The 56653-nt window shown below is 60.5% G+C and carries 56 protein-coding genes (1 of these 56 cut by a window edge); 41 read left to right on the top strand and 15 right to left on the bottom strand.

Going from position 1 to position 56653, the window contains the following annotated elements; all coding sequences use genetic code 11:
* Positions 1 to 423, top strand: the end of a protein-coding gene (gene metE / locus E3O56_RS03930) for a 5-methyltetrahydropteroyltriglutamate--homocysteine S-methyltransferase (RefSeq protein ID WP_248127896.1). Its footprint begins 1866 nt before the window's first position; the window shows 423 of its 2289 coding nt (coding positions 1867-2289); the start codon falls outside the window, past its left edge; its stop codon occupies positions 421 to 423.
* Positions 424 to 904: 481 nt separating this feature from the next.
* Here the strand turns inward: metE and E3O56_RS03925 are convergent, their stop codons facing one another.
* Entirely contained in the window at positions 905 to 2059 is a 1155-nt protein-coding gene (locus E3O56_RS03925; RefSeq protein ID WP_248127895.1) for a DUF1624 domain-containing protein, read from the bottom strand.
* Between the two features lie 71 nt (positions 2060 to 2130).
* Here E3O56_RS03925 and E3O56_RS03920 point away from each other — a divergent pair, with 71 nt between their 5' ends.
* Together E3O56_RS03920 and yfcF are read left to right on the top strand one after the other, a co-directional pair.
* Positions 2131 to 2673: a DUF924 family protein gene (locus tag E3O56_RS03920; protein WP_032880980.1), complete on the top strand. Its 543-nt coding sequence runs from the start codon at positions 2131 to 2133 to the stop codon at positions 2671 to 2673.
* 94 nt (positions 2674 to 2767) lie between these two features.
* A complete protein-coding gene (gene yfcF / locus E3O56_RS03915) occupies positions 2768 to 3400 on the top strand; it encodes a glutathione transferase (RefSeq protein ID WP_148853668.1) in 633 nt (210 codons plus the stop codon).
* Here the strand turns inward: yfcF and E3O56_RS03910 are convergent.
* Entirely contained in the window at positions 3359 to 3643 is a 285-nt protein-coding gene (locus E3O56_RS03910) for a hypothetical protein (RefSeq protein ID WP_032876218.1), read from the bottom strand. The two genes, yfcF and E3O56_RS03910, sit on opposite strands and share 42 nt — an antisense overlap.
* A gap of 137 nt (positions 3644 to 3780) precedes the next feature.
* On the opposite strand from E3O56_RS03910, the gene E3O56_RS03905 reads away from it, so the two are divergent.
* Positions 3781 to 4425, top strand: coding sequence for an ATPase (locus E3O56_RS03905; RefSeq protein ID WP_078821128.1), 645 nt, complete (start codon positions 3781 to 3783; stop codon positions 4423 to 4425).
* 45 nt (positions 4426 to 4470) lie between these two features.
* Positions 4471 to 4812, top strand: coding sequence for a hypothetical protein (locus E3O56_RS03900; protein ID WP_032876214.1), 342 nt, complete (start codon positions 4471 to 4473; stop codon positions 4810 to 4812).
* Positions 4813 to 4949: 137 nt separating this feature from the next.
* Here the strand turns inward: E3O56_RS03900 and E3O56_RS03895 are convergent, their stop codons facing one another.
* Positions 4950 to 5696 carry a creatininase family protein gene (locus E3O56_RS03895; RefSeq protein WP_248127894.1) on the bottom strand — a complete coding sequence of 249 codons (747 nt, stop codon included), beginning with the start codon at positions 5694 to 5696 and terminating at the stop codon, positions 4950 to 4952.
* A gap of 30 nt (positions 5697 to 5726) precedes the next feature.
* Positions 5727 to 6440 (bottom strand): murein L,D-transpeptidase catalytic domain family protein, encoded by a 714-nt coding sequence (locus E3O56_RS03890; protein ID WP_032876209.1) that lies wholly within the window; start codon positions 6438 to 6440, stop codon positions 5727 to 5729.
* A gap of 40 nt (positions 6441 to 6480) precedes the next feature.
* On the opposite strand from E3O56_RS03890, the gene E3O56_RS03885 reads away from it, so the two are divergent.
* The gene (locus E3O56_RS03885) at positions 6481 to 8076 is read left to right on the top strand and encodes a L,D-transpeptidase family protein (protein ID WP_228309766.1); all 1596 of its coding nucleotides are present in this window, start codon (positions 6481 to 6483) and stop codon (positions 8074 to 8076) included.
* Positions 8077 to 8113: 37 nt separating this feature from the next.
* Here E3O56_RS03885 and E3O56_RS03880 read toward each other — a convergent pair whose 3' ends face one another.
* Complete coding sequence (locus tag E3O56_RS03880) at positions 8114 to 9505, bottom strand: HAMP domain-containing sensor histidine kinase (protein WP_032876203.1); 1392 nt, start codon at positions 9503 to 9505, stop codon at positions 8114 to 8116.
* A complete protein-coding gene (locus tag E3O56_RS03875) occupies positions 9483 to 10166 on the bottom strand; it encodes a response regulator transcription factor (protein WP_005787712.1) in 684 nt (227 codons plus the stop codon). Before E3O56_RS03875 ends, E3O56_RS03880 begins: the two co-directional genes overlap by 23 nt.
* Positions 10167 to 10558: 392 nt before the next feature.
* Here E3O56_RS03875 and E3O56_RS03870 point away from each other — a divergent pair, with 392 nt between their 5' ends.
* Positions 10559 to 11464 carry a hypothetical protein gene (locus E3O56_RS03870; RefSeq protein ID WP_248127893.1) on the top strand — a complete coding sequence of 302 codons (906 nt, stop codon included), beginning with the start codon at positions 10559 to 10561 and terminating at the stop codon, positions 11462 to 11464.
* A gap of 101 nt (positions 11465 to 11565) precedes the next feature.
* Here E3O56_RS03870 and E3O56_RS03865 read toward each other — a convergent pair whose 3' ends face one another.
* Positions 11566 to 12801: a multidrug effflux MFS transporter gene (locus tag E3O56_RS03865; protein ID WP_248127892.1), complete on the bottom strand. Its 1236-nt coding sequence runs from the start codon at positions 12799 to 12801 to the stop codon at positions 11566 to 11568.
* Positions 12802 to 12893: 92 nt separating this feature from the next.
* Here E3O56_RS03865 and E3O56_RS03860 point away from each other — a divergent pair, with 92 nt between their 5' ends.
* A complete protein-coding gene (locus E3O56_RS03860) occupies positions 12894 to 14306 on the top strand; it encodes a PLP-dependent aminotransferase family protein (RefSeq protein ID WP_078821131.1) in 1413 nt (470 codons plus the stop codon).
* 7 nt (positions 14307 to 14313) lie between these two features.
* On the opposite strand, the gene E3O56_RS03855 is transcribed toward E3O56_RS03860, so the two are convergent.
* Positions 14314 to 15222 carry a MurR/RpiR family transcriptional regulator gene (locus tag E3O56_RS03855; protein ID WP_032876193.1) on the bottom strand — a complete coding sequence of 303 codons (909 nt, stop codon included), beginning with the start codon at positions 15220 to 15222 and terminating at the stop codon, positions 14314 to 14316.
* 284 nt (positions 15223 to 15506) lie between these two features.
* Between E3O56_RS03855 and iolC the strand changes: the two genes are divergently transcribed.
* From iolC to E3O56_RS03790, 13 genes are all read left to right on the top strand, one after another.
* The gene (gene iolC, locus E3O56_RS03850) at positions 15507 to 17444 is read left to right on the top strand and encodes a 5-dehydro-2-deoxygluconokinase (protein WP_078821132.1); all 1938 of its coding nucleotides are present in this window, start codon (positions 15507 to 15509) and stop codon (positions 17442 to 17444) included.
* 107 nt (positions 17445 to 17551) lie between these two features.
* Positions 17552 to 18439: a myo-inosose-2 dehydratase gene (iolE, locus tag E3O56_RS03845; RefSeq protein WP_148853672.1), complete on the top strand. Its 888-nt coding sequence runs from the start codon at positions 17552 to 17554 to the stop codon at positions 18437 to 18439.
* A gap of 3 nt (positions 18440 to 18442) precedes the next feature.
* Positions 18443 to 19231: a 5-deoxy-glucuronate isomerase gene (gene iolB, locus E3O56_RS03840; protein WP_078821134.1), complete on the top strand. Its 789-nt coding sequence runs from the start codon at positions 18443 to 18445 to the stop codon at positions 19229 to 19231.
* Between the two features lie 26 nt (positions 19232 to 19257).
* Positions 19258 to 20073, top strand: a complete 816-nt coding sequence (locus E3O56_RS03835) for a TIM barrel protein (RefSeq protein WP_078821135.1) — start codon at positions 19258 to 19260, stop codon at positions 20071 to 20073.
* Positions 20074 to 20083: 10 nt separating this feature from the next.
* Positions 20084 to 22015, top strand: coding sequence for a 3D-(3,5/4)-trihydroxycyclohexane-1,2-dione acylhydrolase (decyclizing) (iolD, locus tag E3O56_RS03830; protein ID WP_248127891.1), 1932 nt, complete (start codon positions 20084 to 20086; stop codon positions 22013 to 22015).
* Between the two features lie 19 nt (positions 22016 to 22034).
* Positions 22035 to 23045, top strand: coding sequence for a Gfo/Idh/MocA family oxidoreductase (locus E3O56_RS03825; RefSeq protein WP_103734384.1), 1011 nt, complete (start codon positions 22035 to 22037; stop codon positions 23043 to 23045).
* Positions 23046 to 23139: 94 nt separating this feature from the next.
* Positions 23140 to 24168, top strand: coding sequence for a Gfo/Idh/MocA family oxidoreductase (locus E3O56_RS03820; RefSeq protein WP_148853674.1), 1029 nt, complete (start codon positions 23140 to 23142; stop codon positions 24166 to 24168).
* Positions 24169 to 24294: 126 nt separating this feature from the next.
* Complete coding sequence (locus E3O56_RS03815) at positions 24295 to 24471, top strand: hypothetical protein (RefSeq protein WP_005787736.1); 177 nt, start codon at positions 24295 to 24297, stop codon at positions 24469 to 24471.
* Positions 24472 to 24520: 49 nt separating this feature from the next.
* On the top strand, positions 24521 to 25456 hold the full coding sequence (locus tag E3O56_RS03810) for a sugar ABC transporter substrate-binding protein (protein ID WP_032876172.1): 936 nt from the start codon (positions 24521 to 24523) through the stop codon (positions 25454 to 25456).
* 65 nt (positions 25457 to 25521) lie between these two features.
* Positions 25522 to 27075 carry a sugar ABC transporter ATP-binding protein gene (locus E3O56_RS03805; protein ID WP_248127890.1) on the top strand — a complete coding sequence of 518 codons (1554 nt, stop codon included), beginning with the start codon at positions 25522 to 25524 and terminating at the stop codon, positions 27073 to 27075.
* Between the two features lie 26 nt (positions 27076 to 27101).
* On the top strand, positions 27102 to 28124 hold the full coding sequence (locus E3O56_RS03800) for an ABC transporter permease (protein ID WP_003191668.1): 1023 nt from the start codon (positions 27102 to 27104) through the stop codon (positions 28122 to 28124).
* A gap of 361 nt (positions 28125 to 28485) precedes the next feature.
* Positions 28486 to 28890: a TraR/DksA C4-type zinc finger protein gene (locus E3O56_RS03795; protein ID WP_003191666.1), complete on the top strand. Its 405-nt coding sequence runs from the start codon at positions 28486 to 28488 to the stop codon at positions 28888 to 28890.
* Between the two features lie 201 nt (positions 28891 to 29091).
* A complete protein-coding gene (locus E3O56_RS03790) occupies positions 29092 to 29295 on the top strand; it encodes a hypothetical protein (protein WP_005787746.1) in 204 nt (67 codons plus the stop codon).
* A 7-nt stretch (positions 29296 to 29302) separates the two neighbouring features.
* Here E3O56_RS03790 and E3O56_RS03785 read toward each other — a convergent pair whose 3' ends face one another.
* Together E3O56_RS03785 and E3O56_RS03780 are read right to left on the bottom strand one after the other, a co-directional pair.
* A complete protein-coding gene (locus tag E3O56_RS03785) occupies positions 29303 to 29539 on the bottom strand; it encodes a DUF2789 domain-containing protein (protein WP_032876165.1) in 237 nt (78 codons plus the stop codon).
* A 71-nt stretch (positions 29540 to 29610) separates the two neighbouring features.
* Positions 29611 to 29841 (bottom strand): hypothetical protein, encoded by a 231-nt coding sequence (locus E3O56_RS03780; RefSeq protein ID WP_005787750.1) that lies wholly within the window; start codon positions 29839 to 29841, stop codon positions 29611 to 29613.
* A 780-nt stretch (positions 29842 to 30621) separates the two neighbouring features.
* On the opposite strand from E3O56_RS03780, the gene E3O56_RS03775 reads away from it, so the two are divergent.
* Positions 30622 to 31071 carry a hypothetical protein gene (locus E3O56_RS03775; protein ID WP_248127889.1) on the top strand — a complete coding sequence of 150 codons (450 nt, stop codon included), beginning with the start codon at positions 30622 to 30624 and terminating at the stop codon, positions 31069 to 31071.
* A 131-nt stretch (positions 31072 to 31202) separates the two neighbouring features.
* Positions 31203 to 32210, top strand: a complete 1008-nt coding sequence (locus E3O56_RS03770) for an ABC transporter substrate-binding protein (protein ID WP_032876159.1) — start codon at positions 31203 to 31205, stop codon at positions 32208 to 32210.
* A 126-nt stretch (positions 32211 to 32336) separates the two neighbouring features.
* Here E3O56_RS03770 and E3O56_RS03765 read toward each other — a convergent pair whose 3' ends face one another.
* Positions 32337 to 34463: a TonB-dependent receptor gene (locus E3O56_RS03765; protein ID WP_248127888.1), complete on the bottom strand. Its 2127-nt coding sequence runs from the start codon at positions 34461 to 34463 to the stop codon at positions 32337 to 32339.
* A gap of 94 nt (positions 34464 to 34557) precedes the next feature.
* Positions 34558 to 34947 carry a DUF2946 domain-containing protein gene (locus E3O56_RS03760; protein ID WP_005787761.1) on the bottom strand — a complete coding sequence of 130 codons (390 nt, stop codon included), beginning with the start codon at positions 34945 to 34947 and terminating at the stop codon, positions 34558 to 34560.
* Between the two features lie 93 nt (positions 34948 to 35040).
* On the opposite strand from E3O56_RS03760, the gene E3O56_RS03755 reads away from it, so the two are divergent.
* The 13 genes from E3O56_RS03755 (at position 35041) to E3O56_RS03695 (ending at position 50180) form a co-directional block, all read left to right on the top strand.
* A complete protein-coding gene (locus E3O56_RS03755; protein ID WP_005787763.1) occupies positions 35041 to 35478 on the top strand; it encodes a DUF3995 domain-containing protein in 438 nt (145 codons plus the stop codon).
* 648 nt (positions 35479 to 36126) lie between these two features.
* On the top strand, positions 36127 to 37293 hold the full coding sequence (locus E3O56_RS03750) for an efflux RND transporter periplasmic adaptor subunit (RefSeq protein WP_248127887.1): 1167 nt from the start codon (positions 36127 to 36129) through the stop codon (positions 37291 to 37293).
* Positions 37290 to 40466 (top strand): efflux RND transporter permease subunit, encoded by a 3177-nt coding sequence (locus tag E3O56_RS03745; protein ID WP_032876146.1) that lies wholly within the window; start codon positions 37290 to 37292, stop codon positions 40464 to 40466. Before E3O56_RS03750 ends, E3O56_RS03745 begins: the two co-directional genes overlap by 4 nt.
* Positions 40463 to 41914 carry an efflux transporter outer membrane subunit gene (locus tag E3O56_RS03740; RefSeq protein WP_103734374.1) on the top strand — a complete coding sequence of 484 codons (1452 nt, stop codon included), beginning with the start codon at positions 40463 to 40465 and terminating at the stop codon, positions 41912 to 41914. The genes E3O56_RS03745 and E3O56_RS03740 overlap by 4 nt, the downstream gene beginning before the upstream one ends.
* 261 nt (positions 41915 to 42175) lie before the next feature.
* Positions 42176 to 43171, top strand: coding sequence for an HOASN domain-containing protein (locus E3O56_RS03735; protein WP_248127886.1), 996 nt, complete (start codon positions 42176 to 42178; stop codon positions 43169 to 43171).
* A gap of 37 nt (positions 43172 to 43208) precedes the next feature.
* On the top strand, positions 43209 to 44195 hold the full coding sequence (locus tag E3O56_RS03730) for an HOASN domain-containing protein (protein ID WP_005787772.1): 987 nt from the start codon (positions 43209 to 43211) through the stop codon (positions 44193 to 44195).
* A 29-nt stretch (positions 44196 to 44224) separates the two neighbouring features.
* A complete protein-coding gene (gene purB / locus E3O56_RS03725; protein ID WP_248127885.1) occupies positions 44225 to 45658 on the top strand; it encodes an adenylosuccinate lyase in 1434 nt (477 codons plus the stop codon).
* Entirely contained in the window at positions 45658 to 47106 is a 1449-nt protein-coding gene (locus E3O56_RS03720) for an adenylosuccinate lyase family protein (RefSeq protein WP_032876135.1), read from the top strand. The genes purB and E3O56_RS03720 overlap by 1 nt, the downstream gene beginning before the upstream one ends.
* 38 nt (positions 47107 to 47144) lie before the next feature.
* On the top strand, positions 47145 to 48218 hold the full coding sequence (locus tag E3O56_RS03715) for a class I SAM-dependent methyltransferase (protein ID WP_032876133.1): 1074 nt from the start codon (positions 47145 to 47147) through the stop codon (positions 48216 to 48218).
* Positions 48219 to 48368: 150 nt separating this feature from the next.
* Positions 48369 to 48698 (top strand): hypothetical protein, encoded by a 330-nt coding sequence (locus E3O56_RS03710; protein WP_032803867.1) that lies wholly within the window; start codon positions 48369 to 48371, stop codon positions 48696 to 48698.
* An 89-nt stretch (positions 48699 to 48787) separates the two neighbouring features.
* The gene (locus E3O56_RS03705; protein ID WP_078821157.1) at positions 48788 to 49234 is read left to right on the top strand and encodes a GNAT family N-acetyltransferase; all 447 of its coding nucleotides are present in this window, start codon (positions 48788 to 48790) and stop codon (positions 49232 to 49234) included.
* A 4-nt stretch (positions 49235 to 49238) separates the two neighbouring features.
* Positions 49239 to 49475, top strand: a complete 237-nt coding sequence (locus tag E3O56_RS03700) for a hypothetical protein (protein ID WP_248127884.1) — start codon at positions 49239 to 49241, stop codon at positions 49473 to 49475.
* Positions 49476 to 49931: 456 nt separating this feature from the next.
* Positions 49932 to 50180, top strand: coding sequence for a DUF1652 domain-containing protein (locus E3O56_RS03695; protein ID WP_248127883.1), 249 nt, complete (start codon positions 49932 to 49934; stop codon positions 50178 to 50180).
* A 15-nt stretch (positions 50181 to 50195) separates the two neighbouring features.
* Here E3O56_RS03695 and E3O56_RS03690 read toward each other — a convergent pair whose 3' ends face one another.
* Positions 50196 to 50558, bottom strand: a complete 363-nt coding sequence (locus E3O56_RS03690; RefSeq protein WP_032876122.1) for an NUDIX domain-containing protein — start codon at positions 50556 to 50558, stop codon at positions 50196 to 50198.
* A gap of 126 nt (positions 50559 to 50684) precedes the next feature.
* On the opposite strand from E3O56_RS03690, the gene E3O56_RS03685 reads away from it, so the two are divergent.
* From E3O56_RS03685 to E3O56_RS03670, 4 genes are all read left to right on the top strand, one after another.
* Positions 50685 to 51662, top strand: a complete 978-nt coding sequence (locus E3O56_RS03685; protein ID WP_032876119.1) for a Gfo/Idh/MocA family oxidoreductase — start codon at positions 50685 to 50687, stop codon at positions 51660 to 51662.
* A 44-nt stretch (positions 51663 to 51706) separates the two neighbouring features.
* Positions 51707 to 52336 (top strand): ribonuclease T2, encoded by a 630-nt coding sequence (locus E3O56_RS03680; RefSeq protein ID WP_032876116.1) that lies wholly within the window; start codon positions 51707 to 51709, stop codon positions 52334 to 52336.
* Between the two features lie 348 nt (positions 52337 to 52684).
* Positions 52685 to 53548, top strand: coding sequence for an SDR family oxidoreductase (locus E3O56_RS03675; RefSeq protein WP_103734367.1), 864 nt, complete (start codon positions 52685 to 52687; stop codon positions 53546 to 53548).
* A gap of 28 nt (positions 53549 to 53576) precedes the next feature.
* The gene (locus E3O56_RS03670; RefSeq protein WP_248127882.1) at positions 53577 to 54164 is read left to right on the top strand and encodes an NUDIX domain-containing protein; all 588 of its coding nucleotides are present in this window, start codon (positions 53577 to 53579) and stop codon (positions 54162 to 54164) included.
* 68 nt (positions 54165 to 54232) lie between these two features.
* Here E3O56_RS03670 and E3O56_RS03665 read toward each other — a convergent pair whose 3' ends face one another.
* Entirely contained in the window at positions 54233 to 54547 is a 315-nt protein-coding gene (locus tag E3O56_RS03665; protein WP_005788868.1) for an SCP2 sterol-binding domain-containing protein, read from the bottom strand.
* Positions 54548 to 54603: 56 nt separating this feature from the next.
* Entirely contained in the window at positions 54604 to 55314 is a 711-nt protein-coding gene (locus E3O56_RS03660) for a histidine phosphatase family protein (protein ID WP_248127881.1), read from the bottom strand.
* A gap of 194 nt (positions 55315 to 55508) precedes the next feature.
* On the opposite strand from E3O56_RS03660, the gene sohB reads away from it, so the two are divergent.
* On the top strand, positions 55509 to 56534 hold the full coding sequence (gene sohB / locus E3O56_RS03655) for a protease SohB (protein WP_032876106.1): 1026 nt from the start codon (positions 55509 to 55511) through the stop codon (positions 56532 to 56534).
* Positions 56535 to 56653 lie beyond the last annotated feature (119 nt).

Here is a 56653-nt window from a genome sequence, read left to right as displayed (position 1 = left end):
CACTATCTGGACTGGGCCACTGAAGTGTTCCGCCTGTGCGCCTGTGGTGTGCGCGACGAAACCCAGATCCACACTCACATGTGCTACAGCGAGTTCAACGATGTGATCGAGTCGATCGCAGCGATGGATGCCGACGTGATTACCATCGAAACGTCGCGTTCGGACATGGAGTTGCTTGATGCCTTTGAAGCCTTTGACTACCCGAACGACATCGGCCCCGGTGTGTATGACATCCACTCGCCACGGGTGCCGGATGTATCGCAGATGGCTAACTTGCTGCGCAAGGCCGCCAAGCGGATTCCGGCAGAGCGTTTGTGGGTCAACCCCGATTGCGGCTTGAAGACCCGCGGTTGGCCGGAGACGGAGGCGGCGCTCATTCACATGGTCACCGCCGCCCGCCAACTGCGCGCCGAATTGGCCTGATATTGTCTGCAAGTGTGGGAGGGGGCTTGCCCCCGTGGCGGCCTGACAGCCGAAGCATCTCTACCTGACACCCCAGGATCTAAATGTGGGAGGGGGCTTGCTCCCGATGGCGGCCTGACAGCCGACCAGGATGTTGGATCAGACCGAGTACATATCCATTCCTGCGGTAACGGCTGATATTGGTTCCGCTTTTACAGCGGCTCACTTTTGAAAAGCGCAAAAGCAAAAACGCTCTTGCCCCACCACTCGGCACCTCGCTTAGGCTCGGTGTGCCCGTAATCCGACACTGATTTGGGGGGGGCGCCTAAGATCAAGATCAAAAGCAGATCAAGAGCGGCTCGCTTCGCATCGTGGTTACGGTCGGCAGCTACAAAGTTGTGTAGATACCTATGCCCCGATAGCGGTAGTTCAGCCAAGGAATTGGATACTGATCCACCGCTATCGGGAGCAAGCCTCCTCCCACATTTTGAGCCGCGTCAGGTCAGAGGTACTTGAGCCAGGCGATATCGCGCCGGCGCGCTTTGAGCCCGGCAAACCAACGTACCGGCGGGTATAGCACCAGCGGCAACACCAAAGCTGTCAGCCACACCGCACCGATGCTGTCGAAGCCGAAATAGTTGCCGTGGTTGAGCCCAAGCCACGCCACACAGGCGACATACAGCACCTTCAACACATACAGATGCAGTAGATAAAAGAACATCGGCGCTGCGCCAAACACCGCCAGCACGCCAATCCAGCGCTTATGCCCAGCGCGTTCGAATGCCAGCAACAGCAACAACCCAACCCCCAACGTCAACGCCAGGAACAACAGCGACGGCGGGTACTTGGTGATGTTGAAGAAGCTCATCAGGGTCTGCACGCCATTGTCATACACGTACCAAGGCTGCTCGCCGTAGCCATTGACTGCCCGCAGCAGCACAAAACCCATTAATGCCGTCACGCCCGCGATCAGCAAATGACGCTGACGCACAGCCGGTAGTGCGGTAGCGGCAAACCATGGCCCGAATCCATAACCCAGGGCGATCACACCGATCCACGGCAGCACCGGATAAGTCACGCGCAGACGCAGGTTTTCCGACGCCTCGATCCAGCTGCGCTCATGCAGGATTGACCAGCCACTCTGCAACGCCGAATTCTGGGCAAAGTGCACTCCGTCGAGCAGGTTATGCCCGGCGATGATCATCAGCGCCAAGCTGATCAGCAGCGGGCGCGGCAACCACACCAGTGCTGCGAGGGCGATCATGCTCACGCCGATGGCCCAGATCACTTGCATATAGATCACACTGGGCGGCAACTGGAAGGTCCACGCGAAGTTGACCAAGGTGAATTCCAGCACCACCAGAAACAGCCCACGTTTGAACAAAAAGGCCGACACATCGCGTCGCCCCTGATACTTCTGGCCGTACAGCCACGCCGACAATCCAGTGAGCAACACAAATACCGGCGCGCAGAGATGGGCGAGGGTGCGGCTGACAAACAGCGCAGGCTCGGTGCTGTCGATGCTCATGGGGTCGCTGACCTGGCGATGCAACAGGAAGGTTTCACGCACGTGGTCCAGTAGCATGAACAGGATCACCAGGCCGCGCAGGGCGTCGATGGACTGCAGGCGTTGGCGTAAGGTAGTAGCGTCAGTCATAAGTGGGAATCACAAGCGGGCAAATAATTGACGTTATCCTATAACATTTATTGAGGCACATGATGATCAGCATGAAGACGCAATCAGCCGAGGCCGTGATCGAATTCTGGAAACAGGCGGGGCCCAAGCGTTGGTTCGCCAAGGACGATGGCTTCGATACAGCCTTTCGCGACACCTTCCACGCCACCCATATGCAAGCCGCGCGGCGCGAGCTGGACGGTTGGCTGGCCACGGCCGACGGCGCACTGGCGTTATTGATCCTGCTGGACCAATACCCGCGCAACGCCTTTCGCGGCACTGCGCATATGTTCGCCACCGACCCGCTGGCGCGTCTGTATGCGCAGCAGATGGTGGACGCCGGGTTGGATCAACAGATCGATCCCCAGTTACGCGCGTTTTGTTATTTACCGTTTGAGCATTCGGAAGACCCGCAAGACCAGCAGCGCTCGTTGGTGCTTAACCAGCAGTTGGACGCCAGCACCTATCACTGGGCCAGGGAACATGCCGATATTATCCAGCGGTTTGGGCGCTTTCCCCATCGCAATGCGGTGTTGGGCAGGGTCACCACCGAGCAGGAGCACCTGTTCCTCAAAGCGGGTGGTTTCGCTGGTTGATGCTATTCCCATCAGGAATGCCCCCATAAAAACCCTGCATTGTCCTTATCGACCTGAATCTCGTAGCGTGGCGTTTCATCTTCGGAGATAGCCCATGAGCCAACCCCCGCTGCGCCTCTACGTTGATTCGCTGTTCACCAGCCCCTACGCCATGTCGGTGTTCGTTGCCCTGCGGGAAAAAGGCCTGACGTTCGACACGGTCACCCTGGACCTGGATGCTGGGCAAAACCAGTCGGCAGATTACGCCCAGCGCTCCCTGACCCAACGGGTACCGACTCTGGAGCACGGTGATTTTACGCTGTCGGAATCTTCGGCAATCACTGAGTACCTGGACCAGGCGTACCCCCAGATCAGCGTTTACCCGGCTGATCTGCAGCAGCGGGCGAGGGCGCGGCAGGTTCAGGCATGGTTGCGCAGCGACTTGCTGCCGATTCGCCAGGAACGCTCGACGCTGGTGGTGTTCTGCGGGCAGAAGATGCCGCCTCTATCGCCGGTGGCTCAGGCTGCTGCGCGTAAGTTGATCGGCGCGGCGCAGGTTCTCCTGGCAGGCAACCCTGAGCATTTGTTTGGCGAGTGGTCGATCGTCGATGTAGACCTGGCGGTGATGCTCAATCGCCTGATCCTCAACGGCGACCCCGTGCCGGCCGAGCTGGTGATGTACGCGCAACGCCAGTGGCAACGGCCGTCAGTGCGGGAGTGGGTCAACCTGCGACGGCCTGTGCTCTAGCTGCCACTCTTCCTCGACACGTCGGTCCAGGTCCTCCCAGTGGGCCATGCCCAACACCCGCATGGTGTTCAAGCCCCGCAGGTAACCACGCAGTTGCTGGGCGCTGGCCGAGCGTTGTTTGGCGTCGGCACTTGGGTCCAGCAACACTTCTTCATACTCGACCAGGTAATCGGCGACCCGCTCGCGAAATTCCGGCAGTACGGCATCGCGGATACGGTCGAAGGTTTTCTGGTAGGGCTTCATGGCGGGGTCCTTATAGGTTTTATGGGCTGCCTGACACTATTGGTTCAAATGATAGTCACCATCAAGGATCACAAGTTCTGTTTTTTCGCCAAGCGCGCAGAATCTGCTCATCCAGACGCAGCTCAAGGAAATGCGCGATGAGGACGATTATCCAGCTTACTTTAATGGCCCTGATGTTGGGCACCACCCTCATGACCACCCCGGCGATTGCCGATGAGCTGCGTACAGGCCATTTGCTGCCGCTGGCCGCTAGCGTAGAATCCCTGCAACGCACCCAGAGGGTAGGGGTGTTGTTCAGCGAAAATACCCGCGACAACCTCATCTACCTTGAGCGCTACCATGCCATGGCACTTAACGGCGCCAAGGATGCTCTGGATGGGCGGATTCGCCAGGCGTTCGTCAACAGCTCCGATCCCGAGCTGGCCATCGACTGGTTGATGAACTCGCTGCAGGGCGCTTTTTTCTCGGTGACGGTCTATGGCAGCCTGGATGACATGGTGCAGGCGCATCCGGATGTGGTGGTGGTGCTCGATACCCATAACCAATTGCTGACCCAGCGTAACGACCGGGTCGAGGCACGCTTTGCAGCACGCTTCTATGACGCGAACCTACAATACATCGCCAAGGCCGAAGGTTCGGTGGACAGGCAAGTGCCGTCAGTGTGGGTGCACGGCAAGGCGGCGCCGGAGATTGCCGCGCTGATCGAGCAGCAGCGAGATGTACAGCAAGATGCCCTGAAGCAGTTCGATGTGTCGCTCAAGGCCCTGGTTCGCGCAGGTTGATTCGCGAGTGGATGTGAACCCTATTGGTTATTTTCAGGAATCTGTATGCGCTCTTTTTTCGCTCCGGCCCTGGCTTTTGCAGCCTCGTTGCTGACCGGTTGTATCACGGCTCCCAATGCCCCATCGCTGACCCTGCAAACCGACAAGACCCCCGAAGGCTATGTGCAATGCGTATTGCCCAAGCTGGAAAAACACGGCATCACCTCGACCGTGACGCAGAATTCGCGTCACGCCAAGGTGCTGTTGACCAGCAAGATTGCTGCTGATGATGTGCTGGAAGCCTACAAGTCCCAGGACGGCACCAAAGTGTTCCTGTATGAGCGCAAACCGCTGGCCTCGGCGATCAAACCGTCGCGGCTTGAGCAGGCGGCCCAGGACTGCAAGTAAGCCCGCTCTGAAAGGCAATGCATTTCAAAATGTGGGAGGGGGCTTGCTCCCGATGGCGGTGGGTCAGCTACAGATGAGCTGACTGACACACTGCTATCGGGAGCAAGCCCCCTCCCACATTTGGACCAACACTCGGCTCAGGGTTTGGCTTCGTTGCTGAAACTGCTCACGGTCTTGATCAGCCCCAGCGCCGCCAACGCCACCAACTCACCGCCTTTCTCCACCGTCGCCAGCGCCGGGTCCGAACCCATGCGGCCATCGGGGAAGCGCGCGCGAAAGTCCAGCGCCTCGCGGATCGGCCCGGTGTTGGCAATTTGCGGTGAGTAATCGGCAGACTTGATCGACTGCGGGTAAGCCCACTGCGTCACCGCAATCTCCGACGGCGTGGCGTGGCTGCCGTGGCCGACCGGGAATTGGCGCTGGGCCAGGTCGGTGACGCCTTCCAGGTCCCACCAGTTCACCAGCTTCAGCGCAAACCCGGCCGGGCGACGGGCGAAGCTGGCTTCGGCGTACAGCTCGGAAAACGCCGCTTCGATCGTGGCGATATTGCCGCCGTGGCCGTTCAGGAACAGGATTTTCTCGAAGCCATGCCCGGCCAGCGAACGCACCCAATCGCCAATCGCGGCGATAAAGGTGGAAGGGCGCAGCGAGATGGTGCCGGGAAACCCCAGGTGGTGCTGGGCCATGCCGATATTGAAAGTCGGGCCGATCAGGATGTCGGCGTCTTTTTGCGCTTCATGGGCGATGATCTCCGGGCACATCCAGTCGGTGCCCAGCAGGCCCGTGGGGCCGTGTTGTTCGTTGGAGCCGATGGGGATCACGACCGTGCGGCTGCGTTCCAGGAACTGCCCGATTTCGATCCAGGTGCTGGTGTGTAGAAGCATGCGAGGCTCTCTTTTATCTGTGGGGACAGGCTATCCGCCACGGATTGTACGACTACTCGCTACCTGTTGGGGCTTGCAATTGAGGTACGTCGAGGACTTCAACCAGCGCTGGTCGGGGTACCAGGAAAACATGAACTGCCCATCCTTGAGCTTGTCTACCACTTGACGGGCGACCTGCGGGCGTACTGCCGGGCAGCCCTGGCTGCGGCCGATGCGGCCTTCGCGCTTGCTCCACAACGGGCTGACGTAGTCGGCGGCATGGATCACGATGGCGCGGTCGCGCGCCAGGTCATTGAAGCCGGGCTCCAGGCCATCCATGCGCAGCGAGTAGCCATGAGCACCGAGGTAGCTTTCCTGGGTGCGGAACAAGCCCAGGCTGGATTGATGGCTGCCTTCGAGATTGGAGAACTGGGTGGCGAAGTTTTCCCCGGACTTGGCGCCATGCGCCACCAAGTCACGCAGCAGCAGGGTCTGTTTGCGCAAATCGAAGATCCACAGCCGACGGGCGGTCGAGGGCTGGGAGTAGTCAATAACCGCTAGGCGATCGGAACGTTCTTCGCCGTTATTGACGGCGCACTGCACCGCGCTCAGGGCGCTTTTGAGTACAGTGGGATTGAGTTCTGGAGCCGAGCGCGCCAGGCTGCTATACAAGGAAGGTGGGGTGCCAGTGGCCGCGAGCGCAAAATTGCTCAGTAAAGCCAGGCCCCCGGTGATCAAGCCGAGGTGGCGCATAAAAGTCAGCATCTACAGTCGATTCCCCCGCTGTGGAGTGGAGCTAAGTCAATTGTTCAAAAAACACGCATGTTACTTGAGCATTTGCCTGCTCGTTGCACCATTGGTCGCGACAGCCGATGCGCTGGCGCCTGAGCCGCTACCTGTGACCACGCCTGCGCCCGTCGACCTGGCGCCGGTACAGCAGGCGCTGGCGCAACTGTCCAGCGTCTGCCCCCACCTGGTCTCGCGGGTCGATGCCACCGCCCAAGTGCGCCTGCAAGCCTTTTACCAGCAGCAAGGCAATGCACCGTTATGGTCGGCCGACGAGTCCCGGCAAGCCTTGCAAACCCAGTTGTTGATGCTGGCCGACGACGGCCTGGACCCCACCCACTATAGCTTGCCTGCGGTAGATGCCACGGCCAACGTGCTGTGCAGCGATATCGCGACCAGCCAGCAATACCTGCAAGCCCTGCACGATTTGCATTACGGGCGCCTGCTGCAATCGCGCTATGAACCGCTCTGGCATTCGCAACCGCCTGCGACGGATCCGAACACCGTAGTATTGGCATTTGCCGCCACTGGCTTGCAGGACATGGCCAAAGCGTTTGACCAGGCACGCCCAAGTGCAGACTTGTACCGCAGCCTGCGCAACGTCTATTCCAGCCTGCGCCAGCAGCCTTTACCGCACTGGGATGCGGTGGGTAGTGGCCCGTTGTTACGCCCCGGCATGGAAGACCCGCGCGTGCCGGAGTTGGCGCGACGCCTGCACAGTGGCGGCTATCTGGCCAAGTTGCCCAACGGCAAGCAATATCAGGGCGACCTGGTCAAGGCGGCGAAGGCGTTCCAGCTCAGCCACTCGTTGCAAGCCGATGGCGTGATCGGCGCCGGCACCGTGGCCGAACTTAACATCAGCCCGGCGGTACGCCGCGAGCAACTGCGCATCAACCTGGAGCGTTTCCGCTGGCTGGCCCAGGACCTTGAGCCTGAAGGCGTAGTGGTCAATGTGGCCGCCGCGCAATTGAGCGTGTACCAGAGCGGCATCCCGGTGTGGCAAACCCGCTTGCAAGTGGGCCGCGCCGAACGCCAGACACCGCTGCTCAAGTCGCGCATCACGCGGCTGACCCTCAACCCCACCTGGACCATCCCGCCGACCATCATGCGCGAGGACAAGCTCCCGGCTATCCGCCTCAACCCCGAGTACCTGCGCCAGCAAAACCTGCAAGTACTCGACGCCGAAGGTCATCCGCTGACCCCCGAGCAGGTCGATTGGGCGCGCCCTGGTAATATCCTGCTGCGCCAACAGGCTGGCCCGCGCAACCCGCTGGGCAAGATCGTGATGCGCTTCCCCAACCCGTTCTCGGTGTACCTGCACGACACGCCCAGCCAGCCGCTGTTTACCAAGGGGCCAAGGGCGTTCAGTTCGGGGTGTGTGAGGGTCGAGCAACCGCTGCTGCTGCGTGACCTGCTGGTGACCCCGGCCGAACGCACCCGTACCGATGAACTGTTGGCCACCGGCTTGACCCATGAATTCAGACTGGCCACCCCGGTGCCGGTGCTGTTGGGGTATTGGACGGTGGAAGTGGATCGTCAGGGGAGCCTGGTCTATGCGCCGGATATCTATGCGCTTGATCCGGTGTTGATCAAAGCCATGGGAAGTGTGCTCTAGGCACAATGTGGCAGGGGTCTTCATGACCCCATCTGACCTATTCAGGTATCAACTGCTGGCGACATTCCAGCACCAGTCGGGCGCCGCCCAGCTCACTGGTACCGACGTCGAGCTTGAAGCCATGCAGGTTGATGATCGCTGCCACAATCGACAGCCCCAGACCAAAGCCACCTTGCTGATCGTTTTCATCCACCCGATAAAAGCGCTGGAACACCGACGCGCGTTCAGCCGCCGGAATTCCGGGCCCCGAGTCGAGCACTTCAATGCGCGTACTGCCCATATCATTGACCGCTCGCAGGATGACCTTGCCATTGGGCGGAGTGAACTTGATCGAATTGCTCAACAGGTTGGCCAAGGCTTCAAACAACAGGGCGCGGTCGCCCGTTACCCACGGCAGCGATTCGGGAGCCTGCAATACCAACTCCATTTCACCTTCCTCCGCCAGGGGCAGATAAAAGTCATGCAATTCGCGCAGCAACGGCAGCGGGTCCAGCACCAGGAAGCCCGACCTGCGCTGGTGATCTTCCAGTTCGGAAATGCGCAGCAGCCCGCGAAAGCGCGCCATCAGCGTGTCGGTTTCGGCAATGGCGTCATCGAGTTTCACTGCGTGGGCGGAGTCTTCCTCGGCTTGCTGCTTGATGCGGTAAAGCTGTGCGCGCAGGCGGGTGAGGGGGGTACGCAGGTCATGGGCGATGGCGTCGCACACGCCCTTGACCTCGTTCATCAGTTTCTCGATGCGTTCGAGCATGGCGTTGACGATGGCCGCGAGCATGTCCAGTTCGTCGCGCCGATTGGACAGCGGCAAGCGGTGCGTCAGGTCGCCGGCGACGATGGCTTCGGCGCTGGCCTGGATCCCGCGGATGCGCCGCAACGGACGCCGGCGCAGCAGGTGCCAGCCCGCAGCGCCGGGGATGATGGTCAACGACAGCGCCCACAGCAGGGCATGCCAGATGATCCGCGTCACACCGAACAACGACCCGTTGGCGCGCACCAGCACCAGCCAGCGGCCGTCGTCGGTGTGGGTGGCCACGGCATCGCAGCTGTCCTTGGGCAGCTTGGGGTCATCGGATTCGACGCAATTGGCCAGGGTGTGGATCTTGCCATCCAGGGGCAGGTCCGCCGGTACCGTGCGGATTGGCCCGCTCAAGGGCCGAAACTGCTCATCGAACAAGCCATAAGCATCCACGCCCTTCATGTCGAAGGTCATGCTGGTGGTCAGCGCTTCCACCAGGGCTTCGCCGTCGAAGCGCTGGAACAAGTGCTGGCGTTGCAGAAGAGAATGGCGCGAGAGGTCGCTGAGGTAGCCCGACACCTCGTAATACAGCACCCCCATGAGGATGCAACTCCACGCCACGAACAACGAGCTGTACAGCGCCAGCAGGCGGCTGCTGGAAGAGCGCCAGCCCTTAGAGGGGTTCAGCAATGACATACCCGGAACCTCGTACCGTGCGGATCAGCGGCGTGAGGCCCGGGGGATCGATTTTCTTGCGCAGGCGACCGATGTGCACATCGATCAGGTTGGTGCCCGGGTCAAAGTGATAACCCCAGACTTCCTCGAAAATCATCATCCGCGACAGGATCTGCCCGGTGTTGCGCATCAGGAATTCCAGCAGTTTGTATTCGGTGGGCAACAGGGTCAGCGGCTGCTCGGCGCGGCTGGCTTCGCGGCTGATCAGGTTCAATTCCAGGTCTGCCACGCGCAGGGCGGTTTCGAACTCCTTGACCGTGCTTTTGCGCCGCAGCAGCACTTCGACACGGGCGGCCATTTCGTCGGAGGCGAACGGCTTGGTCAAATAGTCATCACCGCCGGCACGCAGGCCACGTACACGCTCGTCGACATCGGAGAGGGCGCTGATCATCAGGATCGGCGTCGATACGCCAATCGTGCGCAAGGTGGTAACGATGGCCAGGCCATCCAGTTCGGGCAACATGCGGTCGAGGGTGATCAGGTCGTAATCGCCGCTTACGGCGCGGACCAGGCCCTCGCGGCCGTTGTCTACCCAGTCTACGTCCAGTCCATGGCTACTCAGCTCGGCGACGATCTCGCGGGCCGTTACGGCGTCATCCTCGATGGTCAAAATGCGGGTCATAGGATTACCTGGTGAGCGTTCACACTAGAAGTGGACGTCATTTTGCCAAGAAGTTGCTGAATGTTTCCTAAATAAAACTTCATCTTGGCAAAACTGCCACCTGTTCATGACTGGCACGAATCGATGTGGGAGGGGGCTTGCTCCCGATAGCGGTGTCTCAGGCAAGAGTTTGTTGACTGACACAGTGCTATCGGGAGCAAGCCCCCTCCCACATGAATGCATATCGCCCGCCCTTAACGGCCGTTTCTTGCAACTTGCATGACTTAAGTAAGTTCAATTTAATTAACTTATTGAAATACAAGGAATTTAAATTATTTGCCGACTGGCATGGTGCCTGCACTGTCCCTTTTGAGACTTGTAACACTATTTTTCATGCCTGGAGCAAAACAACAATGATCACATCCTCATCCGCGCTGCAAGAGTCAAGCACGCTCTCCGGGGTTTCCTGGGGGGCGATCTTCGCCGGGGCCGCTGCGGCGGCTGCGCTGTCACTGATTCTGGTGCTGCTGGGCTTCGGCCTGGGCTTTTCGGCGGTGTCGCCGTGGGCCGATAGCGGTATCAGTGCCAAGGGCCTTGGCATTTCCACGATTGTCTGGCTGGCCTTTACCCAGATCGTCGCTTCGGGCCTGGGTGGCTACATCGCCGGCCGCTTGCGGGTGAAGTGGGCCAACATGCATGGCGATGAAGTGTACTTTCGCGATACCGCCCATGGTTTCCTGGCGTGGGCCGTGGCCACATTGATCACGGCAATGCTGGTGGTCGGTTCGGTCAGCAGTGTCGTCAGTGGTGGTGTGAAAGCCGGTGCCAGCGTTGCGTCGGGCGCCGTCAGTGGCTTGACCCAAGCAGCCGGCAGCGCAGCCAAAGGTGCCGACAGCGGCGACTTCGGCTACTACGTCGACAGCCTGTTCCGCGATGACCGCCCAGCCGCGGTCAGCGACGATGCGGCCCATGCCGTGGTCGGCCGTATCTTCGCCCGGACCCTGAGCAATGACGGTCAACTGGCCGCCGAAGACCGTGCCTACCTGGCCCAGTTGATCACCCAGCGTACCAACCTCAGCCAGGCGGATGCCGAAGCGCGTATCGATAAAGTGTACGGCGATGCCCGTAAAGCCATCGAAGACGCCAAGCTCAAAGCCAAGCAGGCCGCCGAGACCGCCGCGAAAGTGGCTGCCTATACCTCGCTGTGGACCTTCGTGGCGCTGTTGATCGGTGCATTCTTCGCCAGCTTCGCTGCCACCTTCGGCGGTCGCCGCCGGGATGCCGTGGTGTACGTCGAAACCGAAAACTACGTTCGTTAATTCAAGGCCCATTCATTTAAGGAAAGCATCATGCGCTCATTACTGCTGTGGTTCCTCGGCGTGCCGATTCCGGTGATCATTCTGATCGCGATCTTCATGCACTAAACCCGGGCCTGGCTCGGTAAAGGGTGGGAAGGGCTTTGCTCCTTCCCACTTTTCGTTTTGCGCAACGTCAGCCAACTGATGACCAGCAAGGTGCTGGCCAGCGATGTCATGATTACCAACGGTTGTGCAGTGCCATCCGATAGCAGCCCGGTGGCCCAACTGCTCACAGCCGTCACAAACATCTGAATAAAAAAGAACAACCCCGACGCCGTACCGGCAATCGCGCCGTAGGGCTGCAACACCGACAACTGGCAGGCAGGCATCGTCAGCCCCACCGACACCATGATCACCACCATCGGCAACACAATCGCCAGCCAATCCTGCGCCAGCAGTGTCGTGGCCGTCGCAAGCAGTACGCTGCCCAGCACATTCAGGCCGATGGCGAAGCTGATCAAGCGGTCTGCCTCGAACCGCGCTACCAGGCGGCGGAACAGGTTGGCGCCGAACATATAGCCACTGATCGTTGCGGCAAATACCAGGGCGTAGGCGCTCGGCGATAAATCAAAGCCGCGTTGCAGCAACGCCGAAGACTCGCTGATAAACGGAAAATAGGTGCTGTACACGCAGCCGATCGCCAGGGCATAACGCAGGAAATAGCGGTCGCGCAGCAGTTGGCCGTAGATGCGCAGCAAGTGGGTGGGTGGTGCGGCGGCCACTTGTGGCGGACGGGTTTCCGGCAGGCGGCGCTGGACCACCAGGCACAACAGGCTGCCAATCACCGCCAGCAAAACAAACAAACCCCGCCAACCCAAGAGGGGCAACAGCACGCTGCCAAGCACCGGCGCGGCCATGGGCGAGACCGCCATTGCCATGGAGATCAACCCCAGCAAGCGCGCCTGCTCCTGTGGGGCAAAATAGTCGCGCACGATCACCCGGCCTATTACCGTGGTGCAACACCCGCCAAGGGCCTGGAACAGCCGCGCAATGATCAATACCCTCAGGCTGTCGGCCAGTGCGCAGGTGAGGGTTGCCAGTACATACATCGTCAACCCGGCCAGCAACACCGGACGCCGGCCGAAGCGGTCGGTAAGCGGGCCGCTGACCAGCAAGGAAATCGCCGATCCGAGCGTGTAGAGCGTCAGTACCAGTTGCAGTTGGCTATCGGAGGTCTGGAAGTAGTCGGCCATAGCGGGCAGGGCGGGCAAGTGCAGGTCCAGGGTGAGGCGCGGCAAGCCCACCAGGACCGTCAGCAGCGTTAGCCAGAACCAGGGAGCGAGAATGCGTTGCGTCATGGGCGGTTACTTCGCGAGGGGTAGAGCCCGGACTCTAGCGGCGTTGTGGTTTAATCCGCAGAACCACTTGTGCATGGAAGGATTGGACCACTATGAGCCGAGGAAAAGCCGCCTCCAACCTTGACTTGCCGCGCCCGGACAACTTGGGCGAGGGTAAACAGCAGGGCGCCTATGAGGCTTTGCGGGGGGCGATCCTGACTCGGCAGTTGCCGGCCGACAGCCGTTTGCCATCGACCCGCAGCCTGGCCGAGCGCTGGCAGGTTTCGCGCGGCACCCTTGAGGTCGTGTTCGACCGCTTGCACAGCGAAGGCTATGTGCAGCGCGTGGCGGGCTCTGGCACGCGGGTGCGCGCGGTGATTCCCGAGCAATTCATTGCGGCCCCGGCGTCAAAACAAATGCTGCGCCGCCCGGTTGACCCCGACCCACCCCACGCCGGGGTACAGAGCCATGTGCCCTTTGTCGCACGGCGCCCGGATGCCGGCCTGTTCGACCTGAAAGCCTGGGCGCGTTGCGTCGCCCGTGGGTTGTTGGCCGCAGGCCCTGGTGTACTGGAGGCCGCGCATCCTGGTGGGCTGCCGGCCCTGCGTGAGCACATTGCGGATTACTTGCGCAGTTATCGCGGCATGCACTGCGAGGCGGATGAAGTGATTGTCACCACGGGTATTCGTCATGGCCTTGACCTGATCGCCCGCACGCTGCTCCAACCGGGTGACCTGGCCTGCGTCGAGGACCCCGGCTACACCCCGGCGCGGCGTCTGTTCAAGCTGGCCGGCGCACAGGTGCAGTCGATCCCGGTCACCGCCGAAGGGCTCGATACCGCTCAGTTGCCTGCCCACGCACGACTGGTGTATGTCACCCCCGCGCACCAGGCCCCGCTGGGCGTGACCCTGTCGGTGTCGCACCGTCTGGCGCTGCTGGACTGGGCAAGTCGAGCCGATGCCTGGGTGGTCGAAGACGACTACGACAGCGAGTACAACTACAACAGCGCACCTTTGGCCGCGCTCAAGTCCCTGGATGCGAACGACCGCGTGCTCTACTGCGGCAGCTTCAACAAGAACCTGTTTCCAGGGTTGCGAGTCGGTTTCATGGTGGTGCCCAAAACCCTGCGTCCGTCACTGCTGCGCACCTTGCAACTGACCGGGCATTCGGTGGGCGCCAGCGATCAGTCGGGCCTGGTGGACTTTCTTGGCAGCGGTGCGTTTGTGCGGCATTTGCGCGCTTCGCGTCAGGCCTATCAGGCGCGGCGTGATGCCTTGCTCGCTTGCCTCCCGCCGGACGTCACGGTCACTGGCGAGCAGGCCGGGCTGCATTTTGTGCTGTGGTTACCGGCAGGGGTGCCAGAGGCGGATTTCTGCGCCCGCGCCGCCGACGCCGGGCTGAGTTTGCAGCCACTGGGCAAGTTTTGTGTCGATGTAACGTTGCCGCCCGCCGTGATTGTCGGCTACACCGCATTGACCCTCGCGCAGATCCGCTTCCACGGCCGGGCTCTGGCGCAATTGCTGTAGGAGCGCGTCAGTCGTCGAACCCGACCTGCTCATGAATTTCATCCACCTTCAATTCCAACCGATAGGCCACCGCAATAAACAACGCCTGGCACAGGCACAAGGTGGCGCTCAGCGAGCGAAAGGCAAACGATGAGCCTTCATTGACCAACAGCACCGCATTCGCGCGCTTGGCCAGCGGCGACAGGTTGCTGTCGGTGATGATCAAGGTCTTGGCCTGGTGATGCTGGGCAATGCGCAGGCAGTGCTGGGTCTCTTTGCCGTAGGGCGTAAAACTAATGGCAATCACCAGGTCATTGGCGCGCACGCTGCGCATCTGCTCGCGATAACTGCCGCCTAGCCCCGAGATCAGGTGGATGCGCTTGTTGGTGTGCTGCAGGTTGTAGACCAGGTAGTCGGCCACGGCAAAGGAACGGCGCACACCGACCACGTAGATGTTGTCGGCATTGACCACCAGGTCCACGGCTTTCTCGAAGGCCGCATCGTCCAGTTCCAGGCCCAGGCGTTCGATCCCGGACAGGGTGGCGTTGACACACTCACGCGCCAGGTCGCCGCCGCTGGCTTTCTGCGACTTGTTGGCGATCATGCTGCGGATGCGCTGCTGGTAGTTCTGCACCGGTGTGGTCTTGTGGGTATAGGCCTCGCGAAACAGCGCCTGCATTTCACTGAAACCGCTGAAGCCGAAACGCTGGGAAAACCGCACGATGGCCGAGGGGTGCACTTCGCATTCACGGGCGATGTCACTGATGCGATCGACCATGATCCGGTCGCTCTGCTGGCTCATGTAACTGGCGATGCGCTTGAGCTGGCGCGGCAGGCTTTCGTATTCGTCGGTGATCAGCTGCAACAGGCGTTCGGCATTGATCGGAGGGCTGGCGACAGTTGCTTCCAGGGTGGTCTCGGGATCGGTGCGGGACATGGGCAATCCTTCTGGCGTGTTCGTCTGATGCGCTGATGGGTGGCGCAAGTCTACAGGGTAGGCGCAAAAAAATACCTCGGCATCACGGCCCGCGTGGCCTGCTGAAACGATGCACGGGCGCTGGCGTGCCGCTATGCTGACGTATTGGAAAATATATTCCACTAAAAATAATTATGGAATAAATATTGATTGCCGCCGTCGGACGTTCTAGTCTGCTCCCACCAAGAGCGTTTGCCGCCACTACGGCGGCACAACGCAGGCTGATAAAAATAACAGGAGCCAGCATGGGCCAGACTCGTTTTGCCAGTGGGCGTCAATTGGATCTGATTTGCCTGGGGCGCCTGGGCGTCGACCTCTACGCGCAGCAAGTGGGTGCGCGGCTTGAGGATGTGTCCAGCTTTGCCAAATACCTCGGCGGTTCCTCCGCCAACATCGCCTTCGGCACTGCCCGGCTGGGGCTCAAGTCGGCGATGCTGAGCCGGGTGGGCGACGACCATATGGGCCGTTTTCTGATCGAATCCCTGGCCCGCGAAGGTTGCGATGTCAGCGGCATCAAGGTCGACCCCGAACGCCTCACCGCCCTGGTGCTGCTGGGTCTCAAAGACCGTGAAACCTTTCCCCTGGTGTTCTACCGCGAAAACTGCGCCGACATGGCCCTGCGCGCCGAAGACATCAGCGAAGCCTTTGTTGCATCGAGCAAGGCGCTGCTGATCACCGGCACGCATTTCTCCACCGACGGTGTGTACAAGGCCAGCATTCAGGCGCTGGATTACGCAGCCAAACACAACGTCAAACGGGTGCTGGATATCGACTACCGCCCGGTGCTGTGGGGCCTGGCGGGCAAGGCCGATGGCGAAACCCGTTTTGTTGCCGACCAGAATGTCAGCCAGCATGTGCAGAAAATCCTGGCGCGTTTCGACCTGATCGTCGGCACTGAAGAAGAATTCCTCATCGCCGGTGGTAGTGAAGACCTGCTCACCGCCCTGCGCACGGTGCGCGAACTGACGGCCGCCACCCTGGTGGTCAAGCTCGGCCCGCAAGGCTGCACGGTGATCCACGGCGAGATCCCTGCGCGGTTGGAGGACGGGGCGATCTATCCCGGTGTGCGCGTTGAAGTGCTTAATGTGCTGGGTGCTGGCGATGCCTTCATGTCAGGCTTTCTCAGTGGCTGGCTCAACGACGCCAGCGACGAGCGTTGCAGCCAGTTGGCCAATGCCTGTGGCGGCCTGGTGGTCTCGCGGCACGCCTGTGCGCCGGCCATGCCCACGCCCGCCGAACTCGATTACCTGTTCAACAGCCCGGTGCCGATCACCCGTCCCGACCAGGATGCGACCCTGCAGCGCCTGCACCGCGTCACGGTGCCGCGCAAGGCTTGGAAGCAACTGTTCGTGTTTGCCTTCGACCACCGCTGGCAGCTGGTGGACCTGGCGCAAAAAGGCGGCCAGGACTTGACGCGAATCAGCGCCATCAAGCAGCTGTTTATCCAGGCCATCGAACGTGTGGAGACCAAGCTCGCCGAGCAGGGCATCGAGGCCGACGTGGGCCTGCTTGCCGATCAGCGTTTTGGCCAGGATGCCCTCAATGCCGCCAGCGGCCGAGGCTGGTGGATTGCCCGCCCGGTCGAAGTGCAGAACTCACGGCCTCTGGCGTTCGAACACGGTCGCTCGGTGGGCAGCAACCTGATTGCCTGGCCCCAGGAACAGATCATCAAATGCCTGGTGCAATTTCACCCCGATGACGAACCTATGCTGCGCCTGGAACAGGAGGCGCAGCTCAAGGCGGTGTATGAGGCGTCCATCGTCAGCGGCCATGAACTGCTGCTGGAAGTCATCCCGCCCAAGGATCACCCCTCCACTTATCCCGACGTTTTGTATCGCAGCCTCAAGCGCCTGTACAACTTGGGTATCTACCCGGCCTGGTGGAAGATCGAAGCGCAGTCGGCCGCCGACTGGAAAAAGCTCGACGAACTGATCCAGGAGCGCGACCCATACTGCCGTGGCGTGGTGCTGCTTGGCCTGAACGCGTCGGCTGAATGTCTTGCCGACGGTTTTCAGCAAGCCCGCCTGAGCACCACCTGCCGCGGATTTGCCGTCGGCCGCACGATCTTCCAGGAGCCGAGCCGGGCGTGGATGGCGGGGGAGATCGATGATGAGACCTTGATCCAGCAGGTACAGGCTACCTTCGAACAACTCATCAACGCCTGGCGCAGTGCTCGAATTTAGTCACACATTCCAAATGTGCAATGCAATCCAATGTGGGAGGGAGCAAGCCCCCTCCCACATAAAGCAGATCTCAGTGATCTCTAGAGAAAACAATAAAAGGTGCAGCCATGCCCGCAATCCGAATTGGCATCAACCCGATCTCCTGGAGCAATGACGACCTCCCGGCCCTTGGCGGTGAAACCCCGCTGAGCACGGCCCTGAGTGAAGGCAAGGACATCGGCTACGAAGGTTTTGAACTCAATGGCAAGTTTCCCAAGGATGCCAAGGGCGTCGGCGACGTGCTGCGTCCCTATGACCTGGCGCTGGTCTCGGGCTGGTACTCCAGCCGCCTGGCCCGTCGTTCGGTGGCCGAGGAGATCGAGGCCATTGCCGGCCATGTCGAACTGCTCAAACAAAACGGTGCCAACGTACTGGTGTACGGCGAAGTCGCCGATTCGATCCAGGGTTCACGCATTCGCCTGATAGAACGTCCGCGTTTTCATAGCGAACAGGCCTGGCAGGCGTACGCCGACAAGCTCACCGAGCTGGCGCGTTTCACCTTGTCTCAAGGCGTGCGCCTGGCCTACCACCACCATATGGGCGCCTACGTCGAGTCTCCCGAAGACATTGACCAGTTGATGAAACGCACGGGGCCGGAAGTCGGCCTGCTGTTCGATTCGGGCCACTGCTACATGGGCGGCGGCGAACCCATCGAGGTGTTGCGCAAGCACATCGACCGCGTTTGCCATGTGCATTTCAAGGACGTGCGCAAACCCGTGGTGCAATTGGCGCGCAATCAGATGTGGAGTTTTCCCGATTGCATCGTCAACGGCACTTTCACCGTGCCAGGGGACGGCGATATCGACTTTGCGTCGTTACTGGACGTGCTGCTGGCTGCGAACTACGCAGGCTGGCTGGTGGTGGAAGCCGAGCAGGACCCGGCCGTGGCGCCCAGTTATATCTACGCGAAGAAGGGCTATGACACCTTGCGTGCGCTTCTCAACGAGAGGGTTTGAGTGATGAGCTTGTTGGTCAAAAGCAGCAAACGCGGGCAAACCATGGTTGCCCTGGAGGCGGGGCGCCTGGAGTACGTAGGTTTCGCCGCTTACCGCTTGAGCCTGGGCGAAACCTTGCCGGTCAGCGCGGGCGATCAGGAGCTGTGCCTGGTGCTGCTCAGCGGTCGGGTGAATATCGAAGGCGAAGGCTTCAATTGGCAGAACCTGGGTGATCGCCAGTCGGTGTTCGAAGACAAATCACCGTTCGCCGCCTATTTGCCGCCGGGCATCGACGCCCAGGTCACGGCCCTGAGCGATGTACAGATTGCCGTGTGTGCGGCGCCGGGTGCGGCGGGTTTTGCCCCGCGCCTGATCCGCCCCGAGCAGTGCAAACGCAGTGTGCGCGGCAAAGGCGCCAACACTCGCTACGTCTGCGACATCCTGCCCGACAGCGAGCCGGCCCATTCGCTGCTGGTGGTGGAAGTGCGCACACCGTCGGGGCATTCCTCAAGTTACCCGCCGCACAAACACGATACCGATGACCTGCCGCACCAGAGCTTTCTGGAAGAAACCTACTACCACCAGGTCAATCCACCCCAGGGCTTTGTGTTCCAGCGCGTGTACACCGACGACCGCAGCATCGACCAGGCCATGGCCGTGGAAAACAGCGACCTGGTGGTGGTGCCCAAGGGATATCACCCGGTCAGCGTGCCGTATGGCTACGAGTCTTATTACCTCAATGTCATGGCCGGCCCCAAGCGCGCCTGGCATTTCCATAACGACCCGCAGCACAGTTGGCTGCTGGACCTTTAAACGGTTTTGGACGGAGAACAACAACAATGAAGTCGCCGCTACGTTTTGCCCTTAACCGTATGGTCGCGCCTGACTTGCCCCTGGCGGATTTTATCCAGCTGGCCAAAGCCCTCCAGTGCGATGCCATCGAGATTCGCAACGACCTCAAAAACCGCGAAATCGAATACGGCATGTCCGCCGCCCGCGTGCGTGAGTTGTGCGCGGCGCAGGGCATCAAGGTGCTGTCGATCAACGCGCTGTACCCTTTTGATGTGTGGAACGACGAACGCCGCGCTCAGGCAATCGAACTGGCCACCTACGCCCGTGAGTGCGGGGCCCAGGGCCTGGTGATGTGCCCGTTCAATCAGCCTGGCGATACGCGTAACGACGCGCAGCGCGCCGCTGGTTTGCGCACCGCGTTGAGCGAACTGGCATTGATCCTGCGTGAGTACGGGATTCTCGGTTTCATCGAACCCCTGGGCTTCGCAGTATCCGCCCTGCGCCGCAAGCGCGTGGCAGTGGATGCAATCAAGGCCATCGGTGGCCTGGATGTGTTTCGTGTGGTGCATGACACCTTTCACCATCATTTGGCCGGCGAGCATGAGTTCTTCCCGGAGCTGACCGGGCTGGTGCATATCTCCGGGGTGGAAGACCACGAGGCGCCGCTTGACTCAATCCGCGACGGCCACCGCGTGCTGGTGGGCGAGGACGATATTCTCGGGAATGCGGCGCAGATCGACACCTTGCTGAGCACCGGCTACAGCGGCTATCTGTCGTTCGAGCCGTTTGCCGAAAGCGTGCATGGATTGGCGGATATCCGGCAGGCGTTGGGGGCAAGCATCGCCCACCTGCAAAAACGATAAGGGGCGCGACATGAGCACCACACGATTGACCATGGCCCAGGCCCTGGTGAAGTTTCTGGATAACCAATACATCGAAGTCGACGGCGTACAGAGCAAGTTCGTTGCCGGGGTATTCACTATTTTCGGGCATGGCAATGTGTTGGGCCTTGGCCAGGCGCTTGAGCAGGACAGCGGCGACCTGGTGGTGCACCAGGGCCGCAACGAACAAGGCATGGCCCATGCCGCCATCGGGTTTGCCAAGCAGCACCTGCGCCGCAAGATCTATGCGTGCACGGCCTCGGTGGGGCCTGGCGCTGCGAATATGCTCACTGCCGCAGCCACCGCCACGGCCAACCGCATACCGCTGCTGCTGTTGCCCGGCGATGTCTACGCCAGCCGCCAGCCCGACCCGGTGCTGCAGCAGATCGAGCAGTTCCACGACCTGAGCATCAGCACCAACGACGCGTTCCGCGCCGTGAGCAAATACTGGGACCGCATCAACCGCCCCGAACAGTTGATGACGGCGGCGATCCACGCCATGCGCGTGCTCACCGACCCTGCCGAAACCGGCGCGGTGACATTGGCCTTGCCCCAGGATGTGCAGGCCGAGGCCTGGGACTATCCCGACTACTTCCTGCAAAAGCGCGTGCACCGTATCGACCGGCGCCCGGCCACCGCCGCGATGATCGGCGATGCGCTGGCGGCGTTTCGCGGCAAGCGCAAACCGCTGATCATTTGTGGCGGCGGGGTGAAGTACTCCGGCGCCAATGCGGCGCTGCAAGCCTTTGCCGAGCGCTTTGAGATTCCCTTTGCCGAAACACAGGCCGGTAAAAGCGCGGTGGTCTCCAGCCATGCACTGAACGTCGGCGGCATCGGCGAAACCGGCTGCCTGGCGGCGAACCTGCTGGCCCCCGAGGCGGACCTGATCATCGGCATCGGCACGCGGTATACCGACTTCACGACCTCGTCGAAATCGCTGTTCAAGCACCCCGAGGTGACTTTTCTCAACCTCAATGTCAGCGCCTGCGACGCGTTGAAGCTGGACGGTGTGCAAGTGGTGGCGGACGCCAGAGTCGCGCTTGAAGCGCTGGCCGATGCCCTCGGCGATTACCGTTCCGGCTGGGGCGAGCAGATCGCTGACGCCAAGGCGCAACGGGATGCCGAAGTGGATCGCGTGTACCAGGTGCAATACTCAGACGATGATTTCGTGCCGGAAGTTGACGACCTTCTGGACCGCGGCGTACTGCGCGAGTTTATCGAGCTGACCGGCTCCTGCCTGACCCAAAGCCGCGTAATGGGCGTGCTCAACCAGGCGCTGGCCGACGATGCGATCATCGTCGCCGCCGCCGGCAGCCTGCCCGGGGACTTGCAGCGCGCCTGGCGCAGCAAGGGTGTCAATACCTATCACGTCGAATACGGCTATTCGTGCATGGGCTACGAGATCAATGCCGCCCTGGGCGTGAAGCTCGCCGAGCCGACCAAAGAGGTCTACGCCCTGGTCGGTGACGGCTCCTACATGATGCTGCACTCGGAGCTGGCCACTTCGATCCAGGAACGGCGCAAGATCAACGTGGTGCTGCTCGACAACATGGCCTTCGGTTGCATCAACAACCTGCAAATCGGCAATGGCATGGACAGCTTCGGCACCGAGTTTCGCTTCCGCAACCCCGAGAGCGGCAAGCTCGACGGCGGCCTGGTGCCGGTGGATTTCGCCATGAGTGCGGCGGCCTATGGTTGCAAGACCTACAAGGTCAGCACGCTAGAGCAGCTGGAAGCGGCCCTGGCCGATGCGCGCACGCAAACCGTCTCGACGCTGATCGATATCAAAGTGCTGCCCAAGACCATGGTCCACGGCTACCTGTCGTGGTGGCGGGTAGGTGTGGCGCAGGTGTCCACCAGTGAACGCACGAATGCAGCGGCAAAAAAACTCAATGAACACCTGGCCAAGGCCCGGCAGTACTAATAACAAGAGGAGTGTTTACATGTCTTTGAAGCTTGGAGTGATTGGTACGGGCGCCATTGGCCGGGACCATATCCGTCGTTGCAGCCAGACCTTGCTCAACAGCCAGGTGGTGGCGGTCACTGATATCAACCTTGCGCAGGCCGCGCAGGTGGTGGCGGACTTGAAGCTTGACGCCGAGGTGTACCCGGACGGCCATGCGCTGATCAACTCGCCAGAGGTCGAAGCCATCCTTGTGACGTCGTGGGGGCCGAGCCACGAAGAGTTCGTGCTGGCCGCCATCGCCGCCGGCAAACCGGTGTTCTGTGAAAAACCCCTGGCGGTCACCGCGCAAGGCTGCCGCAAGATCGTCGAGGCCGAAGTGGCCTGCGGTAAGCGCCTGGTGCAGGTGGGCTTCATGCGTCCGTATGACGAAGGCTATCGGGCCTTGAAAACCGTGATCGACAGCGGCCAGATCGGCGAGCCGTTGATGCTGCATTGCGCGCACCGTAACCCGACGGTGGGCGAGAATTACAACACCGACATGGCGATCACCGACACCCTGATCCACGAACTGGACGTGCTGCGTTGGTTGCTCAATGACGACTATGTGTCCGTGCAGGTGGTCTTCCCGCGCAAGACCAGCAAGGCCCTGGCCCACCTGCGCGACCCGCAGATCGTGCTGCTGGAAACCGCCAAGGGCACGCGTATCGACGTGGAGGTATTTGTGAACTGCCAATACGGCTACGACATCCAGTGCGAAGTGGTGGGGGAGACCGGCATCGCCAAGTTGCCGGAGCCGTCCCAGGTGCAACTGCGCAGCGGTGCGAAGCTGTCCAATGCGATCCTGATGGATTGGAAAGATCGCTTTATCGGTGCCTATGACGTGGAGTTGCAGGCGTTTATCGACAGCGTGCGGGCTGGGCAGGTCGGCGGGCCGTCGGCGTGGGATGGGTATGCGGCGGCAGTGGCGGCGGATGCGTGTATTGAAGCCCAGGGCAGTGGGCAGATTGTGCCGGTGAGCTTGCCGGATCGCCCACACTTCTACGGCTGATCCCAATCTCACAGGTGGAACCTGGTCAATGTGGGAGGGGGCAAGCCCCCTCCCACATTTGAACAGTGTTTGCACTTCAAAGCAGGAGTGAATCATGCGAATTGGACTAGTCGGCTATGGCCACGGAGGGCGCTTCTTTCATGCGCCGCTGATTGCGACGTTGCCTGGTGCGACGTTTGTGGGCGTTGTCACACGCTCGCCGGAGCGTCGCCAGCAATTAAGTACCGATCTACCAGGCGTGAAGGCCTTCGACTCCATCGGCCAGATCGTCGAAGCCGGCGTCGACGCCCTGGTGATTTCCACCACCCTCAAAGGTCGCCCAGCGTTGGTACTGGAAGCCATCGAACACGGCGTGGCGGTGGTCAGCGACAAACCCTTTGCGGCCAACGCCGAACAAGCCCAAGCCCTGATCACTGCCGCCGAGCGCCAGGGCTCGCTGCTCAGCGTCTACCAGAATCGGCGCTGGGATTCGGATTACCTGACTCTGCGCAAACTCATCGATGCCGGTGCCCTGGGCACCATCACCCGCTTTGAATCTCGTGTAGAACGCTACAGCCCACAAGCCGTGGGCAATGCCAGCGGCGGCGGGTGGCTGCGTGACCTGGGCAGCCACTTGGTCGATCAGGCGCTGCAACTGTTCGGCCCGGTGGACCGAGTGTTCGCCCAACTGCACTACACCCCTGAACACCCCAGCGTGGATCACGGCTTTTTTGTTTCCCTGAGCCACGCCAACGGCGTGATTTCACACCTGTGGGGCAACGCCTTGCAGAACAGCCAGGCGCCGCGCTTTCGTGTCAGTGGCACCTTGGGTTGCTACACCGTCGAAGGGTTGGATGGCCAGGAAGAAGCGCTGATCGCCGGTAAATCGCCGAAGACCGAAGGCGAGCACTGGGGCGCGGAGGAGCATCGACGCTGGGGCTGGTTCGAACAAGGCTCGGAGCGTGAGCGGGTGCCGTCGGAAAAGGGCTGCTGGACACAGTTCTATCGCCAGTTGCAGTTGGCGGTGCAAGGGCAGGGACCGCTGCCGGTGAGCGCCTATGACGCGCTGGAAACCACCCGTATATTGGACGCCGCACGCCTGAGCGCCGAGCGCCAGCAAGTGGTTTCGACAAAAATAGAATAAAATTCTAAAACAGGTTGATATGGAAATTATTTTCTAATACAGTCGTTTCCAGGTTGCATAAAGTACGTCCCGGACCCAGCGGGCGACTCAACAAAAACAAGATCAAAAACAACCAGGTACCGTCAGATGAAAATCTTCAACGCTGTACTTCGAGTTTTACGCCCCGCCCAAGCGCCACGCGGACTGCCCCGCGCCCGGCCGTTCTACTTCTCCTTCCTTAACGTGCTGTGCGTCGAAAACCAGGGCGCGCTGGTGTGCTGCATTCCAGGGGCGCCAGTGGTGCGACTGACAGCCGAGTCCTGATAAACGCAACGTCGAAAAAAACCAACAAGAAAGTGGAGACAGACCGTTCATGAAGACCCCGATCCGTTTTACCGCGCTGGCCCTGTCCATGCTGCTGGCCAGTGGCGTTGCCGGCGCCGCCGATCTGAAGGTGGGCGTCACGATGTCTGCGTTCGATGACACCTTCCTCACCTACCTGCGCGAAGACATGGACAAGCAAGCCAAGTCCTACCCCAAGGGCGATGGCGTGCAATTGCAGTTTGAAGACGCGCGGGCCGATGTGGTCAAGCAATTGAGCCAGGTCGAGAACTTTATCAGCCAGAAAGTCGACGCCATTATCGTCAACCCGGTCGATACCGCTTCGACCAAGAACATCATTGCGGCTGCGACCAAGGCGGGCATTCCGCTGGTGTTCGTCAACCGCCGCCCGGACCAGAAAGACTTGCCCAAGGACGTGGTGGCAGTGACCTCCGATGACGTCGAGGCCGGGCGCCTGCAAATGCAATACATCGCCGAAAAACTCGGCGGCAAGGGCAAGATCGTGATCCTGCTGGGTGACCTGGCGAACAACTCCACCACCAACCGCACCAAGGGTGTCAAGGAAGTGCTGGCCAAGTACCCGGACATCAAGATCGAGCAGGAGCAGACCGGCGCCTGGCTGCGTGACCGGGGCATGACCCTGGTCAACGACTGGTTGACCCAGGGGCGTGATTTCAATGCGGTGCTGGCCAACAACGATGAGATGGCGATCGGGGCGTCCATGGCCCTGCGATCGGCCGGCAAGGAAAAAGGCAGCGTGCTGATTGCCGGTGTTGACGGTACGCCGGATGGCTTGAACGCGATCACCAAGGGTGACATGGCCGCCTCGGCGTTCCAGGACGCCAAGGGCCAAGCGGTGGGTTCCGTGGAAGCGGCGCGCAAGATGGCCAAAAAAGAGCCGGTGGAGCAGAACGTGGTGATCCCGTTCCAGTTGATCACCCCGGACAACGTCAAAGACTTCAAGTAGCCCTGACACAACAACAATAAGCCGGCAGGGCGGTCACGGCCGCCCTGCAGATGGAGTGCCTCCCTATGCTTGCTCAAGCCGCTGCCTCGCAGCCCCCGGGCATCCAGCCGTTGCCGCTGGACGAACCCTACCTGCTGGAAATTCTCAACATCAGCAAAGGCTTTCCCGGTGTTGTCGCCCTGGACGATGTGCAACTGCGTGTGCGCCCCGGCACGGTGCTGGCATTGATGGGCGAGAACGGCGCGGGTAAATCGACGCTGATGAAGATCATCGCCGGCATCTACCAGCCCGACGCCGGGGAAATCCGCCTGCTTGGCAAGCCTATTACCTTCGAAACGCCGCTGGCGGCGCAAAAGGCCGGGATCGCCATGATCCATCAGGAGCTCAACCTGATGCCCCATATGAGCATCGCCGAGAACATCTGGATCGGCCGCGAGCAGCTCAACAGCCTGCACATGGTCAACCACCGCGAAATGCATCGCTGCACCGCCGAGTTGCTGGCGCGCCTGCGCATCAACCTCGACCCTGAAGAGCAGGTGGGCAACCTGAGCATCGCCGAACGGCAGATGGTCGAGATTGCCAAGGCGGTCTCGTACGACTCCGACATCCTGATCATGGATGAACCCACCTCGGCCATTACCGACAAGGAAGTGGCCCACCTGTTTTCGATCATTGCCGACCTCAAGGCACAGGGCAAAGGCATCGTGTACATCACGCACAAAATGAACGAAGTGTTCGCCATCGCCGATGAGGTGGCGGTGTTCCGCGACGGCCAGTACATAGGCCTGCAACGTGCCGACAGCATGAACAGCGACAGCCTGATCTCGATGATGGTGGGGCGAGAGTTGAGCCAGTTGTTCCCGGTGCGCGAGACGCCGATAGGTGAGTTGCTGCTGTCGGTACGCGACCTGAGCCTGGACGGCGTGTTCAAGGACGTCTCGTTCGACCTGCACGCCGGGGAGATTCTCGGTATCGCCGGCCTGATGGGCTCTGGGCGTACCAATGTGGCGGAAACCATTTTTGGCATTACCCCAAGCACCGGTGGGCAAATCACCCTGGACGGCAAGGCGGTGCGCATTACCGACCCGCACATGGCCATCGAGAAAGGCTTTGCGCTATTGACCGAAGATCGCAAGCTCAGCGGCCTGTTCCCGTGCCTGTCGGTGCTGGAAAACATGGAGATGGCGGTGTTGCCGCACTATTCGGGCAGCGGCTTTATCCAGCAGAAGGCCCTGCGCGGCCTGTGCGAAGAGATGTGCAAGAAGCTGCGAGTAAAAACTCCGTCCCTGGAGCAATGCATCGACACCTTGTCGGGCGGTAACCAGCAAAAGGCACTGCTGGCACGCTGGCTGATGACCAACCCAAGGCTGCTGATCCTGGATGAACCGACCCGCGGTATCGATGTGGGCGCCAAGGCCGAGATCTATCGCTTGATCGCCTTTCTTGCCAGCGAAGGCATGGCGGTGATCATGATTTCCTCGGAACTGCCCGAAGTGCTTGGCATGAGCGACCGGGTGATGGTGATGCACGAAGGCGAACTGATGGGCACCCTGGATCGTGCCGAGGCCACCCAGGAAAAAGTCATGCAGTTGGCCTCCGGCATGTCTGCGGTCCACTGATCTACAGAATAAGAAGGTGATGGGCTATGAACGCAATAACAGACAACAAGCCGGCGACGGCACCGGTGAAGAATCGTCGACGCATGCCCACCGAGCTGAGCATCTTTTTGGTGCTGATCGGTATCGGCCTGGTGTTTGAACTGTTCGGCTGGATCGTGCGCGACCAGAGCTTCTTGATGAACTCCCAGCGCCTGGTGCTGATGATTCTGCAAGTCTCGATCATCGGCCTGCTGGCCATCGGCGTGACCCAGGTGATCATCACCACGGGGATCGACTTGTCGTCAGGCTCGGTGCTGGCGTTGTCGGCGATGATCGCTGCCAGCCTGGCGCAGACCTCGGATTTTTCCCGGGCGGTGTTTCCGTCCCTGACCGACTTGCCGGTGTGGATCCCGGTGGCGATGGGCCTGGGCGTGGGGCTGCTGGCAGGGGCGATCAATGGCAGCATTATCGCGGTGACCGGCATCCCGCCGTTTATCGCGACCCTGGGCATGATGGTCTCGGCCCGTGGCCTGGCGCGTTACTACACCGAAGGCCAGCCGGTGAGCATGCTCTCGGATTCCTACACGGCCATCGGCCATGGTGCCATGCCGGTGATCATCTTCCTGGTGGTGGCGGTGATCTTCCATATTGCTCTGCGTTATACCAAGTACGGCAAGTACACCTACGCCATCGGCGGCAATATGCAGGCGGCGCGCACCTCGGGCATCAACGTCAAGCGCCACTTGATCATCGTCTATAGCATCGCCGGGCTGCTGGCGGGCCTGGCCGGCGTGGTGGCCTCGGCACGTGCCGCGACAGGGCAGGCGGGCATGGGCATGTCCTACGAGCTGGATGCGATTGCCGCTGCGGTGATCGGCGGCACCAGCCTGGCGGGCGGGGTGGGGCGCATCACCGGCACCGTGATCGGCGCGCTGATCCTCGGCGTGATGGCCAGCGGGTTTACCTTCGTGGGGGTGGATGCGTATATCCAGGACATCATCAAGGGCCTGATCATCGTGGTGGCAGTGGTGATCGACCAGTACCGCAACAAGCGCAAGCTCAAGCGCTGAGTGAATCCAAGGGCCGACTCAGATCAAATGTGGGAGGGAGCATGCCCCCTCCCACATTTAGTCCGGGATCAGCCACTTTCAACCGTTTGTCTTCTATATAGCTCCACAAACTTGAATTTCTTGCTATAAACGCACTCCGATGACCGTTCGCCAAGCCCGTCCTGGTGCCTTTGGGGGTTAATTGGGAAAAAATGCCTGTCTTTTCAGTTGCTGCGCTCTCAAGTCGGCCTTAGACTGCCGCCCCTCGTAAATTGAGTGCCGGGTGGCGCTTGAAATGGACGGCGCCCTTCCGAGACCTGCACAGGCCTTGCGGAACGCTCCCTTATTCGCCTTAATGCACGTATTTTTTATAGAGAAATCAATGACAAAGGAAAAGTTGCTGGCCATGCCGGCGGATGACTACATGAATGCCGAACAGCACGCTTTTTTCGAGAAGTTGCTGCAAGACATGAAGGTGGAACACCACGAGCGCATTGAACAGAACCGCATCGCCATTGAAAGCCTGGACACCCCGGCGGACCCGGCTGACGCGGCTTCCGTCGAAGAAGAACGCACCTGGCTGGTAAATGCCATTGACCGCGACCAGCGTATGCTGCCGCAACTTGAGCGCGCCCTGGAGCGCATCAAGGAAGATTCTTTTGGCTGGTGTGATGACAGCGGCGAGCCGATCGGCCTCAAGCGCCTGCTGATCAGCCCGACCACCAAGTACTGCATTGAAGCCCAAGAGCGCCACGAGCAGATCGACAAGCATCAGCGTCAAGCCTGATGTGCTGAATGGGGGGGCCTGCCAGTGAGCTGGCTGCCCCGTCTGCAACAACCTCCCGAGATCATCCGGCCCGCGTCTGGCGCGATGGATTGTTGCTGTTTATGCAATGAAGCTATTCCCAGGATAGCTTTTTCCAACTGGAATAAAACCGTAGCATGGCCAACATTGTTAGGCAGCTAACTAATGCTACGGAGAACTTCCATGCAAAACAAAGTCGATGTGGCCGTGATGATCGGCAGCGGTGTACCTGAGACCCTGCGTGCCTTGGGTCAGAAAGCCTGCTGGGTAGTGTTGCTCAATGGTGAACAGCGCGGCACCGCTTTTGCCAGTCGCGATGAGGCGCAGGAGTGTCAGGCTGCCTGGCAAGCGCTGTTGCGCATGGAACAGTCAGACAGCCTGCATTGAGACCTTGCTAGTGAGATTGATGCAGGCGCTGATTCAACTCATCCACCGGGATGGCCCACTCAGCGTCTTCACGCAGTTCTTCCTTAAGAAACTGCGCCTGTTGGGGCGTCCAGAACGGCGCATCGATCAACTTCACGCCTTCCGGCAACGGATGCGCGACGATGAAGGCATCAATGGCCTCAGGGGTTGAGTCCAGGCCCAGTTGTTCAAACAGGGTTTCGAGCGTGGGGATTGGCGCGTCCATCGGGTACTCCATACAAAGTGAGGATCGTTGTGTATGGGAGGCTTGAGGCGCGTTAGAGTTCTATCGAGGTGTCAGGAATTGAGAGCACCCGAATCCACGGCGGTTTTCAGGGCTTTTGCGGCTTCTTTTGCTGCAAAGGCAGCGGCGTCTACAGTCTTGAACCAACGGTCTTTTTCTACCTGGTGCGCGGTCACAGTGGTCAGCGGTGGTTTGGCCCGCATGATAATGACTGCTTGAAACTCTCCGTCTACTTCCCTGGCATCGCCGTGGATAAAAAATTCGCCAATATCAAATTCCGTCACGTATAGCCTTCCCTTCAAGGTAACTGCACTGATGAAACCTGACCCGCACGGGGCAAACTTCAATGGACGGGCCAGTATGGCAGTTGTTGAGGGGCGCAGGCGCAGTAAAGTCACCCAGGTGACGAAACGAGTCCCCCGCAAAGGGCATGCAGCCTGGCTTCAAGCATTTTGGCCAATTCACAGGCTTTATTGTGGTCGCTGCGAAACCCCTTGATCCTGCCACTGGGCACTTCAAGAATGTGGAAAAAGTTCTTTCCGGCCGGTACCACTTGGTAAATAACCGAATGGGAGTACCCATCAAGGTTATGCAAGCAGTAGTATTGGCGTTCGTCTGGACATGATGAACGAGTGTGGAAGGACGTAGCATTGTGTTGACGTCGTTGCATGCTCAGCTCCTGTCGATCGATCTTGTTAGCCTGTGTTTGGCGTTTCGGGTGGTTTTGACCCGGCTTGCTGTTTTAGTATTGTCGTCGGTAGTTCGCAACTGGTTCCATGCCCGTGTATTTTTTGTTTCGGGTGTCGGAAAGTGCACTTTTGACTGGGTTATTCTCTGAAGTTGGTCGACTCGTATTCTCGGGTCGTTGAACCTGTGATTTGCTGTGCCACCGGCTGACCTTGCTTTAGGTCCACCGCGGCTGGGTGTACGAGTCCTGCGGGTTATCTTCAGGTTTTTGACGAATGTGTGATCGTGCCGTAACGGCCGTTTTTTTGTGCTGCCCGCTTCGGCGGCCAGCGCTTTCTTGATGTGGGGGCGTTTCCTTGGCAGTCAGTAATCTGGATATGCACGCGTTATTCGTGCTGGGTGATTTGCGCGCAAAGTTGGTCAAACAGTTTCAATCCCGGTTTGTCTACGTCACTGAACAGACGCCGGAAGGCATCTACATCGCCGAGATCGATACCGAAGCGGCACTGGTCGTGGATGACAAGCCACGCCTGGAACTCAAGGTGGGCGACCATTTCCGTGCGGCTGTTTTACCCAGCCGCGAAGGTGGAAAGTTCGAACTCAAGTTTCGCGATATCAAGTTGACCGTTTACGGCCTCGGCGACTACGCCTTTGTATCGTCGAACGAAGGCCAGGGCATTGTGTTCAAGGAAGGCCATAGCGTGATGCTGGTATTTGCCGTCCATGAACAATTGCAGGAAGGGTTGACCAAAACTCTCAAGGCCGTGACGGGCAAGGCCGCCAAGTGGCGCAAGGGTGAACTGGTGACGTTCAAGGCCAGCGAATAACCGATAAATACTCTGTGCACCTTTGTCTTTCGGAACCTCTACTACAGTTGAGTTGACTTAACTATTCAGAGGCTTCGCGCATTAGCGGCAAAGCCGTTTGCCATGACTGCGAGAACGCGAGGTGCAAAGGCATGAGAGGATTGAAGTCACTGGTGGCAGCGTCACTGACGGCCCTGAGTCTGTCACTGCCGGTATCGGCTGCTCAAGCACCGGTGCATTTTGCCGACCTCAACTGGGAAAGCGGCAGCCTGATCACCGAAGTACTGCGCTTTATCGTCGAAAAGGGTTATGACTTGCCCACCGACACCTTGCCTGGCACCACCATCACCCTGGAAACCGCCCTGGCCAAGAACGACATCCAGGTGATCGGCGAAGAGTGGGCGGGCCGCAGCCCTGTTTGGGTCAAGGCTGAAGCCGAAGGCAAAGTGGTAGGGCTTGGAGACACAGTCAAAGGCGCCACTGAAGGCTGGTGGGTGCCGGAATACGTGGTCAAGGGCGACCCGTCCAGAAACCTCAAGGCCCTGGCGCCGGACCTGAAGAGCGTACAGGACCTGGCGCGCTACAAGGATGTATTCAAAGACCCGGAATCCCCGGGCAAGGGGCGCTTTCTCAACAGCCCCATCGGCTGGACGTCCGAAGTGGTCAACAAACAGAAGCTCAAGGCCTATGGCCTGGACGACACTTATGTGAACTTCCGCAGCGGCTCGGGCGCAGCGCTGGATGCCGAGATTGCCTCGTCGATCCGCCGGGGCAAGCCGGTGCTGTTCTATTACTGGTCACCCACCCCGTTGATGGGGCGCTATAAATTGATCCAGCTGGAAGAACCGCCGTTTGATGCCGATGCATGGAAGACCCTGACCGACGCGGACAACACTGACCCCAAGCCTACGCGCTCGCTGGCATCCAAATTGAGCATTGGCGTATCGACGCCGTTCCAGCAGCAATATCCGCAGATCACCCAGTTCTTCGAAAAAGTCGAGTTCCCCATCGAGCCGCTTAACAAGGCCCTGGCGAAGATGAGCGAAAACCACACCGCGCCACGGGACGTGGCCCAGGCGTTCCTCAAGGAGCACCCTGAGGTGTGGAAGGCGTGGTTGACGCCGGATGTAGCCCAGAAGGTTGAGGCGGCCCTTAAATAGCCTGAATGCAGAACAAAATGTGGGAGGGGGCTTGCTCCCGATGGCGGAGTGTCAATCACAGATAAATTGACTGACACTCCCTTATCGGGAGCAAGCCCCCTCCCACAATTTTTTTGCATTCCAGATTTAGAATCGCGTTTGTACCGCTATTTCGAAGGTCCGCGGTGACCCCAGATAGTAAGCTGGCGACACATGCGCAAACTCGGCATACACCTCATTGGTCAAGTTACGCACCCGCCCGGTCACCGAGGTACGGGCGTCCAGCTTGTAGCGCAGGAACGTACCGAACAGCGTGTAAGCCGGCACTGTCTGGGTGTTGGCATAATCGGCATACACCTGGTCGACATAGCGCGCATCCACCCCCCCTTGCCAATCCTCTGAGAAGTCGTAGGTCAACCACAGGTTGCCCACGCGCTTGGGCACATTGGTCGGCGTATTGCCTTTGCGCGATACCACGGCGCCGCTGGCAACTTTGTCATTGAATTCATCGTACTCGGCATCCACCCAGGCAAAGTTGCCTTCGGCCAGCAGCCTTGGCGTGATGCGCAGTGAGCTGGCCAGTTCGATACCCTTGGACGACTGCGCGCCCACCGGGATGCTGTTGGTGGGGTCCTGTGGGTCGGTGACGGCAAAGTCTTCGCGTTCGATCTTGTAGACGGCGACCGTTGCCGAGCCGCGACCGTCCAGGTAATCGAACTTGCTGCCGATCTCCCACTGCTTGCCGGTGGACACGTCGAACACCTGGGTGGTGGTATTGGGCTGTTCGACGGCGGTGCTGTATTGCACATAGACGTTGGCCGACGGAACAAACTGATAGGTAAACCCCACACGGCCGGTTACTGGCTCCCAACTGCGCTTGAAGTGCCGAGGGTTGGTAGCGGTGATTGTGCGGTGGTTGGTCACGTCCAGGTCGATGGCGTCATAACGCAGGCCGGTCAGCAGTGACAGCTTGTCCGTGAGCCCCAGGCGGTTTTCCACGAACAGCGCCTTGGTGGTGACCTGGTTGGTCTTGTCCTTGATGAAGCCCGGCCGGGTGCCGGGGATGTCATAGAAGTGTCCCGGGTTGTAGTTGTTCGGGTCGACGGTACTTTGACCCGATACGTTCAAGGGGCTGTTGGTGGTGCTGTTGACCTTGTACTCAAAACCGCCAGACCAAGTGGTGGAGAGGCCGAACACGCCGGTGTCATGGCGCAGTTCAAACTGGTTGCCGTTCTGTTCGCCCTGATGCCGCACCTGATAGGCCGTGGAGCGGTTAACGGCGCTGTTGTCGGCGTTGTACTGGTAGGTCTCCAGGTTGCGGTAATCGCGCTGGCTGTCGAGGTGGTAGAGGGTATTTTTCAGCGTGGTGCTGTCGTTGATCCGATAGTCGATGATCGAGCGGGCCCAGATTGTACGCTGCTCATAACGTCCGTCGGCGACGTTGTAATTGTTGAAGCGGTTGTGCTTGTCGATCTTCAGTTCGCCGGCCTTGGGGTTGAGCACCGGTGTGCCCCAATACGGGCTGTCTTCATGCTCATCCTGATATTCCAGGGCCAGGGTGTGGGAAAGGTTGGGCGTGAGGTCGCTGAGCAGGGAAAACGCCACGCTCCAGGCATCCCGTTGAGCGCGGTCGATGTGGCTGTGGTTGGTGTTGCGGCTCACATCCAGTCGCGCGTAATGCTGCACATCGGCGCCGGGCTCGGTCAGCGCGTGATTAAGGCCGAAGGCCATACCGGCGGTGTCGTAGCTGCCGTAGGTCAGTTGGCCTTCTGCGGCCTGTTCTTCACGGGTGGCCAACTTGCTCACGTAATTGAGCGAGCCGCCCACGGAGCCGGCGCCGTTGATCAGGGAGGAGGGGCCGCCGACCAGTTCCACGCGGTCGTAGATCCACGCATCCACCGGCCGCGCCAGGCCTGTGGCGACATTGATGCCGTTGAACATCTGGGTGATCTGGCTGCTGGTAAACCCGCGGTACGAGACAAAACCACCAAACCCGGGCGGCGCGCTGGCGTTGACGCCGGGCAGGGTATTGGCCGCCTCGCGAAAGGTCCTGGCGCCACGGCGCTCGATATCGTTGCGGTTGGCAATGGCCACCGAGGCCGGGGTTTCCCGCACGCTCAGGCCCAGGCGCGAGGCCATGCCGCTGGATTGATCCAGAGCCAGGCCGGGCTCAATGTTTTGATCACCTTCAATGGTGGTCGGCGCCAACTCAAGGGCGCAGGCGCAAACGGGCAGGCAGCCGAACAGGCCCGCCAACAGGGGTAGATGTTTCATGGTTGAATCCTGAAAACTTGGCTTGAAAACAACGCACAGCCACCGGTCCTTCCTCTCGGAAACGGTCGGCAATGCAGATCAGAAAGCGCAGGGATCAGGCGTAGGCAGGTGGCGCACGCGGGTTAGCCGTGGGCCAGGTGAAACGGGCCGGAATATCAGCGGCGAGCACCACCGCAGCAGGTGGCGCATGGGGTTGTGGCAGTACCGCCACATTCAGATGGGAGTTGAGCGCAGGCCCCATGCCGCCGGTAGAACACAGCGGGCAACCAAAGGCCTTCGACAGGGTTGGCAGACTTTCATCCGTGGAGTTGCTGGGCAGGGGCGCCTGGGTGCGCGGGTCCACCGTACAGAACTGGCCGCTGATGCCGTTGAGCTGCATCCCCACCATCTGCCCATGACCAATGCTGCAGGCGAATACATTGAACAGGACGCAGCAGTAGAGCATCCAGGCAATGAGCGAGCGGTCGGCACGGGCGAGTTTCATGGGGCGGCACTTTAACATCAGCCGCCGACGAAATGCCTGCAAAAAATCTCAGGGCGACTATCCTGATTCCCACATTTTTCGGGAGCGTCCGCCATGAGTTTTGTCATTGCGCGATGGATTGTCGGGGTTTTTACCTTTATCAGCATGGTGCATCTTTACTGGGCGGCTGGCGGCAAATTCGGCAGCCTGGCGGCGATTCCGCAACTGCCTGGTGAATTTGCCAGCGGGCCGCGACCGGCGTTCAAGCCGTCGGCGCTGGGCACCTTTCTGGTCGCGATGGGGCTGGTAGCGATTGCCTTGCTCGTTTGCCTGCGCGCCGGGCTGTATTTCTCGCCGGTGTCCCATGGCGCGTTGCAGTGGGGCATCAGTGCGATTGCGGTGCTGATGTTTGCCCGGGCGATTGGCGATTCGGAGCTGGTAGGTTTTTTCAAGAAGGTCGGCAACTCTCGGTTTGCACGCCTGGATACGTACCTGTACTCGCCGTTGTGCCTGGTGTTGGGTGCCGGGTTGTTGGTGGTGGCGTGGACCTGATGGTCTCGGCGCCATACCTGTGGCTAGGGAGCTTGCTCTCGTGACGGTCGGACAGCCAGCACATATCTACCTGACAAATCGAGATCCAAATGTGGGAGGGGGCTTGCTCCCGATGGCGGCCTCAGGGCCGACCAGGATGCTGGATCAGACCGAGTACATATCCGTTATTCAGGTAACGGCTGCTATTGGTTCCGCCCTTACGGCGGCTCACTTTTGAAAAGCGCAAAAGTAAGCAAAACGCTCTTGCCCCACCACTCGGCACCTCGCTTAGGCTCGGTGTGCCCGTAATCCGCCATGGATTTGGGGGGCCGCCGCCACGCGCCATCCATGGCGCGGGGCGGCTAAACCGGCATCCCTGCCGGTTTACCCCCCAAATCCCTGTCGAATTACGGCCAGCGTGGTTTGACGGGGCGCCTAAGATCAAAAGCAGATCAAGATCAAGAGCGGCTCGCTTCGCATCGTGGTTAGCCACATCAAAGTGGCTATAGCGCCGGTAGCGCTTGACCTGCGCATCCAATCCCCACTCAAAACACCCTCCAGACAAAAACACACCCTCCCGGTTTTATAGCGCTTGACCTTCCCAATGTGGCAAGCCCGATAAAAACCTCCAGTGTCGATTTGTCTTGAAAATTCCAAGGAGGGTGAACGATGTACGCCAAACCAATAAGCCTGATCACCGGGGCAATGGCCGTGGTGTTGACGCTGGGCGGATGCACAGACAACGCGCCGCCGGCCGCTGCCGCCAAGCCGCCCAGCGTGCCGGTGGCCGAAGTGGTGGCGCGAGCGGTGACGCCGTTTGTCGAGTACACCGGTTCGTTGACCGCCATTGAGCAGGTCGAACTGCGCCCGCGTGTCAGTGGTTATCTGCAAAGTGTCAGCGTGCCCGAAGGCCAGTTCGTCACCAAGGGCAGCCCGTTGTTTGTGATTGACCCGCGGGGATTTCAGGCCGCGTTGAACGCTGCCAAGGCGCGTTTGCGCGAGGCCGAGGCCAATGCGTTGCTGGCCCAGGCCGAGCATGGCCGAGCCGAGCAACTGTTCGCCAAGAAGGTGGTGGCGCGTGATCGCCTCGACACCGCCATTGCCTCCTTGAATGCCGGCAGGGCCCAGGTCGAGGCAGCGAAGGCGGCATTGGATACGGCACAGCTGGACCTGAGCTACACACGCGTCACCGCGCCCATCAGCGGCCGCATCGATCGTGCCCTCGTCACCGAAGGCAACTATGTCACCCGAGGGGAGACGCCGTTGACGACGATCGTTTCGGTCGATCCGTTGCATGTGTACTTCGATGTCGACGAGCGCACCTATCTGCACTCGTTGGCAGCGACCCGTGAACACGCCGGATCGAAGGGGGACAAAGCTGCCAAGGTAATGGTGGCGATGCTCAATGATGCGACCTATGCGCGGGCCGGGCGGGTGGACTTTCTGGCCAACGCAGCCGACCGCAAGACCGGCACCGTGCGCGTGCGTGCGGTGGTCGAAAACCCGGACGGGCGCCTGACCCCTGGGCTGTTCGCCAAGGTCAAGCTGGACACCGGCGCGGCACAAGCGCGGGTGTTGATTGCCGACCATTCCATCGGCGCCGACCAGGGCCGGCGCTATGTGCTGGTGGTCGGTGACGGCGACAAGACCCAATACCGCCCGGTCGAATTGGGCCCGATGGCTGACGGCCTGCGGGTGATCGAGCAAGGCCTGCGACCGGGCGAGCGCATTGTTGTCAAAGGGCTGGTGCGCCCCGGTATGACGGTGACGCCGCTGGCCGCCAGCATCGAGGGCAAGCCGCTTGAGGCACCGCTGACTGTGGGAGGCGTGCAATGAGCTTTCCACGGTTCTTTATTGATCGGCCCATCTTCGCCATCGTCCTGTCGGTGTTGATGATGATCGGCGGCCTTGTCGCCTTCTTCCACCTGCCGCTGAGCGAATACCCCGCGGTCACGCCACCCACTGTGCAAGTCACCGCGAATTATCCTGGGGCCAACCCGCAAGTGATTGCCGAGACGGTGGCGGCGCCACTGGAACAGGTGATCACCGGCGTTGAGGGCATGCTCTACATGACCTCGCAGTCGGCCACCGATGGCCGCATGATCCTGACGGCGACCTTCGCCCAGGGCACCAATGCCGACATGGCGCAGATCCAGGTGCAAAACCGCGTCTCGCGTGCGTTGCCGCGTTTGCCCGAAGAGGTGCAGCGTCTCGGCGTGGTCACGCAGAAGACCTCGCCGGACATCCTCATGGTGGTCCACCTGCTGTCTCCCGACCAACGTTATGACCCGCTGTACATCTCCAACTACGCCTACTTGCAGGTGCGCGATGAGCTGTCGCGCATACCGGGGATCAACGACGTGCTGGTGTGGGGCGCCGGTGAATACAGCATGAGGCTGTGGCTCGACCCGGACCTGATCGCTGCCCGTGGCTTGACCGCCGGTGATGTGATCGGCGCCGTACGCGAGCAGAACGTGCAAGTGGCAGCCGGCTCGGTCGGCCAGTCACCTGATTCCAATGCGGCTTTCCAAGTCACGGTCAACACTCTCGGGCGCCTGACGGACGAAGCGCAGTTCGGCGACATCATCATCCGCACCGGCGATAACGGCCAGGTCACGCGCCTGCGCGATGTGGCCCGTATCGAGATGGGCGCCGATGCCTATGCGCTGCGCAGCCTGTTGGATGGCGAGCCGGCCGTGGCTTTGCAGATCATCCAGAGCCCAGGGGCCAATGCGCTCGATGTAGCGCAGGCGGTGCGTGACACCATGCAGCGCCTGCAGGCCAACTTCCCCGAAGGGCTGGTGTCGCGGATAGCCTACGACCCGACCGTGTTTGTGCGCGCTTCGCTGGAGTCAGTCGCCATCACGCTGATGGAAGCGATCCTGCTGGTGGTCATCGTGGTGGTGGTGTTCCTGCGTAACTGGCGCGCATCGCTGATCCCGTTGATGGCTGTGCCGGTGTCGATCATTGGCACCTTCGCGGTCATGCATCTGATGGGGTTTTCCCTCAATACCTTGTCGTTGTTCGGGCTGGTGTTGTCGATCGGCATCGTGGTCGACGATGCCATCGTGGTGGTCGAGAACGTCGAGCGGCATATCGAGAACGGCGAGGAGCCCACCGAGGCAGCGCGCAAGGCAATGGGGGAGGTCACCGGCCCGATCATCGCCATTACCTCGGTGCTGGCGGCGGTGTTTATTCCCACAGCGTTTCTCAGTGGTCTGCAGGGTGAGTTCTACCGGCAATTTGCGCTGACCATCGCGATTTCCACGATCCTCTCGGCGGTCAACTCGTTGACCCTGAGTCCGGCGCTGGCCGGCCTGTTGCTGCGCCCGCGCAGCGCCGCCGTGGCGCACGACCCGCGCAGCCTGCGCGGTCGTGCTGCGCATTGGGTGCAGGTGCTGAGCCGACCGTTCCAGCGGGCGCCGCAGGCGTATGGCAACTCGGTGCGCAAGGTCGTCGGCCGCCGCGGGGTGGCGCTGGTCGCCTACAGCGCATTACTGGCGCTGACCTGGTTCGGCTTCAACGCTGTACCGGCGGGCTTTGTGCCGATGCAAGACAAGTACTATCTGGTGGGTATCGCCCAATTGCCCAATTCGGCCTCGCTGGACCGTACCGATGCGGTGGTGCGGCAGATGTCGAAGATCGCCCTGGATGAACCGGGCGTCGAAAGCGTCGTGGCGTTCCCGGGGTTATCGGTCAACGGCTTCGTCAATGTGCCGAATGCTGCGGTGATGTTCGTCATGCTCGATCCATTCAAGGAACGAACCTCGCCCGATATGACCGCGGTTGCCATCGCCGGGCGCCTGCAAGCCAAGTTCGCGAGCATCCCTGACGGATTCCTCGGCGTATTCCCGCCGCCGCCGGTGCCCGGCCTTGGGGTGACCGGTGGCTTTAAGTTACAGGTCGAGGACCGTGGCGGGGTTGGGCTTGAGGCATTGGTGCAGCAGACCCAGGTATTGATGACCAAAGCCACTGAGTCGGGCCAGGTCGCCGGATTGATGACCAGCCTGGACGTCAACGCACCGCAGTTGAACGTCGACATCGATCGCACCCAGGTCAAGAGCCAGGGCGTGCGTCTGGCGGATGTGTTCGAGTCTTTGCAGGTCTATCTCGGGTCGCTGTATGTCAACGACTTCAACCGTTTCGGCCGGACCTACAAGGTGACCGCCCAGGCTGATGCCGATCATCGTATGCAGGCCGAAGCCATCGGCCGCCTGCAAGTGCGCAATGCGGCCGGGAACATGTTGCCGTTGTCGGCGTTTGTCACCGTCACACCGGGTTCCGGCCCGGACCGGGTGATTCACTACAACGGCTACCCTTCGGCGGATATCTCCGGTGGGGCGATGCCTGGGGTCAGCTCGGGGCAAGCTGTTGCGCTGATGGAGCGGCTGGCGCAGGAGGTACTGCCCGAAGGCGTGACCTATGAATGGACGGATTTGACCTACCAGCAAAAACTCGCCGGGTCATCGGCGCTGTTTATTTTCCCGCTGTGTGTGTTGCTGGCGTACCTGATCCTCGCCGCGCAGTACAACAGTTGGCTGTTGCCTCTGGCGGTCTTGCTGATCGTGCCCATGTGCTTGCTCAGCGCGATCATCGGCGTGTGGCTGGTGGACGGTGACAACAACGTGTTCGTGCAGATCGGGTTGGTGGTGCTGGTGGGGCTTGCGGCGAAGAACGCCATTCTGATCGTCGAGTTTGCCCGCAGCCTCGAAGCCGAAGGTGCGAGCCCGTTGGAGGCGGTTGTCCACGCGTGCCAACTGCGCTTGCGGCCGATCCTGATGACGTCTCTTGCGTTCATCGCCGGCGTGGTACCGCTGGTATTGGCCAGTGGCGCCGGGGCCGAAATGCGTCATGCCATGGGGGTTGCAGTGTTTGCCGGGATGTTGGGGGTGACGCTGTTCGGACTGTTCCTCACGCCGGTGTTCTACGTGGTGATGCGCAGCCTGGCGCTGCGCTTGCAGCGTCAGGGTTCGAGTCCGAAGTTGCAGCTGGAGGAGCGCGCATCATGAAACGGTCTTTTCCACTCTTTATGTTGCCGTTGCTGCTGGTGGCCGGCTGCGCTGCGGTAGGGCCTGACTATTCCGCGCCGGTGCTGCCCGCCCCGCACAGGCCGGCAAGCTTCGGTGCGCCCGTTGCAGGTCTGGGCAGCGGTGAGGTCGAGGTGCAGTGGTGGCAAGTGTTCGACGAGCCGGCACTCAGCCAATTGATCCAGCAGGCGCTGGCGGCCAACCACGACATCGGCATCGCCGCCGTACGCCTGGATGAAGCCAAGGCGATGCTGCGCGAGAGCCGCCAAGGGTTTCTGCCCAGTGGCGGTGCCGCCCTCGGTTATGAGCACCGACGGCGCAGTGAAGTCGAGACGCCGCTGGGCCAGGAACGCTCAATCGAAACCACCCGCGCGGCGCTGGATGCGGCCTGGGAAATCGACCTGTTTGGGCGCGTCCGCCGCTCGGTAGAGGCAGCGCAAGCGCAGGCGGGGTCGCGCCAGGCATTGCTGCGCAGTGTGCAGGCGAGCGTCGCCGCCACCGTCGCGGCCACCTGGTTCGAACTGCAAGGGATCGAAGCTGAACAGGCGGTGGTCGCGGATATCAGCCAGAGCCAGCGCGACAGCCTGGGCCTGGTGGAACATCTGGTCAGCGTCGGCGCCGCCACCGAGTTCGACCGGCTGCGCGCCGAGGCCTTGCTGCGCAATGTCGAGGCGGTAGCGCCCGACCTTGAGCGGCGACGCGCAACCTCCAACAACGCGTTGGCGGTGCTGCTGGGGCAGGCACCACAAGGGTTCAAGCCACCGCTGGCCAGGCCCGGTCGTGAGACTTTGAGCCTGCGCACCCTGCAAGTGGGTGATCCGGCCGGCTTGTTAGCCCGGCGCGCTGATATTGCCGCGGCCGAACGCACCCTGGCGGCTGAGACTGCGCAAATAGGCGTGGAAACCGCCGGCCTGTATCCGGATATCCAGGTGCAGGGCTCCATCGGACTACTGGCCGGAAGCCTCGGCTCCCTGGGTGATGCAGGCATGCAGTCGAACGTTATCGCCCCGGTGATTCGCTGGTCGCTGCTGGACACCGGGCGTGTACGCGCACGGATCGCCGCCAGCGAGGCGCGTACCCAAGCGGCCTTGATCGCCTATGACCAGACCGTATTGCGTGCCCTGCAGGAAACCGACGATGCGTTCCAGGCCAACAGTGCCGCGGGCAGCACCTTGGGCCTGCGGCTGCTGGAGGCGGCGGCCAATCGCGAGGCGGCCAGGTTTGCGCGCACGCGATTTGCCGAAGGCGAGGGCATGTATCTGGATGTGCTTGAGGCCGAACGTGCCGACTTCACCAGCCGCCGTGCGTTAACGGCGGCGCGCACCCAGCAGCGCTTGGCGGTGGTGGGGATCTACAAGGCGCTGGGCGGTGGCTGGCAGATTTGTGAACAGGCGGGGCAGGCTTGCAGTGGGGCTGCGGCGCTGCGTTAGCCACAGCCGAGCAAAAACACAGCACGGCAGTGCAAATGTGGGAGGGGGCTTGCTCCCGATGGCGGCGGGTCAGTCAGTACATCTGGCACTGACCCACTGCCATCGGGAGCAAGCCCCCTCCCACATTTTGCTCTCCACACGCCAGGTAAATGTCCATTGGGAAAAGAAATTTCCTACAGGTATTGACCTTGCCACTAGAGGAACCTTTAGCCTTTTCTTCGAGTACGCCAAATCACAAAAACAAGAATCGAGGGGTTATCAATGGATACTGCTGCCCTGTTACAACGCTCGGATTCCGACCTGTTCACCACGGCCTCGACACTGATGGCCAGTGCCCTGGAACCCGGCGCCCACTACGCCCAGGTCATCCGCGCGCTGGAAGCACTGCTCGCGCTGACCCGGCAAGGCTTGTCGGGGGATGCCGATGCCTACGCCCACTACCAGGCAGCCCTGCTGCAACTGCACATTCCGGGCGATCCACGCACTGAGCCGACCCGCCGTTGGATGGCCAGTGAGGTCTACCGCGCCGAAGATGAGTTCGCCGTTGACCTGCCGGGCTTCACCGCGTTGCCGGTGGATGAGTTCCGACAGCTGGTCGACGCTGAAATCGCCGCGCGCAGCCGGGTCAACCACCCCATGTCGGTGCACCTGTTCCAGGGTACGCCGCCTGTGCAAGATGTGCGGTTCTTCCTGGCGCATCACTGGACCCGCTCCTACAACTTTTACAGCCTGCTGGCCGAACTGGCCTTTCGCTTTGAAGCGATCGAAGACGCCTCGGTGTTCTACCGCAACCTTTACGGTGAAGCGGGTGCCGAGATGCCGGAGCGTTCGCACCCGGCGATGCTGGCCCATCTGATGGAGTATTTCGATATTGCGCTGGCGATCGATTTTCCTGCGCTGCATCCGTTGGAAAAGGCCTACCTCAATAATCGCATTCGCTGCGTGCGCCACACCGATGTCGCCTGGGGCCTTGCACTGCTCTATGCGGTGGAGTCAGTCAGTTGCGTCAACCATCGGCGCATCTACGAGCTGTTGCAACGTCTGGATGTTCCACAGCAACCCAGTGAATTCCATCGCCTGCATGGCACCCAGGATGAGATCGATACCGAGGAGATGTGGGCACTGATTGCCAAGTTCGCCGGCGATGAAGGCTTCCAGCGCACGTTCATGCGCGCGTTGAAACGTCACTTCGAAATCAACAAGGCCTACTTCGACAGTTTGTGGCAGCAGATGCAGGCACAGCGCCTGTCTGCCTGAGCCCTGTGATCGTAGAACAACAATAATGGAGCACATGATGAGCCCACGTAATTTCTCGCAGCCGCAGTTGCAGAATATCCACACCGCCGAAGCCCGCTTGTTGGCCGAAGCGCTGAAGCCCGAGGCAACGTTCAATCGCATCGAAATTGCCGCCAATATGCTGAGCGGCCTGTGCGAGTCGGGCTTGCAGGGCGACGCCGCAAACGCGGCGCAGTGCCAGCAATTGCTGTATATCCTTTCGCTCAGCGATGACGTTGCCAGCGCCTCGACCCGTCGCTGGCTGGCCAATGCCATCTATCGCGTGCAAGAGCGCTTCATGCCGTCGGTGGATCTGGCATCGCCCTTGTCCGAAACCGGCTTCCAGCAACGCCTGGAAGAACAAATTGCCGCGCAATCGCGAGAGCATCACCCGATGTCGCAGTATGTGTTTGAGGGCAAGGCTTCCCGCGAACAACTGCAGGTATTTCTGCGCCATCAATGGTTCCGCACCTACCGCCTGTACCGTGATGCCGCCGACCTGTTGGTCAACCTGACCGACGTCGACGAGGCCGCCGCACTCGGCCGTTATCTGTACGGCGAGTTGGGTGAAGAGGACGAGCAGCGCTCCCACCCTCGGTTGTTGGCCAAGCTCCTCGCCGCCATTGGCCTGACCGCCGATTTCGAAGCCATCTCGACCATGCCCGAAGAAATCGCCTACCTGAACAACCGCGCGCGGTGTTTCCGTAACCCCGATGTCGGCTGGGGCCTGGCGGTGTTCTATATCACCGAGCTGGTGGTGCCCGGCAATCACGGCAAGCTGTACAACGCTTTGCGTAACGCGGGCTTGAGCCAGGACGACGCGCAGTACTACGAAGTGCATATCAGCCTGGTGCCGCCACGGGCCAAGCGTGAATGGGCGCTGATTTCACGTCGTATTCCGGACCTCGGGTTCCAGAACGCGTTTCTGACGTCGCTGGCCGAGCACTTCCGGCTGGAGCGGGCTTATTACGATGCGGTCTGGGAAGAAATGCAGCGCGTGAAATAGCCCTCCCTGGACAACGCGAGTACCCCGACATGCCAAGTCATATAACTGAATCCCGTATCCACGGGGGCGCTTACTCGTCCCCGGAATTTGCCGCGATCTTCTCTGATGCCAATCAGGTGCAGAAGTGGCTCGATGTTGAAACAGCACTGGCGGCGACCCAGGCGCAGATGGGCATCATCCCCCCTGAGGCCGCGCGGGAAATCGCCCGGGTCGCCAGTGTGGAACTGCTGGACCTTGATGCCCTGGGACGCCAAAGCATGGAAACCGGGCATATCCTGGTGCCGACCCTTCGCGCACTGGAGGCCCTGTGCGCCGATGGCCTGGGTGAATACGTGCACTACGGCGTGACCACCCAGGACATCCTCGACACCGGCCTTATGTTGCAGGTCCGCGATGCCTGGGGCCTGGTGTTGCAGCGTTTGCGCGCTATCCGTGGGCATTTGCTCAAGCTTGCGCTGCGACACAAACACACGGCGATGGTCGCCAGGACCCACGGGCAACAAGCGCTGCCCACCACGTTCGGCTACAAGGTGGCAGTGTGGGTCGATGAGATTGATCGACACCTTGAGCGTTTTGACGAAGCCTATGCCCGGGTCATGGTGGGCAATCTCACCGGCGCCGTGGGCACCCTGGCCGGTCTTGGCCCGCAGGGCCTGGAGGTGCAGCGCCGGACTCTGGAAAGCCTCGGCCTGGCGGCACCGTTGAGCAGTTGGCACAGCGCCCGCGACCGCATTCTGGAGGCGGCGTGGTTGCTGGTGCAGGCATCGGCAACCCTGGGTCGGGTTGCCAATGAGATCTACCACCTGCAACGCACCGAGATTGATGAGGTGCGCGAAGGGCGACGGGCAGGGCAGGTGGGGAGCAGCACCATGCCCCACAAGCAAAACCCGTCGACGGTGGATTTGATCAGCGCGCTGTCGCGCCTGGTGCGTGCGCAGATGCTTGCGCTCACCGACGCGGCATTCCAGCTGCATGAACGAGACGGCACCACCTGGCGGATTGAGTGGGCTGCCTTGCCGGAGCTGTTCATCTATGCCGGGGCCTTGCTCGCCCGTATGGAAGGCGTACTGCTGGCCGGCCTGGACGTGCGCGAAGCACGGATGCGCAGCAACCTGGATATGCTCGGCGGGCTGATCCTGTCGGAACGCATCATGCTCGCGCTGGCGCCGCGTCTGGGCAAGCAGACGGCCCATCACCTGATCCACGACATCGCCCTGCAGGCTCAAGGTTCGGGCGGTTCTTTTCGCGAAGCCTTGCTCAGCGATCAACGTCTGCACGGCTGTTTCACCCGCCAGGCGCTCGACGACCTGCTTGACCCGGCCGCCTACACCGGGTTGGCGGCGGAGATGGTCGAGCAGGTGGCCAATAAAACAATCCACCGCTGTTCAAGCGATGACCTTGAAGCGGTGATGGCAACCCAAGGCAATACCAGTCAGTCCCAGTACGCTATGGAGGGTATGTAATGGATGCGCAAACGTTGGAAACGGTAGCCCGTGCGTCTTGCACCGCACGCACCGAACACCTGGGCCTCGATCATGAAGGCGAGCAATGCCGCCATGAACACAGCCACATTCTCGACTCGAAAACCCACGGTTCAGGCTATGCCGGCCCGCAGAGTCGCAAGATCTTCTGCAGTCACTGTCGCTTGCAACGCTGGCTGGATGTGGAAGCCGCGCTGGCCATGGCTCAGGCCGATGTGAATATCATCCCGCGCGAGGCCGCCCTGGAAATCGAAAAAGCCGCCTTGCTGTCGGGCATCAATGTGCGCCAGTTGGCCGACGGCGTGGCTGCCACCGGCCATTCGCTGATGCCGTTGCTGAGCGCCCTGCAAAAAAATTGCAGCCCAAGCGCCCGCGAGTATGTTCACTACGGCGCCACCACCCAGGATATTCAGGACACCGCCCAGTCCCTGGAAATGCGCGACGTCCTCGACGCGATGGACCAGGCCCTGGAGACCTTGCTCGGCAAGTTGTCGACCCTGGCCGATGCGCACCGTGACTCGCTTATGGTGGCCAGGACTCACTCGATCCCGGCATTGCCGACCACCTTCGGGCTGAAGGTCGCCGGCTGGATCGATGAACTGTTGCGGCATCGCCAGCGCCTGGCCGAAGCGCGTCAGCGTGTGCTGGTAGTGCAGCTGTTCGGCGGGGTTGGCACCATGGCGGCGTTCGGCCCGGAAGCGATACCGATGCTGGAACGCTTTGCGCAGCGCCTGTCGCTGCAAGTGCCGCTGACGGGGTGGCACGTGTCCCGTGACCGCGTCGCGGAGTTTGTCAGCACCCTTGCCATGGTCACGGCCTCCTTGGCCCGTGTGGCCGATGAGATCCGCACGCTCAATCGCTGGGAAATCGCTGAAGTGGAAGTGGGCTGGAGCGACCAGCAGATCGGCAGCAGCACCATGCCGCACAAACGCAACCCCGAAGGCTGCGAGCAAGTGGTGGTGTTGGCGCGGCTGGCCAAGGCCCAGGTCATGCTGGCCCTGGACGCGATGATCCTCGAACACGAGCGCGATTATCGCGGCACACGCCTGGAATGGTGTGCGGTGGCGGACGTTTCTCACTATGCGCTGATGGCGCTGTCGATCCTGACCGACACCATCGATGGGCTCACCGTTAACGTCAAAAAGATGGAGGGCACTGCCCATGCCTACGGCGATGCGATCTGCACCGAAGCCGTGGTGTTCGAAATGGCGCGCAAGTTGGGCAAGAGCAGCGCCTACCAGATCATCTTTGAAGTGTCCCAGGCCAGCCAGCGTGATCACGTGTCGATCCGCGCCGCAATCGAAGCCGACGCCCGGGTGCTTGCCGTCATGAATGCAGGCGCTTTGGCGCGACTGTTCGAGCCGAGAACTCACCTGGGCATGTCCGAACACATCGTCGATAACGTGCTGTCCAAACTGGCGGCGCGTTGATCACTGAACAGACTTACACAATCATCAAGGAGCGACAGATGTCCAAACTTATGGAAGTTGATCAAGCCAAGGTTCAACAGTTTTCGGCGCGCATCATGGAGGACTACGGCAACACGCTGCGCGGCGCCATGCTCTACATCGGCGACCAGTTGGGCTTGTTCAAGGCACTGGCCGACGGCGAGGCCGTCACCTTGGAACAATTGGCGCACAAGACCGGCTACAACGCCCGCTACTTGCGTGAATGGCTGGGCAGTATGGTCACCGGAAATTATGTGACCTATGACGCTCAAACTCGCCGCTACCGGATGCCCGCTGAATTTGTGCCGGTACTCGCCGATGAAGACTCGCCGTATTTCGCCGGTGGCATCATCCAGTTGAGCGTGCCGTTCGTAAGCATGGCGCCCAAAGTCATCGAAGCCTTCCGCCATGGCGGTGGCTGCGCCGAAGAAGCGTTCCCGCTGGAAACCTGGAAAGGCATGGAGCGCATGACCATGCCTTGGTACAAGCACTACCTGGTCCAGCACTGGATCCCGTCCCTGGACGGTGTCGAAGAGAAGCTCAAAACCGGCGGCAGTGTGCTGGATTTCGGCTGCGGCGCGGGCCTGGCGGCGATCACTATGGCCAAGGCTTACCCCGAGGCGCGCATCGTCGGCTGCGACTTCCACTTGCCTTCCATCGAGTTGGCGCGCGCCAACGCCGAGGCGGCTGGGGTGGGCGACCGGGTGCAGTTCGAGGTCAACGATTCGGATGCCCTGCGCGGCCAGCAGTTCGACTTCGTGACCACTTTCGTGGTGATCCACGACGCCACTGACCCCCAGCAAATGCTCAAGGATCTGCGCGCCGCCACGGCCAAAGACGGCACCTACCTGATGGTAGAACTCAACCTGTCCGAAGAGTTGCACGAGAACATGAACCTGTTCGGCCGCGTCATGTACCCGCAGAGCACCCTCTATTGCATGACTTGCTCGCTGTCCCATGGCGGGGAAGGGCTGGGAGCGTTCATGGGTGAGAAACGTGCGCGCCAGATGGCGCAGGCGGCCGGTTTCAGCCATTTCCGCAAAGTCCCCTCGGAGTGGCCGCCGATGCCCGCGCTATTCGAACTCAAGCCTTGATGTGAGCTTGCTGTGGCGAAGGCGCTTGCACCCTCGCCACGGTGCGCAGCGTTCCCGAAATATTGCGCAATAAGGCAATTTAATGGCCCCTCTGTAACAAAATCCTCGCCAAAATCACTTTTATTTTCAGGTGGTTAGGCGGGGATGCAAATGCGCACTGTTGGAATGATGCTGATTGCCTGCTCCCTGGCGGGGGGCGCGACCACCGTACAGGCTCGGGAGTTGCGTGAGGGTGACAAGTACATGTGCAGTTGGGGCGCGGGCACAGCTGCCAGGGCTCAGGAGTTGAAGTTGTCCGGAGTGTCGCTGTATGCCGCTCGGCAGAAGATCCAGACCATCAAGTTCAACAAATCCTGGATGCGCATGATGGCCATGGGGATTACCGAGCAAACCTATGACAGCCACTCAAGACTGAAGCCGGAGGCGATCCGCAAAAGTTTTTACCAGGATTGCCTGCGCTACAAAGTCGCACGTAAATAAGCCGAAGCCGTTTAACGACGCTTACAAATCCCCCACAAACCCTGTGTGAGTATTTGCATACAATTGCGCACTTCTTCATGGAGGCTTGTATGCGAGTGCTTATTCGAGCGGCGACAGCCGATGATGTCGATACGCTGTGCGCTATTCGCACCTCGGTGGTGCAAAACCATCTGAGCCTTGAACAGATGGCCGAACGGGGGATCACGCCGCCGGTACTGGTCGATGCGATACGCCAAGCGCCTTGCGCCTGGGTCGCCGAAGTCAACGGCCAGGCCGCCGGATTTTCCATGGTTGATCTGGATGAAGGTGAAGTGTTCGCGATGTTCGTGTTGCCCACACACGAGAACCTGGGCCTGGGACGGCAACTGATGGCAGTGGCTGAAGCCGCTTTGTTTGAACGCCACAACAGGCTGTACCTGATCACTGACGGGCGTGATGAAATCCGTGCCAACGGTTTCTATCAACGCCTGGGCTGGTCCAGCGTCGGCCCAGTTGATGGCGACGATGTTCGCTACGAAAAGAGCAGGGCACCCTAAGGTCATGAGTGCCCAAAAAACCCCATCCTCCAACGGCTTGCTGTATCTCGCCGTGGGGGTGCTGTGCCTCGCGGCGCTACTGGGGTTCTATTTCGTTCAACTCAACGCCCAGGTGGACCGCCAGCGTGAAGAGGCCGCTGAGCGCCTGGCGCTTTGTCGGCAAATGGAGACCGTCGTGGAGGTGAGCGCTGCCAGGCGCGCTGAACTTCAACAGACGTGCAAGCAATTGAGTGAACAGTGATTGAACAGTGTGCCGTACCTAATCAATAACCCTTTTTTATAAATGGACTTATGGCACGGGTATAACCGTTACTTGCACCAAAAAGTGGCACTAACTGTTCCGTTACCATAAAAAACATGTGGTTATTGAATGACTTACGGCGCTTTCAATCCGACGAAAGGATTAAAATAATCTTGTTACACGTTTTTACAGTTGCTACTATAGCCGGGCGTTCACCTCCCACGGTTTATGCATTTTTAAATCCCAAGTTTCCATCAGCTACTTGGGATTTTTTTTGCCTGGAATTAAGTACGGGCAATAACGGCAGCGATACGGCCTGTCATTCGAAACGCGCTCGTTGCCGGGCGAAATGAGGCATGGCTAACACTTTTGCATCAATCGTCCGGCCTGCGGCAAAACCTCATCTACGCTGTTTGGATCACAACCATCAGGTAGGCCCGTACAAGGGCGCTTGTCATGATCTCGATCGTCGAATTCAACCGCATCATGGCCTCGGGGTTCCAGCGTCTTTGCTGCGACTGCACCTTGAACAGCGATGGCTCGCTGCGCATCAGCATCTATGAGCCGCAGTCCGGTCGCGTCGATCTTCTGTTGACGTGCGTATCCCCTGAAGGCCTAAACAGCATCCGTTCCATCTCAAACCTGATTGGTGAGTTGCGTGCCGAGATCAAGGCCGGGCGCCGTGGGTTTGCGGCGGTAGGTTAGTGGTTGTGCGCGGCGTCAGAGGCGCCGCAGGAAGGATTTGACGATGTGACGGGTGGCGTCGGTGGTGTCCAGTTCGTCCAGGGCGCTGTAGGCGTACCACTGGCAGGCAACGATTTCGTTGCACGGCCGCGCCTCCTCGATATTCACCACCGAGGCCTCGAACACGTGGTGCAGCGTGTCGCGGGCCTTCAGCTCTTGCAAGTACAGCAAGCCATCGACGCTTAATCCGGTTTCTTCTTCCAGCTCGCGTTCGGCGGCGCCCACCGGGCGTTCGTCGCGTTCTACCTTGCCGCCCGGCAAGGCCCACTTTGATCTGGCCTTGCGCACAAAGAGAATATGCCCTTCATGTTCGCAAATGACGGTTGCCCTAATTTTCATCGTATGTGCCCCCGCGCCGGATGAATGTCACAAAAGTGTAATGCAAATGTCATGCTAAGTGGTTATGGCGTGCCGGGTTCTGTATGTGGATACTGCCCGATTGACGAAGACGAACGAGGGCATTCGATGAAGACCATACGCTGGGGCATGATCGGCTGTGGCAGTGTCACTGAGTTAAAGAGTGGACCCGCTTTCTACAAAGCGCCAGGTTCGGCATTGGTGGCCGTGATGGGGCGGCGTATCGAGGCGGTGCGCGATTATGCGGCGCGGCACGGTATCGCGCGTTTTCATACCGATGCCCAGGCACTGATCAATGACCCTGAGGTGGATGCGGTCTACATCGCCACACCGCCCGACAGTCACCTTGAATACAGCCTGATGGTGGCGGCGGCGGGCAAGCATTGCTGCGTCGAAAAACCCATGTCGCTGAATGCCGAGCAGAGCGCATTGATGCAACGCACCTTCGAGCGCGCCGGGCTGCACCTGTTTGTTTCCTACTATCGGCGCTCGTTGCCGCGCTTTCAGCAAGTGCGCAGCTGGTTGCAGGAAGGGCGTATCGGTGAGTTGCGGCACCTGACCTGGACCCTGTGCAAGCCTGCCGCTGCAACTGATAGCAACGCCGCCAATTGGCGCACCGATCCGGCCATTGCCGGTGGCGGATATTTCGCCGACCTGGCCAGCCACGGGTTCGACCTGTTCCAGTACCTGGCCGGGGATATTGTCGAGGTCTCAGGCTTTTCCGCGCGTCAGGCCGGGCGCTACGCGGCAGAGGATGCCGTGACGGCCTGCTGGACCTTCGCCAATGGTGCCTTGGGCATGGGCTGCTGGAACTTCGTGGCGGACCGTCGCGAAGACCGTGTCGAATTGATCGGCAGCCGTGGCCGCATTCAGTTTTCAGTGTTCGAGGACCAGCCGTTGCGCCTGGAAGGCGAAACCAGCGAGGTGTTGGAAGTGCCGTGCCATGCACATATCCAGTGGCACCACGTACTGGGCATGAATGCGCATATTCGCGGGGACGCCGAACATCCGTCGCTGGCGATCGAGGCGTTGAAGACCGATATCATCCTGGACAAGGTGTTGCAACGTTACTCCAATCATCCCTAGCTGCCGCGATAGCGTAAGACTTCATTTTTTAAAGGAATACCGGGATGAAATACTGGATGGTGTTGTGGCTCCTGATCGCCACAGTTGCAACTGCGGCGCCGCGTGACCAAGGGCTGCCGGGGGAGTTTGACTTTTATGTGCTGTCGTTGTCGTGGTCACCGACCTTCTGCCTGACGCACCCAGGCAATGAACAGTGCACGGGCAAGGGCTATGGGTTTGTGTTACACGGCTTGTGGCCGCAATACGCGCGGGGAGGATGGCCGGCCTCCTGTGCGCCACAGTCACGCTTGAATGACGAGGAAATGGACAAGGGTGCGGCAATGTTTCCAACCCGTGCGCTGCTCAAGCACGAGTGGGCCAAACATGGCACCTGCAGCGGGCTTGAACCGCTGGAGTATCTGGACAAGACCGACACGGCACTCGGCGCGGTGGTCATCCCGCCGCAACTGCAGCCGTTCAATACACCCGCGTCGCTACAGGCGCGTGAGATTGAGGACTTGTTTCGCGAGAGTAACCCGCGCATGGGCAATCACGGCTTGGCAGTGATCTGCAAGGGCAAGGTGCTGTCGGAGGTGCGCGTGTGCCTGACCAAGGAACTGGCATTCACCGGATGCCCGCGCAGTGTAAAAAGCCAATGCCGTAGCGGTGATATTCGCATTCCGACGCAGCGCTGAGCTCGATTGCGGCAGCCAGGTTGTTCTCGTGACGGCCTAAAAGCAACACTGATCTTGTGGGAGGGAGCTTGCTCCCGATGGCGGCCTCAGGGCCGACCACGAGGCTGGATCAGACCGAGTACATGTCCATTCCTGTGGTAACGGCCGCTATTGGTTCCGCTTTTACAGCGGGTCACTTTGGAAAAGAGGATGGCATGAAGGCTCCAGGACAAAGGCGAAACACGGGTTTTACCAGAAGGTCCGCGAGTGCAGGTATTAATACGACGGTCGTGACGGATGAAAGTGTTACAGCATTGAACAACACGGGTGCCGATTGTTAGGGTAGACGGCCAACAGGAGGGTAAGTACATGGATTTCACCGGCAAAACCGCGATCGTCACCGGCGGCGCACGCGGCTTGGGGCTCAGTTATGCACGAGGGTTGGCCCTGGCCGGTGCCCGTGTGGTCATCAGCGATATTGGTGCCGACAAGATGGGGGCAGGCACCGATGCGTCGGTGGTGCAACAGGCCGCCGACACCCTGCGTGACGAAGGGCTGACGGTGGTGGGCCATGGCGGTGACTTGTCCACGGACGAGGGGTGCCGGCAACTGATCGCGTTTGCCCTCGAAATGTTCGGCCGGCTCGACATCCTGATTCACAACGCCGGTTGGGTGGGTTACCAGCCCATCGCAGAACTGGACGCCAGCTTCCTTCAGCGCGCCATGGACATCAATCTCTACGCGCCGCTGTGGCTGTGCAAGCACGCTTGGCCGCACCTGCTGCGCTCTAGCGCGCCGCGCATCATCCTCACCACTTCCGACCGTGCCATGTATGCGCAATACGAGCAAACCGGGCTAGTGGCTTACAGCGCCGGCAAGATGGCACAGTTGGGCATCATGAACGCGCTGAGTCATGAAGGCGCCGAGGCCGGAATCCGCGTCAACGCGATCTCGCCGGTGGCCAAGACACGCATGTGGGGCGTGACCGACGAGCCGGACGAACTCAAGCCGGAGTGGGTGACGCCGGGGGTCTTGTTCCTTGCTTCGTCGCAGTGCACGGATACCGGCTACATACTGCGCGCCAGCAACGGCCAATTCACCGCGACGCGTTTCAGCGAAAATCCCGGTGTGGATTACCCGCGCAATCTCGCCCGTATAAAAGCGGGGAGTGCTGAAGATGTTGCTGCCGCATGGTCGCGCATCAAACAGCCGCCTACCCAGGCCGTCACCTGAATCTGTCTCCCTCTACCAAGGCTTGACCATGAACAATAGCCCCGTGCGCATCACTGGCGAAGAAACCCTTTCGGACAACTGGTACCTGTTGAAGAAATACAGCTTCGACCTGCGCCGTCGCGACGGTAGCTGGCAAGCCCAGACGCGTGAGGTCTACGACCGGGGCAACGGCGCAACGATCCTTTTGTACAACCGCGAGCGCCGCACGGTGCTGCTGATTCGCCAGTTCCGTATGCCGACGTTCGTCAACGATTACTCCGGCTACCTGATTGAAGCAGCGGCCGGCTTGCTCGACAACACCAGCCCCGAAGAGCGTATACGCCTGGAAGCCGAAGAAGAGACCGGCTACCGCGTGGGGCATGTGGAGAAAATCTATGCAGCGTTTATGAGCCCGGGATCGGTGACTGAACGGATTCACTTTTTTATCGGTGAGTATCAGCCAGGCGATCGAGTTGGGGCGGGCGGTGGCCTGGAAGAAGAGGGCGAGGATATCGAGGTGTTGGAGCTGGGCTTCGAGCAGGCGCTGGCGATGGTGCAGAGTGGGGATATTGTGGATGGAAAAACGATTATGTTATTGCAGCATTTGGAGTTGCGGATACTGAGAGACGGGTGGTGATGGGACCAGGCGTGCAGGCAAAAAAATCCCGCCTGTAAAGACGGGATTGTTTGACCCGGGTTACCGAATCAGGAAGGGAACAGTTCGCTCAACTTCATCGCCAGCATCATGTCGCCTTCGGTGCGCAGCTTGCCGCCCATGAACGCCTGCATGCCGTCGGTGGAACCGTCGACGATGCCTTCCAGGGTCTCGCTGTCCATCACCAGGGTGACCTGGGCGTCAGGGTTTTCACCTTCCTGGAGTTCGCAGGTCTTGTCCTTGACCACCAGCGAAAAATTCTTGGTGTCGTCGATACGGAAACCGAACACCAGGTCCAAGCCTTCGGCAGCGCTTGGGTTGAATTTGGCTTTCATTGCTTCTACAGCTTTGGCTACGTCAGTCATGGTTTCGATCCTTTTATGGTGAGTCCAGTGACCTTGGGGTCACGGTTGGCCGCAGTTCATCGGAAAGTGATGAGCTGCGGCGCCTTCAACAGTTGCAGGTGGGCATGACTGTTGAAGGAAGCCAGTGCCACCTCGCGACCACGGAATTTCAGCTGGTTGAGCGAGGTGTTTACAATTTGCCAGTTCATTTCGAACGCCTGGGCTGCAGGCATTCGGGTAATCAGGTGGAGCAGGGCAGTGATGGTGCCGCCGGACGTGAACACCGCGATTTTGTCGGCGCTCTGGGCGGCCTCAAGGATGCGTTGCAAGCCACCCTGGACCCGCTCGACAAACCCCAGCCAGCTTTCCAGCCCAGGTGGGTCATAGATGCCGGCCAGCCAGCGCTCGATGATCAGGGCGAAGATGCGCTGGAACTCGCTGCGGTTCTGCGGGCCATTGCGCAGGATATGCACGGCATCGGGCTCGCTGCCGAGTAAATCAGGCAGCAGGCCGCGGATGATGGCTTCGCCGTCGAACTCGTTGAAGGCGCTGTCGGTTTCGAGTATGGGGGCCGGCAGGCCGAGGGCGCGGTATTGATCGAACGTGGCGCTGGCGGTGTGTTGCTGGCGACGCAGGTCGCCGGCGATACAGCGGTCGAACACCAGGCCCAGGTCTGCCAGATGGCGACCGAGCACTTGCGCCTGTTCCACGCCGACGGGCGACAGGACGTCATAGTCGTCTGCACCGAAGGAGGCCTGGCCATGTCGAATCAGATAGATGCTGCCCACGTCCGTTTTCCCGGTACGTTGAAAGTCTGGCGAGGTTATGAGGATGCCTGCGAGCTGTCAATGAAAAAACATACGCTTGTTTTAAAAGCCCGTTGGAGCCCGCCTGCTGGCGGTTTGAGCACTGGCTCCAACGCAGTGGCGTCGGTATGCTGGGGCCATCCGCGCCTGGCGCAGTGCATTTTTTAAGGAGACATATGGATTTTCTGGCCGAATACGCGAGCTTTCTGGCGAAGACCGTCACCCTGGTGGTCGCTATTCTGGTGGTATTGATCAGCTTCGCAGCGCTGCGCAGCAAGGGTCGTCGCAAGTCCGCCGGCCAACTGCAGGTCAGCAAGCTGAATGATTTCTACAAGGGCCTGCGCGAGCGCCTGGAGTCGAGCCTGCTCGACAAAGACCAGCTCAAGGCGCTGCGCAAGTCCGAGAGCAAAGCCGAAAAGAAGAAAGACAAGAACAAGCCCCAGGCCAAGGCACGGGTGTTCGTGCTGGATTTCAATGGCGACATCAAGGCGTCGGCGACCGAAAGCCTGCGCCATGAAATCACCGCGCTGCTGAGCCTGGCCACACCCAAGGATGAAGTGGTGCTGCGTCTGGAAAGCGGCGGCGGCATGGTGCACAGCTATGGCCTGGCGTCGTCGCAACTGGCGCGCATCCGCCAGGCCGGCGTGCCGTTGACCGTGTGCATCGACAAGGTGGCGGCCAGCGGCGGCTACATGATGGCGTGCATCGGCGAGAAGATCATCAGCGCACCGTTCGCCATCCTCGGCTCCATCGGCGTGGTCGCGCAGTTGCCCAACGTCAACCGCCTGCTGAAAAAGCACGACATCGACTTCGAAGTGCTGACCGCCGGTGAATACAAACGCACCCTCACGGTGTTTGGCGAAAATACCGAGAAGGGCCGGGAGAAGTTCCAGGAAGACCTGGACATTACCCACCAGTTGTTCAAGAACTTTGTCTCGCGGTACCGCCCGCAATTGGCGATTGATGATGTAGCGACCGGTGAAGTGTGGTTGGGTGTGGCCGCCCTCGACAAACAGTTGGTCGACGAGCTGCAGACCAGCGATGAATACCTGGCCACCAAGGCCAAGACTGCCGAAGTGTTCCACCTGCACTATGCCGAGCGTAAAAGCCTGCAAGAGCGCGTGGGCCTGGCGGCCAGCGGTTCGGTAGACCGGGTATTGCTGACCTGGTGGAGCCGTTTGACCCAGCAGCGGTTCTGGTAAATCCTCAGGCTGTAGGCGGTCCCCTGTGGGAGGGGGCTTGCCCCCGATGGGCACGGACATCCACACAACCTATTAGCTGCCGACCGTAACCACGATGCGAAGCGAGCCGCTCTTGATCT

It is taken from the genome of Pseudomonas sp. W2Aug9, from assembly GCF_023127755.1.
GTDB classification, from domain to species: Bacteria; Pseudomonadota; Gammaproteobacteria; order Pseudomonadales; family Pseudomonadaceae; genus Aquipseudomonas; species Aquipseudomonas synxantha_A.
The sequence above is the reverse complement of the archived record's forward strand: the minus strand, read 5'-3'. Positions and strand labels throughout refer to the sequence as shown.

Coding starts and splice junctions, on each gene's coding strand:
- iolC (WP_078821132.1), top strand. CDS start 15,507: ATGGGCCAGACTCGTTTTGCCAGTGGGCGTCAATTGGATCTGATTTGC.
- E3O56_RS03750 (WP_248127887.1), top strand. CDS start 36,127: ATGTACGCCAAACCAATAAGCCTGATCACCGGGGCAATGGCCGTGGTG.
- E3O56_RS03920 (WP_032880980.1), top strand. CDS start 2,131: ATGAAGACGCAATCAGCCGAGGCCGTGATCGAATTCTGGAAACAGGCG.
- E3O56_RS03735 (WP_248127886.1), top strand. CDS start 42,176: ATGGATACTGCTGCCCTGTTACAACGCTCGGATTCCGACCTGTTCACC.
- E3O56_RS03905 (WP_078821128.1), top strand. CDS start 3,781: ATGAGGACGATTATCCAGCTTACTTTAATGGCCCTGATGTTGGGCACC.
- E3O56_RS03685 (WP_032876119.1), top strand. CDS start 50,685: ATGAAGACCATACGCTGGGGCATGATCGGCTGTGGCAGTGTCACTGAG.
- E3O56_RS03925 (WP_248127895.1), bottom strand. CDS start 2,059: ATGACTGACGCTACTACCTTACGCCAACGCCTGCAGTCCATCGACGCC.
- E3O56_RS03825 (WP_103734384.1), top strand. CDS start 22,035: ATGTCTTTGAAGCTTGGAGTGATTGGTACGGGCGCCATTGGCCGGGAC.
- E3O56_RS03665 (WP_005788868.1), bottom strand. CDS start 54,547: ATGACTGACGTAGCCAAAGCTGTAGAAGCAATGAAAGCCAAATTCAAC.
- E3O56_RS03675 (WP_103734367.1), top strand. CDS start 52,685: ATGGATTTCACCGGCAAAACCGCGATCGTCACCGGCGGCGCACGCGGC.
- E3O56_RS03900 (WP_032876214.1), top strand. CDS start 4,471: ATGCGCTCTTTTTTCGCTCCGGCCCTGGCTTTTGCAGCCTCGTTGCTG.
- E3O56_RS03870 (WP_248127893.1), top strand. CDS start 10,559: ATGATCACATCCTCATCCGCGCTGCAAGAGTCAAGCACGCTCTCCGGG.
- E3O56_RS03785 (WP_032876165.1), bottom strand. CDS start 29,539: ATGGACGCGCCAATCCCCACGCTCGAAACCCTGTTTGAACAACTGGGC.
- E3O56_RS03805 (WP_248127890.1), top strand. CDS start 25,522: ATGCTTGCTCAAGCCGCTGCCTCGCAGCCCCCGGGCATCCAGCCGTTG.
- E3O56_RS03695 (WP_248127883.1), top strand. CDS start 49,932: ATGATCTCGATCGTCGAATTCAACCGCATCATGGCCTCGGGGTTCCAG.
- E3O56_RS03770 (WP_032876159.1), top strand. CDS start 31,203: ATGAGAGGATTGAAGTCACTGGTGGCAGCGTCACTGACGGCCCTGAGT.
- E3O56_RS03815 (WP_005787736.1), top strand. CDS start 24,295: ATGAAAATCTTCAACGCTGTACTTCGAGTTTTACGCCCCGCCCAAGCG.
- sohB (WP_032876106.1), top strand. CDS start 55,509: ATGGATTTTCTGGCCGAATACGCGAGCTTTCTGGCGAAGACCGTCACC.
- E3O56_RS03895 (WP_248127894.1), bottom strand. CDS start 5,696: ATGCTTCTACACACCAGCACCTGGATCGAAATCGGGCAGTTCCTGGAA.
- E3O56_RS03790 (WP_005787746.1), top strand. CDS start 29,092: ATGCAAAACAAAGTCGATGTGGCCGTGATGATCGGCAGCGGTGTACCT.
- E3O56_RS03835 (WP_078821135.1), top strand. CDS start 19,258: ATGAAGTCGCCGCTACGTTTTGCCCTTAACCGTATGGTCGCGCCTGAC.
- E3O56_RS03855 (WP_032876193.1), bottom strand. CDS start 15,222: ATGTCCCGCACCGATCCCGAGACCACCCTGGAAGCAACTGTCGCCAGC.
- E3O56_RS03810 (WP_032876172.1), top strand. CDS start 24,521: ATGAAGACCCCGATCCGTTTTACCGCGCTGGCCCTGTCCATGCTGCTG.
- E3O56_RS03820 (WP_148853674.1), top strand. CDS start 23,140: ATGCGAATTGGACTAGTCGGCTATGGCCACGGAGGGCGCTTCTTTCAT.
- E3O56_RS03880 (WP_032876203.1), bottom strand. CDS start 9,505: ATGTCATTGCTGAACCCCTCTAAGGGCTGGCGCTCTTCCAGCAGCCGC.
- E3O56_RS03715 (WP_032876133.1), top strand. CDS start 47,145: ATGTCCAAACTTATGGAAGTTGATCAAGCCAAGGTTCAACAGTTTTCG.
- yfcF (WP_148853668.1), top strand. CDS start 2,768: ATGAGCCAACCCCCGCTGCGCCTCTACGTTGATTCGCTGTTCACCAGC.
- E3O56_RS03875 (WP_005787712.1), bottom strand. CDS start 10,166: ATGACCCGCATTTTGACCATCGAGGATGACGCCGTAACGGCCCGCGAG.
- E3O56_RS03800 (WP_003191668.1), top strand. CDS start 27,102: ATGAACGCAATAACAGACAACAAGCCGGCGACGGCACCGGTGAAGAAT.
- E3O56_RS03890 (WP_032876209.1), bottom strand. CDS start 6,440: ATGCTGACTTTTATGCGCCACCTCGGCTTGATCACCGGGGGCCTGGCT.
- purB (WP_248127885.1), top strand. CDS start 44,225: ATGCCAAGTCATATAACTGAATCCCGTATCCACGGGGGCGCTTACTCG.
- iolD (WP_248127891.1), top strand. CDS start 20,084: ATGAGCACCACACGATTGACCATGGCCCAGGCCCTGGTGAAGTTTCTG.
- E3O56_RS03760 (WP_005787761.1), bottom strand. CDS start 34,947: ATGAAACTCGCCCGTGCCGACCGCTCGCTCATTGCCTGGATGCTCTAC.
- E3O56_RS03720 (WP_032876135.1), top strand. CDS start 45,658: ATGGATGCGCAAACGTTGGAAACGGTAGCCCGTGCGTCTTGCACCGCA.
- E3O56_RS03745 (WP_032876146.1), top strand. CDS start 37,290: ATGAGCTTTCCACGGTTCTTTATTGATCGGCCCATCTTCGCCATCGTC.
- iolE (WP_148853672.1), top strand. CDS start 17,552: ATGCCCGCAATCCGAATTGGCATCAACCCGATCTCCTGGAGCAATGAC.
- E3O56_RS03670 (WP_248127882.1), top strand. CDS start 53,577: ATGAACAATAGCCCCGTGCGCATCACTGGCGAAGAAACCCTTTCGGAC.
- E3O56_RS03795 (WP_003191666.1), top strand. CDS start 28,486: ATGACAAAGGAAAAGTTGCTGGCCATGCCGGCGGATGACTACATGAAT.
- E3O56_RS03705 (WP_078821157.1), top strand. CDS start 48,788: ATGCGAGTGCTTATTCGAGCGGCGACAGCCGATGATGTCGATACGCTG.
- E3O56_RS03700 (WP_248127884.1), top strand. CDS start 49,239: ATGAGTGCCCAAAAAACCCCATCCTCCAACGGCTTGCTGTATCTCGCC.
- E3O56_RS03910 (WP_032876218.1), bottom strand. CDS start 3,643: ATGAAGCCCTACCAGAAAACCTTCGACCGTATCCGCGATGCCGTACTG.
- E3O56_RS03680 (WP_032876116.1), top strand. CDS start 51,707: ATGAAATACTGGATGGTGTTGTGGCTCCTGATCGCCACAGTTGCAACT.
- iolB (WP_078821134.1), top strand. CDS start 18,443: ATGAGCTTGTTGGTCAAAAGCAGCAAACGCGGGCAAACCATGGTTGCC.
- E3O56_RS03730 (WP_005787772.1), top strand. CDS start 43,209: ATGAGCCCACGTAATTTCTCGCAGCCGCAGTTGCAGAATATCCACACC.
- E3O56_RS03690 (WP_032876122.1), bottom strand. CDS start 50,558: ATGAAAATTAGGGCAACCGTCATTTGCGAACATGAAGGGCATATTCTC.
- E3O56_RS03775 (WP_248127889.1), top strand. CDS start 30,622: ATGCACGCGTTATTCGTGCTGGGTGATTTGCGCGCAAAGTTGGTCAAA.
- E3O56_RS03765 (WP_248127888.1), bottom strand. CDS start 34,463: ATGAAACATCTACCCCTGTTGGCGGGCCTGTTCGGCTGCCTGCCCGTT.
- E3O56_RS03865 (WP_248127892.1), bottom strand. CDS start 12,801: ATGACGCAACGCATTCTCGCTCCCTGGTTCTGGCTAACGCTGCTGACG.
- E3O56_RS03860 (WP_078821131.1), top strand. CDS start 12,894: ATGAGCCGAGGAAAAGCCGCCTCCAACCTTGACTTGCCGCGCCCGGAC.
- E3O56_RS03740 (WP_103734374.1), top strand. CDS start 40,463: ATGAAACGGTCTTTTCCACTCTTTATGTTGCCGTTGCTGCTGGTGGCC.
- E3O56_RS03755 (WP_005787763.1), top strand. CDS start 35,041: ATGAGTTTTGTCATTGCGCGATGGATTGTCGGGGTTTTTACCTTTATC.
- E3O56_RS03710 (WP_032803867.1), top strand. CDS start 48,369: ATGCGCACTGTTGGAATGATGCTGATTGCCTGCTCCCTGGCGGGGGGC.